The following is a 57,671-nucleotide window of genomic DNA, read 5'->3' as shown; positions in this document are numbered from 1 at the left end:
ACCCAAAGGATTAACAACAGATGAAATTAATCTCATCGCTGACTTTATTGAAGAAAGTCTACACGATCCCAATTTAATGAGGTACAGCCCCGAAAACCTACCCTCTGGAAATTGTTTTCCTAATAGTGATGAACAATCCATGATAGATCTTGGATGCAAATAAAAAATATGAAACAGCTTAAATATATATGCTTAACAGTTGTGTGTTTTCTGCAAGTAACTACTCATGCTCAAAAAGTTTTTACAGAAGTTTCAGAAGAAGCTGGGATTAACCATGCTTTTATCATTGACCAAGCAACTTTCGGAGGTGGAGCAGCGGTTATCGATTTTGACAAAGACGGTTATGAAGATATTTATATTACTGGTGGTGCTGCCGAAGATGCGTTATTCAGAAATAACGGTGACGGGACTTTCACCAATGTCTTTAGCAATAGCGGGTTCGATTCCACAATTGGGACTAATACGCAGGGAGTTTCCGCAGCAGATGTTAACAGAGATGGGTACAAAGATTTATTAATTACTACCTTTAACTATATGTCGGAAGACAGAAAATCTGCACCTAATCTGCTCTTTATTAATCAACAGGATGGTACATTCAAGGACGAAACGAAAGAATGGGGATTAGATAAATTTAGAAATAATAGTACTGGAGCGACATTCGGAGATATTAACTTAGATGGCTACCCTGATTTGTTTATCGCTAATTATTTTTCATCATCTCCGATCGGGATTTCGATCTACAATGAATCAACCATCACGAATTCTTTTGTACCTTCTAATGACTACCTTTTTTTAAATAATGGAGGAGGAAAATTTATCGAAGTCTCTGAGGTTTACAACATGAATCATTATGCTTTCGGTTTTCAAGGTCTATTTTCTGACTATGACAATGATAAAGATCTAGACTTACACATTGTGAATGATTTCGGTTTCAAAAAAACACCGAACCGACTCTATCGAAATGATTATCCTAAGAATCGTTTCAAAGAAAGGAGTCTTAATCTTCAGCTAAATTACGGGATGAACGCCATGGGCATCACAGGCGCTGATGTCAATATGGATGGCTGGATGGACTACTTCATTACTAATTTATCCACTAGTGTCCTCGTATACAATAGAAAAAATGGCGACGGCTTCGATGATAAGACCGTTTCTGCTGGTGTAGCAATTCCAACCATATTTCACGAATCCTATACCGGACCACCGATAAGCTGGGGAGCTAACTTTTTCGACTTCGATCATGATATGGATGTGGATCTTTTCGTTTGTAATGGAGCTTTGAATCCAACAATCCGCTTAAATCCAAATCTGTTTTTCAGAAATGATAATGGCAAATTTAAAGAAGTAGCACAAGAAATGAATCTCTTCGACGTAAGAATCGGTAGAGGTTCTGTTGTTTTCGATTATGATAATGACGGCGATCTAGACTTATTTGTAGTCAATCAAGCGCCTAGGCAAAATACAGATCTTAATGGCACACTTCCCGAAGCTAGGTGTTTATTGTTCAGAAATGATGCCTCTAATGGCAATTGGTTACAAATTGAGTTAGAAGGTGTTAAGTCAGAGCTGAATGGTCTAGGTTCGAAAATTGAAATCGTTGCGGATGATCTCATTTTAATAAGAGAAATAGAAGGCGGAGCTAGTCATTTATCACAAAACACAACCATAGCTCATTTCGGATTAGGTGACTTAGAAAATATTTCTAATGTAACGGTTCATTGGCTTGGTGGCAAAAGTCAGACGCTTACCAATGTAGCAGCGAACCAACGTATCGTGATAAAAGAAGAAGTTGATGAAAACAATTTGGAAACTGCACTTAACTTGCTTGTTACGCCAGGAGCATTTTCCGAGGAGGTCGTTATAGAATATGAATTACCAGCATCAGGTCCTGCCAAAATAGAATTGTTTAATGCACAAGGCATGCTGATAGAAACTTTAATGGATGAAGAACAAGGTAGTGTAGGTATCCTTTCTAAACGGATCTCTCAGAACTTACCAAGCGGAGTTTACTTTTTCAGACTTAGCGGTGCAGGTGAAATTATAACTCAAAAAACAGTAAAGATATAATTGATAAAACAGATTATAATATCATTATGCTGCACTATCATCTCTACCTCAATCTATGCTCAAAACTTACTGTCCGATGGCAGTTTTGAATTAATCAATAATTCTTCCTGTGTCAGTCCTGAACTTGGATTCAATGAATCCGTCTTATGGTACACCATTCAAGGGACTCCTGATTTATTTAGTAACAATTGTAATCTCCCAGAATTCGAGGAAATATTTTGGAGTAAAAACGCAAAAGCATCAGATGGCCAAAACTTTATTGGATTAAGATGCAGAGTGAATTCTAACCAATCCTACATTAGCGAAGGTGTTGCCTCTAAACTCGCACATTCACTAGATCCGCAAAAGACTTATTACATTTCGATGAACGTAAGAAATAAAGGATTCTACCAAGGCTTCCCTAATTCTACCATTGACTGCCCATTGACTCCAGAAAAGAAAATTGAAATCTATACCCATACTGATTCTATTAAGATTGACAATAATTTCTCTAATGGCTCAGCTAGTGCTAACGGCACTTTAGCTAATATTGTAGAGTCTCCATTACTCCAAAGCGATAAGGTTTCGGATGATTGGTTTGTCGTTGGCACCTGTTTCACGCCCGTGGATGAGGCTTCTTACTTAGCAGTCATTATGCCTCTGGGTAATTTTGGGACATTTCCAGAATGCGCGGCCGACGATACTAAAGGCACTTTTTATTCATACTATTATGAATTCGATGATATCATCGTGGATACCCTAGCAAGTGAAATAGAAGTAATTAAATACTTAGCAAACGGACAGAAACTCGATATTTACCTACCTGAAGAAATTGAATTACCGATCATTAATAATGCAACCATGCAATGGGAAGATGGATATATAGGTTCCAGAAGATCCATTGCTGAACCAGGCGATTATACCATAGAAGCGATTTTTGATTGCGGATCGATAATGATTTTACTGGAAGTTATTGCTGAGAATAAGGAGTTTCCATTTTTCATTCCCAATGTTTTTTCACCTAATAACGATGGAATTAATGATGAGTTCGAAGTTTTCATTCCTGCCGATAAGCCAATCCTTGAATACAAATTAGAGGTCTTTGATCGATGGGGAAATCGAGTATTTCGCAGCAACGATATTAATGACAGGTGGAAAGGAGAACATTCTAATCATCAATTTCTTTCTGGTGATTTCCTGTATTATGTGTACTGTGAAGTAGCGGAAAAATCCGGTGTCCAAAAATATTCTAAATCCGGCAATATCTCTATCCTCCGATAAGCAATGAGTTCTAATGACCATTTTAAAATTGACCTACTAACGCATAATCAACAACTTCATCATTTCTCTAGCAGATACTCTCGCTTTTAGATCTATGAAATCTCGTGGCGTTTCATCTCCTACTTCATAAGTCACTGCCTCCGCACCAAATTGAACAATAAACCAGCCCTTAGAAACTGGACTTTCTAATGGATCTGGATCTTCGTAAGCTTTTCCTTCACCTAGAATTTGCTCTATCGATTCTACCCAATAATTCCGAAAATTCATAAGATGTTCATGCTCATCTGGATAAGTATAATAAACATCCTCTTGTGTAGAATGAAAATCAATTCCTAAAATCACATCTGATTTCTTTTTGTTCACATAGTTCACGATATGATTCGCGATCTGATTCGGTTCCGGTTGTCTATAATACTGCCAGTCTCTGTTCAGATCTATCCCACCTGCATTATGCCTCCAGTGTCCCATATCCACACCATCAGGATTTAAAAGTGGATAAACTAAGATCCTATATTTTTTTCTGAATGCCGTAGAAAGTTTCGTATCATTCAACACTTCATCTAAGTAACTTTGCAAAGCTTTATAACCTGAAACTTCCGGTGGATGCTGGCGACTTAAAAAGACAATTGTTTCTGCTTTTGGATCTTCAGGTTCTGAAACCGCCCCGAATAATTTTCGACCCAATTTAGATTCACCGACTTCGAATTTCTGAAGATTCGCATCTTTCACCACTTGATCAAACCATGATTCTACCATCTCTGAATTACTTAATTCCTGTCCACAGAAATATAAAGGAGTCGCAGAAACATCAACTCTAAAAACAGCATGACCACCTTCGAAATTAGAATCTACTGAATCCAATCGCTCCCAGTTAACTAAGTCTGTACTCAATTTAGGCCAGTATCGGTGCTGGTAGGTTCCATAATCCATGATGATTTTGATCGTTCTTTCTGTATCAGATTGCAAGCGAAATGCATACCACGGACTTGCGTTGATCGGTGCATTTTCTGGCGTAATTTTTACTCTAAATGTAGAATCATTTTCTTGAGAAAATCCATTCATTCTTGCACCTTCGAATTCATTAGAAATGGAGATTCCACCTTCTGTCCAAGTTCCTTTTTCTTGCACATCGATCGGCTTACTAGAAGTGTCGATCGGTTTTGGAAAATCATAATTCATCAATTTCTTACTAACACAAGAAGTTAATGTGATAACAAATAGCAATAGAATAAATCTCATTTCTTTAATTTTATCTGACAAATATATCAATGTATCTAGAAGAATATGAAATTGGGAACGATATTCTTAATTTGTTCATTATAAATGCAAATACTTAGATATGAAAAATGTGATCGGAAGAGTTTTATTAATACTAGGTTTATACCTAGGGTTGAAATATTTCGGAGGGAGTATTGGCGCTAAGATTCTCTATCCAGTTACCTTACTCGTTACCTTCCTACATGAATTCGGACATGCATTAGGAGCTGTATTAACAGGAGGTTCCGTGGACCAAGTTCAGATTAATGCCGACGGAAGTGGATACACGGTCTCGCGAGGAGGTGTAAGGCCGATTATCATCATGGGCGGTTATATTGGTTCAGCCATTCTTGGGAACTTGCTATTTTACATTGGCACAAAATCTCAAAAGCTAATTAAGCCGATGCTATATTTGTTATCCGCTGCGATGGTCTTCACCGCATTTTTCTGGTTTAATTCAATGTTTACTACAAGTATCTTAATTCTATTCGCTTTGGTTCTCGGATTTATTGGTTTAAAAACAAAATTTGGTCGAGAAGTATTAATGTTTATTGGATTAGCGAGCATAATCTACATCATTCAGGATTTCAATGTTGGACCAAGCTCTGACCTCGCTGCTTATGCAGAAACAATGGTTATTCTTCCAGCAACAGTATGGAAATACATCTGGCTAGGAATTGTTGTATTGCTTTTCGTTTTCAATATCCGAGCAATCTTTCGAACAAGTGGAACAGCATAAAATTCTAACCTTCGATCACTTTCTAAGTAGTCAGCCTGAAGAAATAGCTGAAAGTGCACTTCTGTTGCATGATCTTTTTCTATCCTATCCCAATGTCGGTATTAAAATTAGGTTCGGAATTCCTTTTTACGATTACAAAACTTGGATTTGTTATCTGAACCCACTGAAAAAAGAAGCGGGCGCAGAACTCGTATTTCTAAAGGGTAAAATACTTCAAGAAACTTTTCCATTCTTAAAGAGTAAAGGGCGAAAAATGGTCGCTGGCATTAAATTAACTACAATTAATGACGCAGACCTTGAGCAAATCATAACAGTCTTCGAGGAAGCCATATCACTTGAAATGGAAACATAATCTATCTAGGTTATTACCTGCAATTCGAGTCGTTAATATGAATGCCTTATCAGAACAATACTAACCTCTACTTTTTCAAATGAAGTCTTACGGCTGCTACCAACTATTTCAATAAAAAGGCAATCTTACCGCACTGTTCATCCTGCTTCGTTCTCTCAAACTTAAACTCTCTTGACTTACGCAACGCTAAAGAGACTAGACCTGCTGATCCGATAGTTGATTTTTTTCTATTCAAGGTAGCACTGGATACATTGCCACTTCGATCGATACAAACATCTACGACAACTTGCCCTGCATTATCAGATAAGATGATAATATCAGGAACTTCACGAACTTGTCTACTCCCTACTCCATCGTATATTTTTATATCAAGATCTTCATCTATTTCTATTAATTCTACAACAATATCTAGAGGCTCATCATCAAATACTGGGTCTTCCTCTGGGAATTCATCCTCATCGTCACTTGAATCAAATATATAATCATCTTCAGAGCTATTAACGACATCATCATTTGATGCTGTTTCTGTGGACAATACTTCGTCACCAGATAACACATCCTCATCTCCTTCATCTTCATCAGTGGACTGAGAACCTGTAGACAGCACTTCATCATCATCTAGAATATCATCGCCATTATCTTCTGCTATCACCTCAGGCTGCTTTCTAGGTTCATCATCTATCGGTATCGCAACTCTTTTACAATATGCATCAGCTTGCTGGGCTGCTTTATCCGAACCTAACCTTTTCGCTTTATGCCAATCTGTACAAGCGGAAACATCATCGTCTATTTCAAAAAAAGCATCTCCTCTTGCTAATAAAGCATCTGTATTGGTGCTATTTTTTAAAACTGCATAATCTAAGTAACTAATAGCTACCAATGGATTCCCAAGACCTAACTCAGCTCTTCCCATTACTAGACACACACCTTCACTTAATCCATTCAGTTCGATATAGGCTAATCCATCCCTCTTTGCTCCTTTATATGCACCTAATGCATATTTCGCTCGAGCTCTGTAAACAAGAGCCTCTTCATAGGAAGCATTTCCTTTGATGATATCGTTGTAAACTTGAATGGCTTCATCATATCTTCCGCTATCGAACAAGTAGTTCCCTTTAACGTATTTGAATCCAGTTTCTTCTTCCACAGATTGCGCATCCAGTAGAACTGGTATACTTAGCATTGTGAATAGTGTTATTATTAAAGTGAGGATTTTCATATCTACATTATTTATTGTAAAGATAAGACGAAAACATACAATTTTCGGTTTCAATTCAATACAACCTTAAATTACCTTTAACATTATGAGATGTGAAAATATTATAAATTGGTGCAAAAAAAAAGCGCACAAGATCCTCACCTTGACGCGCTTATTACCCTAAACTAATTTTTATAAAACACCCTTTGACTAATAGACGCTTAGAAACCAAAGTACCCCTACTTTAATTAATAAGTTTTTAAACATATCTATTTATATAATATATAAAAAGCTAAAATTCTAATACTAAGAGCAATATTTTTTTGATTAAAATTTTATTTTTTTTTAGATAAATTTTAATGTCAATGCATTTAAAGTTGATTATCAATATGCCATCTACATTTCGATCATTCATGGGAAGTAAAAATATGCTTACAAAATAAATGAACTAAACTAAAACATGGTTCTATACTATCCATGAAAACAAATTATAAGTTCTGAAAAGTTATGGGTCCATATAAAACAAAAAAAGCGCCCAAGGTCCTCACCTTGGCGCGCTTAGTACCCTAGGTAGTACTTATAAAACACCCTTTGTTCAAATGTAACAATTCGAAAGGTAATTTCAAAAAGTACTTTGAATAAAAAAACCATTTTTGTAAAGTAAGTAGTTTTAGCTCTATGTCAGATTGACATTTCGTTGTGAATTGAATTCAATATCTACATAAAACATGCATAGAAAATAAGAAGAATGAGACATCATCCCTGAAGCAGCAGCCGGAGATTCTATAAGAGTAATATTCTACTAAACAAAGAAAGCGCACAAGATCCTCACCTTGACGCGCTTATTACCTAAACTAATTGTTTTAAAACCCTTAATCCAAATGTAATAAATCAAAACGAAAAGACAAGCAAAACACTTTAAATATTATTTATATATGTTAAAAAAGTAATGTAATGATTGAAAATTATCTTCAGGACCCTTTTAATCATGGTCTATACACGGTGAAAATACTAATATAATAAAGTAAGGAATGGCTTGAGAACAGATGCTTAGATAGGTCATAAAAATGCTAGAAAAAAAAAAGCGCCCAAGATCCTCACCTTGACGCGCTTATTACCCTAAACTAATTTTTATAAAACACCCTTTGACTAGTAGACGCTTTGTAAATACACCTCCCCTACTCATATATAATATAATTTTTACATTTATTTTTTCATCATATGTAAATTTCTCGTATAAAACACAATAGCTATATATTATATTCTTTGAAAAAATTTTAATTTATAGGAAGATGAAGAGATCAAAATAAAAATGGATGATGGGGAGGAAAAACCTGATTCTCCCAGTCCAAGAGAAAGGTATTTATATAGCTTAATACATAGTGAATAATGGAGCATAAAAAAAGCGCCCAAGATCCCCATCTTGACGCGCTTATTACCCTAAACTAATTTTAATAAAACACCCTTTCAACAAATGTAACACAATTGATGGAAATGCAAAAGAAACACATTATATTTTTTTCACATATAATAAAAAAAGCGCCCAAGATCCTCACCTTGATGCGCTTTTAACCTAAACTAATTTTATAAAACACCCTTTGAATACCTAGACGATTCAAAATTAAACATCCCCCATGCCTTGAGTTGCAAAATATAATATGTATTTATTCATCATATGTAACATATTAAAAATCTTTATATTGTATTTAATTTAATATGAAAAAAAATTAGAACCTTTTTGTTAAAAATTTGTTAACATCGAAAAATGCAAGAGAATATGAGCATTATGAAGTGATGAGAAGAAGGAATTTCAATTGTGATATTTTAGGCATCGGAAAAATCCATGTAAAAAAAAGCGCCCAAGATCCTCACCTTGACGCGCTTATTACCCTAAACTAATTTTTATAAAACACCCTTTGAATAATAGACGCATGATTTACAGCCCTCCCCTACACTGATTTAAATAAATATTACAAATATATTTATATATTATTTTTACCACATATATAAATTACTAATAATCTAAACGCAACTCCATTTTCATCTGTTTTTAAAAATTGACTAAAAGTCAACTAAATAAAAATACAACTTAGTAGGAGATGTAGTTCAATTTCTAAATCAGACAACATATCATTTCATTTACACTAAAATCGAATTTGATTTAATTTCATATGTACCTAGGATTCGATTATCTTTATCGCAAAATTAATCAATGAAAGAAGTATATATTGTTTCCGCCCAAAGAACCCCAATGGGAAGTTTCGGCGGAATGTTATCAAGCCTTAGTGCACCGAGTTTAGGAGCTACAGCAATAAAAGCAGCATTAAAGAAAGCCAATGTTGACGCTAATTATGTAGATGAAGTATTTATGGGCAATGTATGTTCTGCTAATTTGGGACAAGCTCCAGCAAAACAAGCTAGTCTAGGAGCTGGAATACCAAATACAGTGCCTGCCACCTCTGTAAATAAGGTATGCTCATCAGGAATGAAGTCGATTATGTTCGCTGCGCAGTCTATCCAGTTAGGACAAGCTGAAATTGTAGTTGCAGGCGGAATGGAAAGCATGAGTAATATTCCTTACTACTTGCCTAAAGTTAGATGGGGGCTTAAGTTCGGCTCTGCAGAAATGGTAGACGGATTACAGAAAGACGGCTTATCTGACGCTTATGATCACCAAGCCATGGGAATTAGCGCAGATAACACCGCCAAAAAATACAGCTTTACAAGAGAAGAGCAAGATGAATTTGCAATAAACTCTTATAAAAAAGCTGCAGCAAGTACAGAAGCTGGAAAGTTTGCTGAAGAAATAGCGCCGGTTAGTATTCCGCAGAGAAAAGGTGATCCTGTAATCATGACAGAAGACGAAGAATATAAAAATGTGCGTTTTGAAAAAATCCCATCTTTGAGACCAGCTTTCAGTAAAGATGGTACCGTGACCGCTGCGAACTCAAGTACAATTAATGATGGAGCATCAGCACTAATACTGGCTAGCGAAGAAGCAGTTAAGAAATTTGGTCTGAAACCAATTGCAAGAATTGTTTCTTATGCAGATGCTTCTCATGAACCAACTTGGTTTACAACCGCTCCTACATTGGCAGCGCCAAAAGCTTTAAAAAGAGCTGGCTTGACCAAAAACGACATGGATCTTTACGAAGTTAATGAAGCTTTCGCGGTAGTAACGATGGCATTCAATAAAGAATTAGAAATTGACCCAACAAAAGTAAATATTAATGGTGGTGCAGTTGCACTTGGACATCCACTAGGTTCATCTGGATCAAGAATTACAACAACATTAATTCATTCTTTAGGAGAACAGAAAGGAAAATATGGATGTGCAACGCTTTGTAATGGAGGTGGAGGCGCCAGTGCCATTATTGTAGAACGATTGTAATTACAGGGAGATTTCAGAAAAAGAAAAGAGAAATAGCAATCATCGCTTTTCTCATAAATCTCAGCTCGAAAACTGAGCAATGAAATTTCGAAATAGAAATTGACCAAATAAGAGCAGCCCACATTCTAAATGTAGGCTGCTTTTATTTTTATAACTGAATTGTTATAGCTGAAGTGTAATAAGCTCCAAAATATCCAAGCGCGTTATTACTAAAATTACCTTTCGCATTATAGGGAATAGAACTACTCAATCCTTCACTCTGAGAACCATCTAAGTCTAAGAAGTAATCATAATATGCTTGATCAGTACTTAGTAATTCAATGGTTACCTTACTCCCTTTTTCAAACCTAGATCGAATCGGTTGGGTTATTTTATTCCCATCTAATCCTTCATCATTGATCACAGAAAAGTTTCCACTATCGTAGACATCGTCTCTGTAAGACTTCAAGCGGTAGTAATTCTTTTCTCCTAGAACATCATCCCAAGAAGTAGTCATCTGAAATGATTCTTCACTCGCTGCAGGCCCGAAAGGCAGATTGAATTTCATAGTATCCACGGTCATTAAGTTTATTTCCGAAGGCATTTTTGCAATGGCGGTATAATTAACGCCATCTACATCAACACTTAAGGTTACCTCCTCTCCTTGCTGAACACTAAGATCCATTCCTTCATAAATTCCTGAATCGTTTCTGTTAAGACTAATTGTTTCTCCGTTCTCACCTTTCAATTCCACCACCGCATTCATAACCTTCACCTGTTCTGCAGCCTCGTAGAAGTCGTTCGACTTTGATACTATTACAGCAATTTGCTGATGGGTAGCATCTAAGTTGGCTTCGATCACAATCCTTGGTGTTGTATTGTCTAGCTCAAGATCTATAATATCTTCGCATCCTGTAACAAGAAAGATGCTTAAACTAGCTATTATTATATTAAATATTTTCATCATATATAAATTAAAAATTTAAAAACTAAAATTCCATGTCACAGAAGGGATGATTCCGAATAAGGCAAGTCGAGAAGCTTCTGTATTTCCACTCTCCCCTTCTTGAAAAGTAATCGAATATGCATTTTTCCTATTGTAAACATTGTAAGCTGAAAAGTTCAGACTGTTAGAAAACTTGTCCGTATCCTTTATCGTCCAAGTAAGTCCTGCATCTAAGCGATGATAGGTAGGCATTCTATCCGCATTTCTAGCAGAATAGAGATTGATTAATGAGCCATCTATGTAGTATTTCCCTGCTGGAAAGGTGACCGCATCGCCTGTATAATAGACCCAAGTAGCAGACAAACTTAGTTTTTTCGTAAGTTCATATATTGCCACCAACGATAGATCATGTGTTCTGTCCTGTCTTGCTGAATACCAATTCCCTTGGTTAATGTCATCACTTCGAAGTTCCGAAGAACTCAAGGTATACCCTAGCCAACCCGTTAATCTACCTTTGGTTTTTTCAAGCAAGAATTCTGCCCCATAAGTTCTACCTTCTCCGAACACCAACTGAGATTCCACATCATTATTCCCGAAAGTTTCCGCTCCATCTTTATAATCCACGGTATTTTGCAGCCATTTATAATAGACTTCTGTACTAAACTTATAAGTATTAGACTTGAAATTTCTAAAATATCCAAGCGCAACCTGATCTGCGATCGTTGGCAGAACTACTGGAGAACTTGGTAGCCAAATATCTGTAGGCGTTCCAGAATTTGAATTTGATAAGAGATGCAAGTACTGATAATTTCTATTATAAGAAGCTTTAATTGAGCTCTTAGCATCTAATAAATAAGTTGCACTTACTCGAGGTTCGACACCCAAGAAAGTATTATAAAACTCTCCATTCTCATATTCCGCATTTCCACCTTCTTCAATTTCGCTTTCACTTAAATTTCCAATGTTACTAAAACTGCTTAGTCTCAGTCCATAATTAGCGGTAAATCTATCGCTTAACTTCTGTTCATTTGACCAATAGAGCGCATTTTCTAGTGCCAGTCTACTACTAGGAAGTGCTGTTTCAACTTCATTGTCAAAAGAGAATTCATTCGGTCTGAATTCATGGAAATTAGATTGCCAGCCAAATTTCATGGTATTATTAGGATTCAAGAAGTAATTATAATCTTGTTTCAGCAAATAGTCATAAATCCCTGAAGAAAGATCCACATCGATATCACCTACGTTCAGTCCAAATCCATAATTATAATCTGAATAAACGAGGGAAGTATTCGAAAACAACTTGTTGTTAAAGGTGTGATTCCATCGCCCAGTAAAAGTGGTATTCCCCCAGTCAAAACCAAGATCATCTACACCAAATGCATCTCTCCCTAGATAACCAGAAAGGTAAATCCGATCCTTACTACCTATTTTGTAGTTTGCCTTAGCATTCAGATCATAAAAATACAATGAAACGCCATCGAAATCATCTGTAAAAGTTCTTGCGACCACATCTGCATAAGTTCTTCTCCCTGACACAATAATAGAACCCTTATCTTTATCGAAAGGACCTTCTACCGTTAATCGAGAAGATATTACGCCTATTCCGCCAGAAGCTCCCCACTCCTTCAGGTTTCCTTCTTTCATTCTTACATCCATTACAGAAGAAGCTCTACCACCATATTCCGCTGGAATACCTCCTTTGTAAAGTTTCACATCTTTCAAGGCATCCGAATTAAAAACAGAGAAAAACCCTAACAGGTGACTTGCATTATAAACTGGAGCTTCATCTAGAAGAATCAAATTTTGATCAGCAGCGCCTCCTCTTACAAAGAATCCACTTCCCCCTTCAGAACTACTCGCGACTCCAGGCATTAACTGGAATGTTTTCATGATATTCTGTTCGCCCATCAAGACTGGAATTTTCATGGTCTCCTTTACATCAAGTGTAACAACACCTACTTCTGTGCTCGTCACATTATCATCAGCCCTTTCAGCCGTAATGGTCACTTCATCTAATTCATTGGCTCCACTTCCTAGTTCTATGGTCAATTCTTGATCCTTATCTAGTTTGATTTCAATTCTTTGCGTCTCAAAACCCACATAGGAATAAGCAATTACATAATCCCCTTCAGGTAACGTAAGTGAATAAAAACCATAAAGATTGGTTGTAACTCCCTCGCCAGAGCCATCGACACTAACAGTTGCATACATCAGGTCCTCTCCAGTATCTTGGTCTTTCATATAACCGCTTAAAGTGAAACTCTGAGCGCTCACTGCAATTACCGATGAAAAGAAAAGGGCTAGCAATAATATTTTTTTCATTTTATTTTATTTCTTGCCTCAAAAATAGGTGTACTCGAGCCTTGAAAAATCAAAAGAAGAGTGAATCGTGTAAAAGAGGGAGTGAATCATGTAATTACATTCTTCGAAGGTTAACTAGCCATGGTGACTATTCCGTATCTTTGCATCGAAAGAGATTCTGAAATGATTATTAAATATACACCGTGCTAGATTCCACAAAATTAGGGTCGAAAATTAAGATTGCCTTAGCCATCACCATAGGTATGGTGCTTATGATGTTTATAGCTATTTTCTTAGTTGGCTCTAAGGAATTCTTGGAAGTTGTGCAGCCGAAGATTCACATTATCTTTTTTAAACTATTTGCTGGCATTACCATTTTCTCAGCAATAGCTTCTTATACGATATCCTTATTAAATAAGTATTCCTTCGAGAGAGACTCTTGGAAAAGATGGGCTATTGAGCTTTTGGTTTTAATTTTCACGGTAACAGTGATCAGTGTTTTAAAATCTAAATTTCAGCCTGATCATCATGTGAACTCGATTTTTGACACCAATAACACCATCACCGCTTTTGCGATGTTCAATATTTCGATGGGTGTTCTAATTTTCATGGTTTATGAAATATGGACTGTTCTTGAAGACAACCAAAAGCTAACCATATCTTTGGCTTCTTCTGAAAAAGATAAATTAGCCTTACAACTTAGTTCTTTACAACAGAAACTTAACCCTCACTTCCTATTCAACAGCTTAAATGTTCTGTCAGAACTGATGTATGAGGACACGGAAAAAGCGAACGAGTTCATCAATCAATTTTCAAAGGTCTACCGCTACGTTTTAGACATTAATGATCAGTCCTTTGTTAGTCTTAAAAAAGAAGTTGAATTCTTGGAGTCTTACTTATTCTTGCAAAAAATAAGATTCGGTGATAAATTAATAGTAAACATTGACCTAAGCCCAAAAGTCCTTAATACATATGCACCACCACTTGCTTTTCAACTTTTACTCGAAAATGCAATCAAACATAACCAAGCAACCAAGAAAAGCCCACTGGTGGTCAATATTACGAATGACGAAAAATATTTAATTGTTAAAAATAACATTCAACTCAGAGACGACGTAAACAATTCTACGGGCGTAGGACACAGCAACCTAAAGTCGACCTACTCTTTCTTCTCTGGTCTTCAACCCCAATTTATCCAGAGTGAAAATGAATATATTGCTATGCTTCCAATCTTAGAAAAGTTACCATGATAAAATGCCTTATTATAGAAGATGAAGATCTTGCAGCACGAAGGCTGGAAAGACTGATTAAGGAAAGTGATCGCAATGGCGAATACCTAATCAGCCATCGCTGCCAGTCTATTTCGGAATCCGTTAAAATACTTAAAGAGGAGGAATTTGACTTGATATTTCTGGACGTGCACCTAACGGATGGACTAAGTTTTAAGATTTTCGAACAAGTTGAAACCGATATTCCTATCATCTTTACCACTGCCTATGATCAATATGCCATCGAGGCATTCAAGCAAAATAGCGTGGATTATCTTTTAAAACCTATTCAGAAAGATGACCTTGTCCAGAGCTTAAGCAAATACCAAACGCATTTCACCAATAAAAGTCAACAACTCCCAGACTATCAAGCATTAGCCAATGCGATAAACCACGCAAAGTCTCCTTTTAAACAAAGGTTTATGGTTCAGATTGCAGATAAGATCAGGACGGTAGATGCGTCTGAAATTCATTACTTCTATGCTGAAAACAAAACCACTTACTTGATCACAGAAAATGGGAAGCGCTACTATGTGAATCATACGCTGGCAGAATTAGAGAGCCTTCTTGATCCACAGCATTTTTTCAGGGTGAATCGAAAAGTGATTATTAGAATCAATAGTCTCGTAGAAGTTCTAGCCTATTCAAGGAGTAAGCTTAAGGTGATTCTAAAGACAGATCCAGGCTTCCAAGTTTTCGTACCAGCTGAAAAAATCTCAGGATTCAAGGATTGGTTAAATTAAATCCCTAAGCGGAAATGCTTTATAGTACTACGCATATACTTAAAACCAATGCCCGAAGGTCGCTACTGCTCTTATATTTTCATGAAATATTTTCACGCCTAATCCATCTTTAACTATTATGATTATTTGCGTTCACATCATCTAATTAAAACAAGCTAAAAAAACTACAAGTGACATGACTCCTTCTCGATTTAGTTTGTGATTATTAATATCAACTTATCATCATTGTTTCGGATATTATTTCCCAATTATTTCTTCGAAGTTAATCATTATCCTTTGGCTTATTATATTAAGTATCAGGACTTATTTAATCCTTCTATGAAATCTTCTTCGTATCCAATAATGATGTCTTCAATAAATCCTTCTTCATTTATTAAAACAAAAGTGGGGTATGCATTTATGCCATACTTTACTCCAATTTCATTGGCATTTGCTATTACTGGAAACGGGACATTAAATTTGGTAGCGTAATCCTTAACTTTTTTTATTTCATCAATAGGATTAATGTAAACTGCTGTAATATTATTTGATAAAATAAAGTTTTCTTGATTAAAATGATTGAGTGCAGTTTTACAATATCCACAGTTTATAATGGAAAAATTTAGTAGCACCTTTTTCCCTAGATTTTTTTTCAGGTCTATGATGTTTCCATTTAGGTCACCAGCTAAAAACTCTGGGGCTTTCTGTCCTACTGATAGTGAAACTTTACTATTCGATTGGCCATAAGCTACTGAACTGAAATCCAATGGATCAGTATATGCAAGTTTTGATTCTGTTTTATCGTAATCGTACGCTGTATATTCATATGAGACAATTTGAGCTGGATTATCATTAAAATAGTTTCTTCGTTCAAATCTTAGCAGTTGTTTTGATGAAATATTGATAAAAATATGCAGTTCCGTATAGATTTTATTCCCATTTACAATAGTATCAGCTTCTACTTTCTTAAAATTACTAAAGCTTTCGTCTTCCATCAATGTGTCGTTGACAAATACCCAATCTGTTAAGTTTAGCAAGGATAAAGGTGAATACTTTATGTAATTACTGTTCATAATTCCATCCTTAAAAGCCTGAGTGTCTAGCTCTGTGTAGATGGTAATCACTTTATCATGATTATTCACACGTTTGAACTTACCATCAATATAAATCTCGTCCAAAATTTAGGATTCATAAATAAAATCATTACCAATTATGCTGGAATCGGATTTATTAAAATGAATGAGAGCAACCGATGTATCAATATCACCCATTGGGTTTGGGTAGTGAGCACTCTGACGATATTTAACGCTCTGACTACTAGATATTTTCTTCTTTGATTGACTTAGTAAATCGTTGTGACTGCAAGTACACGAAGAAAAAGAAATTAAAAAGCTTAAGATTAGGAATACGTTTTGATTCATTCTATAGGGATATTTATTTTCTGATTTCTGAAAATGTTAGTAAAAAATTATAGTAGGATATATTGAATTAATAGCTTAGAAATAAGACTTTGACTTCAAATCAATTTTCAATTAAGAAAGTAATTACTTATCTATTGTCATCATTCCGTGCCCAGGAATATTGCTGTTTTTGTCAAGTTCATTAAACCAAACAAGTCGATATACAACAGGTTAGCATTTTGTTGACTCCATACTATGAAGTCATCCACTTCTGAAAAACAATAAGCTCGTTCCTCGATCTAATATCCAGTTTATTAAAAATTTTATAGACATGACTTTTAACAGTACTGACTTCTACATTGAGTTCCTGAGCGATCATTTTATTGGTCAACCCTTTATTGATCAATTCTGCTACTTTTCGTTCTTGAATTGATAACTGATTCAACTTATTTTTCGGTCTGATTATAGATCTGAAGTAATAATATATCAGACCGGCTAAAATAAAGATCAGAACCAATAACCAAATGGGATTAAAGTATCGCCTTTTATTCAAGCCTGATGGCAAATAAGAATTACTTCCAAATCGACGATATAGTTTATCCCAGTTTTTGCCTGTTCTATCGTCAAAGCCCGACAAACCAGCCTCGTTTATGGCGAGAATACATGGAACCGCCAGTTTGCATGTATCGGCATAAGCAAACATCTTTTCTCTAAACGTTTGACTTATATTCACCTTGCTTTCTGGATCTGTGGCATCAGCATACGAATCTTGATATTCATTCATCGTCTTCCAAATCTCGAGCAGTTCCCTGTTCAATAAATCATCAGGGGTGAAACTTTGGAAGAGATTTGGTGCCCTCGGAATTTCCAATACTGTATCATCCATAATTCCATAGAATCCAAAATTCTCCTCATCACCTCCTATGATAAGATTGGCAACCGGCGCTCCTTTTTTAATCACATGCAATCTGATCAATTCAAAATCTAAGGGTTCTTCGAATATATATGAAAAGCTTCCATTGACGATTTCTGCGTCCCCTATAATCATGTATGGATTACAGCGATACATATCATCCATGGAACTTATCCTGCTAAAATAAATTCTTTCTTCCCAAGTAGAATCAACTATAATGTTACCACGAACTGTCGTTTGCGCATTTGCAAAAGCACAATAGAAATAGAAAATTATAAATAAAGACCTCACCATCAGTTTAAAGAATTAGTCTTTGTCAATTGAATAGTTAAGCACTCCAGTCACATCTTTTGATGCAATCTTTAATATCCATTTACCCGGAATCGGATTTTCCATTGATTTTACCATGGTGCCATTTGCTCCTGAGTCATCACTAGAAGTAATCGTTTGGCCACTGGATATATTCTTACTTGAACTTATAGCAATTACAGAATCGCCGTTTTCAGAACCTTGAACCGATATAGTACTTGTACTTGAATTAGAATTAATACCAGTTCCTGACGAAATATTAATTGTGGAGCTATTTTGATTACTGTTTTTATTGCTATTCTTATTTTTACTCTTGCTTTTTATATTTATGTTATTATAAGATTTTCCGTTATCTATCATGGCCTCTAATAGAAAATTGCCTTCCCTTTTTCCATTAGGATCTATGATAGATACTTCTAGCCCCCCTGATTTAATGTTACTATTAATGGAAAATGCAATTTCTTTCTCGCTAGAAACGGTAAATGGTATTTCTTTTACAGAGCTCTCATTGTTAAAAATTATCTGATTGGATTGAGCGAATGTAGTATTTACTACCATAAAGCACAGAATTAAAAAACTTAGATTTTTCATCATTTTTTATTTAGAATTAATAATGCTTCAAAGAAAGATTTTTATTAATGCAAATCCCTAAATATAGGGGTTGAAAAAAGTATGAATAGAGTTGGATAAATGCATTAGTGTTGGTTTTAAAGGCATAAAAAATTTAAATATTGTGAAAGTTAAACGCAAAGAATTTCTATGATCTGATGTAATTCTAATACAAATCCCAGTCTAATTCGAATTATTCCATCCTTTATTATTCACAATTAACCCTCATGAATAGTCCATCTTCTTAGAATTTGAGAACTATGAAGTCAATTGCACTAAACCAATAAAAATGAATGCTATAACTATGAAACTTTTAGAATCTATATCCGAATGTCGCTACTGCTCTAATATTTTTTTGAAACACTTTCAAGCCTAATCCTTCTCTTAAAGTATTATTTTCGCCTATCTCTGGATCTGGCCCATCTCCTTGAAAATATCCAGCTTCTATAATTGGTAGGTCTAGTCCTAATGAGAAGTAATATCTATTGCTTAGGCGGTAAATTTTCGGACTTAATCCTAAACTTAATGCGTAATCTACTTCAGAAAAGTTTCTAGTATCATTGTTCGGATAAAAATTATCAGAATATCTGAACTCTGGCGATGCAAATGCTCCTATACTAAACCAATTATTTATATACCGATCGAACTCATATCTGAAATTAAATCTGAATTCATTAATATTGTATTCACCTTTCGCTTGTGACCACTGACTATATTCGACAAGAGTCTTCATGTTAGACTTCTTCATAAAAGACATATAACCGATACCTAGTCCAGGTTTGAAATTAATTCTACTTCCAGTTAATGTTGAATTGGTACTTATGATGAAAGCGTCGTTAAGGCCTGAGTCCAATCTTAGATCCACCTTTTGAGCATTACTAGAGATGGTTCCTAATGCTAAAAACATAATAACGGTCAATATATTTTTCATGGTTCTATTGATTGTTCGTAAGCCTAAACGATGAAATTTCTTTCATTGCTGCTTAGTTTTTTTCTATGTCAATTTTGGTTACTTGGGAAAATGTTGAGTTTAAAATACAAACTTTTATATCAATAGATTGAAAATTCAAAGGGTTAAATTCCCAATGAATAGCTAATTCTTTTACAAAATCCATTTCTGTCATTTTGTCATAATCTCAAACTTTTTACCTAATTTTGCATTCCTTTTTAATATAGCAAATGATAGGACATGTATAATGATAATCCAACCTTATTAAATCTCAACAAAAATATAGACGAATCCAAACAAGGTGAGGCTATTACAGGTGTTGTTCCGATTAACGATAACGGTAAGAAATTCTATATTGAGAGTTACGGTTGCCAGATGAATTTTTCAGATTCTGAGATTGTTGCTTCCATTTTGGCAGAAGAAGGTTTCGGAGCAACTCGGAACATGGAAGTTGCTGACTTAATCCTAATCAACACTTGCTCGATAAGAGAAAAAGCGGAAGATACGGTAAGGAAAAGGTTGAGAATCTTTGATAAGTTGAAAAAACAAAACCCTGGAATGCTCGTAGGTGTGCTTGGGTGTATGGCAGAAAGGCTCAAGGCAAAGTTCTTAGACGAGGAAAAATTAGTAGACATCGTTGTAGGACCAGATGCGTATAGAGATTTACCGAAATTGATCGCAGGTGCAGAAGATGGAGACAAGGGAGTTAATGTATTATTAAGTAGAGAAGAGACTTATGCGGATATCTCGCCATTGAGATTAGATTCTAATGGTGTGAGTGGATTTATTTCCATTATGAGAGGATGTGATAACATGTGCTCATTCTGTGTGGTTCCATTTACAAGAGGTAGAGAACGTTCTAGAAATCCATTTACCATAGTTGCTGAAGCACAAGATCTTTTTGATCGCGGATATAGAGAAGTAACCTTACTTGGACAGAATGTAGATTCTTTCAAGTGGGAAAATCCTGAAACTAAGGAGTTAACTACATTTGCTAAGTTACTAGAGATGGTTGCACATGTTAGTCCATTGTTAAGAATAAGATTTAGTACTTCTCATCCTAAAGATATCACCGATGAGGTTTTATTTACGATGGCGAAGTACAAAAACATTTGCAAGTATATCCACCTTCCGGTTCAGTCTGGAAATAGCCGAGTGCTAGAACTAATGAACAGAACATATGATCGACCTTGGTATAAAAGTAAGATCGATCGAATCTATGAAATCATGCCTGATTGTGCAATATCGTCAGACGTCATTACTGGATTTTGTACAGAAACAGAAGAAGAGCACCAAGACACCTTAAGTATGGTAGAATATGCTCAATATTCTATGTCTTATATGTTTTTCTACAGTGAGCGGCCAGGAACATTGGCAGCCAGAAAATATGAAGATGATATTCCATTAGAAGTGAAGAAGAGAAGATTGACTGAAGTCATTAGATTACAGAATCAAATCTCTCACGAACTAAATGCAAAAGATATCGGTAAGACATTCGAAGTATTGATAGAAGGTGATTCTAAAAAATCAGACCTTGATTTCAAAGGTAGAAATTCTCAAAATAAACAAATCGTTTTCCCTAAAAAAGCTGGATTAAAGCCAGGTGACTATACTTACGTGAAAGTGAAAGCAAGTACGAGTGCGACTTTGATGGGAGATATTGTAGAAATGCCATTGAATTAAGCATTTTTTTGAAGATTCACACTTTAACATTGACCTAGAGAAAATAAGAAATTCCAAATACACGGAAATTTATGATTAGAAAAGTTACCTGTAAAAATTGTAAGGAAGCATTTGAAATCAAATCTTCAGCAAATTCTCGTCATGAACTAGAAGATGAGAAAGGGCGCTATTTTTATGCTAAGTGTAACCATTGTCATATAGAAAAAGAGTACCATGTTAATGAGGTAAAATCCGAAATCGGTCGATCTAATCTCGTGATTTATCTCACGCTAGGAATTGTATTATTTCTTGTTTCTACCATCTACTTTTTTAGATTAGGATTAATATGGTCAGTCACTTTAATTGTACCAGCTTATGTCTATATTCAGTTAAAAAGCAACTCACAAAAATCTGTGGATTTGTTTAATCTCAGTGAAATCTCAAGAACAAGAACATCATGAGCAGTTTGCAAGCTATCAAACAACGATTCGGAATTGTAGGAAAGTCTCCTGCCTTAGAGCATGCATTACAGACTGCTTCTCGAGTATCTAGTACGGATCTTACGGTCTTAATCTCCGGAGAAAGTGGTGTGGGAAAAGAAGTTTTTTCTAAAGTAATTCACCATCTGAGTCCGCGAAAGCATAACCAACTTATTGCTATCAACTGTGGAGCAATTCCAGAAGGTACGATTAACTCAGAGCTTTTCGGGCATGAGAAAGGTTCATTTACTGGGGCAACTAGCGATCGAAAAGGTTACTTTGAAACCGCAGATAAGGGAACCATATTTCTAGATGAAATAGGTGAAATGCCATTGGACACACAGGCCTATTTGTTGCGGGTTTTAGAAAATGGCGAATATGTGAAAGTAGGTTCGTCCGTTGTTCACAAAACCGACGTTCGGGTGATTGCAGCGACGAATGTCAATTTATTAGAAAGGGTTAAAAATGGGAAATTTCGAGAAGATTTGTATTATCGTCTTAATACGGTGCCTATAGAAATTCCTTCCTTAAGGGAAAGACGAGAAGACATCTTTGTTTTGTTTAGAAGGTTTGCTGTAGACTTTTCAGATAAGTACAATACGCAAATCATTAGACTTGATGAACAAGCAAGATTATTAATAGAGAACTACAATTGGCCTGGAAATATTCGGGAGCTTAAAAACGTAGTGGAACAACTTTCGGTGTTAAGTGATGACGCTCAGATTTCAGCGGAACAATTAGTCACATTGATACCGAATATAACTAAGCGAAATCTACCGAGCATTTCAGGTGGTAGAGATCAATCTTTCGAGGAAAGAGAAATTTTGTACAAGCTACTTTTCGAGATGAAAAGTGACTTAAATGATCTAAAGTCGTTGGTTTTTGAATTAATTCAAACCAATAACCTGAAATTTCCGCAAATGAATTCGTTTCAAAAAGTGAGTCAATTACCTGAATCATTTTCAGATTATCAGACGCATGGCGAGGAATCACATGAAAATTACAAGGAGGACCATCAGCCGATATTGATCGATCATTCTAAGCCAAATTACCAAGATTCAGAAATTGTAGAAGAAAATCTATCGCTTGATGAAATGCAGAAGGAGTGGATTAAGAAAGCGTTAAAAAAACATGGAGGGAGAAGAAAAGATGCTGCCGATGAACTCGGAATCTCGGAAAGAACGTTATATAGGAAGATAAAGGAGTATGAGATTTGAGTCGGGAGTCGGGAGTGGGGAGTCTGGAGTCGGGAGTCGGAAGTCTTGAGTCGGGAAGTCTTGAGTCTTGAGTCTTGAGAGTTTTACGAGTAATAAGACTTTATACTTTAATTACGAAAATTGAAAATCTTTTAGATTGATAAAAATTGAAAATTTGGCAAAAACTATTTTATATATCATCACATTATTTACGATAAGCAGTTGTTATACGCTGAATGGAATCAGTATTCCAGATAATGTTACCAGTTATTATGTAGATAACTTTGACCTAAAGGCTAGAAATGCTCCTCCATTAATTAATCAGATATTTACTGAAGATCTGAAAAACAAGATTAATCAGCAAACCAAACTCGTTGCTAATGATACAGAGCCAGATGTGGAATTCAAAGGTGAGATTTCAAGATATGACCTAGAACAGCTGGCACCAACTCGGAGTGAGGAGAGTTCCCTTAACAGGCTTAAGGTTTCCATTTCCGTCGAGTATATAAATAATAAAAACAATGATCTAAGTTGGAAGCAAACATTTTCTCAGAACTATGATTTCTCTCCAGATCAAGATCTACTAAGTATTCAAGATCAAGCGATCGACGATATATATGAACAAATAATAGAACAAATTTTCAATAAATCTTTTGCAGACTGGTAACATATGGAAGAGAAAAACATGGCATATTATCTGGAAGATTTAAACCGAGTTCACAATTTGAGTTTTGAAAAACTTGGTGAATGGAAGGAAAAATTCCCATATGCTCAAGCTGTTCATTTCTTAATGGCTAAGAAACATCAGCTAGAAGGATTCATCGATGACATGGACATTTATCATAAGGCCTCATTCTATGCGGTAGATAGAACTTTTCTACAAGAGCGAATGACTCGGTCAGAAACGGAGTTAGGAAGTTTGGTAGAGGAAGCTGAAGATATCTTAGAAGAGGAAGTAGAAGAAATAGAAGAGGTTGTAGAGGTTGCAACTTCTGATTCGGAAAATATTATCGTAGAAGAAGAAAATGAAGAGGTTGCTATTCCTATAGGAGATACAGACGAAAGTGAAAATGTAGACGATACGGAAACCCTGTCTGACTTTGCGTCATGGATTAATAGTTTAGGAGACCAGTCAAGTGAGAGCTCAGAAAGCAACCAGATCAAGAAAAAGAAGAAAAAGAAAAAAAAGAAGCAAAGTAAACTAGCTCAAAAAATAGAAGCGAGTGTTATCAAAAAGGATGAAATAATATCAGAACCATTAGCCCAAATACTGGCTCAACAGGGTCATATAGAGAAGGCAAAATTAATGTATGAAAAGTTAAGTTTGATATTTCCAGAAAAAAGTAGTTTCTTTGCACTTCAAATTGAAAAAATAATTAATTCGAAATAAAATGGTAAATTTTCTAACCGTTGTAATAGCATTAATTTGCGTCCTTTTAATGTTAGTAGTTTTAATCCAGAATCCTAAGGGAGGAGGAGTTGATTCTACGTTTGGAGGTCAAGGTGCTAATCAGATGTTTGGAGCAGCAAAATCATCTGACTTCATTGAGAAACTGACTTGGGGATTAGCAGTTGCATTGTTCGCAATGTGTATTGTTACAGTATTAGTAGTAAATGGACAATCCGTGGGCTTAGATGGAGGAGGACCTCCTATAAGATCCCAACAAGGATAAAAAATAATAAGCCACGAAAATCGTGGCTTTTTTTTTGCCAATTTGGCAAAGCATTGAAAATACTTCAGTTTTTGGCAGGATGAAATTCAGCTTAGAATATGATATCTGCTAATATGTCAGAAAAAATGTATTGGCACAAGAACTGATATATACTATATGTTAATTGAATTATCAAACTAAAAACATAATAAAAACATGAAGCCAATCAACGATAGAGTGGTTGTTAAACCAGCTCCGGCTGAGGAGAAAACAAAAGGTGGAATTATTATCCCAGATACAGCTAAGGAAAAACCTCAAAGAGGTGAAGTTATTGCTGTTGGTCCGGGAAAAGATGGGAATTTAATGACTGTTGCTGCGGGAGATATTGTTCTTTATGGAAAATACGCTGGGCAAGAATTGAATTTCGAAGGTGAAGATTATCTGATCATGAGAGAAGATGATATTCTTGTTGTACTGTAAGTGCGATTCGAACCTATTTTTTAAACCAATTATTTATTAAACGTAAAAAAACATTTAAACATGTCTAAAGAGATTAGCTTTAATTCCGATGCACGCGAACAGCTAAAATCAGGTATAGATCAGCTTGCAAATGCTGTGAAGGTCACATTAGGACCTAAAGGAAGAAACGTAATTATTCAGAAAAGTTTCGGAGCTCCGAACATTACTAAAGATGGAGTTTCTGTTGCTAAAGAAATTGAATTAGAACACCCAGTACAGAACATGGGCGCACAAATGGTTAAAGAAGTTGCTTCTAAAACTGCTGATATTGCAGGTGATGGAACGACTACAGCAACTGTTCTTGCACAAGCAATGGTAACTGCAGGTATGAAAAACGTAACTGCTGGTGCTAACCCAATGGATCTTAAAAGAGGTATCGATAAAGCAGTTAAATCTGTTATCGCGGATCTTAAAGAGCAAACGGAAATCATCGGTGATGACTTCGAAAAAATCAAACAAGTAGGATCTATCTCTGCTAATAACGATAACGAAATAGGATCTTTAATTGCTGATGCAATGAAAAGAGTTTCTAAAGACGGAGTTATTACAGTAGAAGAATCTAAAGGAACTGATACTTATGTAGATGAAGTATTAGGAATGCAGTTTGATAGAGGTTATTTATCTCCATATTTTGTAACGGATACAGAATCAATGGTTACTGAATATGAAAACCCATATGTTCTTATTTATGATAAGAAGATATCTAACATGCAAGATATTTTACCTATTCTTGAAAAAGCAGTAGGTGCAAATAGACCATTATTAATCATCGCTGAAGATATCGAATCTCAAGCTTTAGGTGTTTTAGTAGTGAATAGACTTAGAGCACAACTTAAGATTGTTGCAGTAAAAGCTCCAGGTTTCGGAGACAGAAGAAAAGCAATGTTAGAAGACATCGCAATTCTTACAGGAGGTACTGTTATTTCTGAAGAGAAAGGTTACAAATTAGAAAATGCTGATATCGAGCATTTAGGAACTGCAGAGAAAATCACGGTAGACAAAGACAATACTACAATTGTTAATGGAGCTGGTGGAAATGATGCAATCCAAGCAAGAATCAATCAGATTAAATCTCAGATTGAAACAACAACTTCTGACTACGACAGAGAGAAACTTCAAGAAAGACTTGCGAAATTAGCAGGTGGTGTAGCTGTACTTTATGTAGGTGCTGCAACGGAAGTAGAAATGAAGGAGAAGAAAGATAGAGTTGATGATGCACTTCACGCAACAAGAGCTGCTGTAGAAGAAGGAATCGTTGCTGGAGGTGGAGTTGCTTTAGTAAGAGCAATTGCTTCTTTAGATTCTTTGAAAGGAGTTAATGAAGATGAAAACATCGGAATTGCTATCGTAAGAAAAGCATTAGAAGCACCACTAAGAATTATCGCTGATAATGCAGGTGTAGAAGGTTCTGTTGTTTTAAGACAAGTTATGGACAACAAAGGTTCTTATGGTTACAATGCAAGAACTGATATTTACGAAGATTTGAAAAAAGCAGGTGTTATCGATCCTACTAAAGTAACAAGAATTGCATTAGAAAATGCAGGTTCTATTGCTGGTATGATTTTAACAACTGAATGTGTGATCAATGACAAAGTTGAAGAAGCTGGTGCAGGTGGCGGAGGTCACATGCATGGTGGAGGCGGAATGCCAGGAATGATGTAAGATCGCATTCGCGGATAAAATACGAAGCCCTCAAAAGTTTACTTTTGGGGGCTTTTTTTATGAATAGCTTCATAAAATGAGACTTGCGATAAGACCTGAATCCACTATGATTTAGATTCCACTTATGATCTGTAGATGTAAACAATTTAGCTAAAAAAATATTACACTTTCCGGTCGCTTTCAACCATCCGAAAAAGTATTAATCCATTTTTACAAAATTCTTTGTCATCACGTTCTGCCCATCAACTATTTTAAGGTAATAATTACCACTCGCTAGATCTTGAATATTGATCTGTTTTGATGCTTGATCATAATCTACACTGACCATTTTAATGAACTTCCCATTCATTGTGTAAATCAAAACATCTGTGTCATTCTGTCTCGATTTTTTTCCAAAGTGTACCGTCAATATATCAGATACTGGATTAGGAACTACCTTAACATCTCTATGATTCCTTTCGAAATCAACCACTTTCACATCAGAATACTCAAAATCACCATTAAAGTCTATTTGCTTTAATCTATAATAGTTTTCTCCCTGAACTGGTTGTCTATCGACAAAATCGTATTCTTTCAAGCTTGAGTTGGTTCCGTTCCCATTCACTTTTCCAATAACATAAAATTCTTTATTGTCAGTTGATTTTTCAATACTAAAATAATCATTGTTAATTTCAGAAGCTGTTGACCAATTTAATAGTACTTGATCCTTATTTTGCTGTACTGAAAATTCCGTAAGTTCAACTGGAACAATAACAGACGACCAGCCCATTTCCTCCATAACAACTTGCGCCATTCCTGGATCATGTACTGCTTGGCCAAATGTGAATGAAGGAGACATAAGTTCATTTGGCAAAGTGGTTTCATCAAAATGTGAATAACTCGAACCAGGTGTGTAAGATGCTGGTGTATGCAGTTGTATACCAGGGGCTCTGGCAACATTTTCATTCGTTCCATCAAATTCCAATCCTCCACTTCCTCCTGTTGTGCTTCCACCTGTAATATTAGTAGCAATCGCCACACTAGGATTTGCTAAAGATGTAATCTTTGTTTCATTATCAATATCTACAAACCGATCATACATAGATGGAACATAAGATCCTTCCCTTAATAGACCGATACACCCATTCCCTGATGTCCCATCGCATTCATGATTCATATTACCATCTAAGACACCGTCATCGATGTTATGAAAACCAGAAAATCCCAGTCCATGACCTAATTCATGTATCGAAACTGAAACAAAATCAATTTTATTAAAAGGTGTATTCGCATCTAAACCATAATACCAATCCGTTCGATTCGCATTAAAGAAAGATTGAATATCTACACCACTTACTGGCTGGTCAGCTATATGTTCTATTAAAGCCGTAGGAAAATAAGTACCTCCTACTCCACCATATCCAGAAGCATATACATAAAAAGCTCCTGCTTGCGCAAGCGTATTTCCGCCTACATCTACTGTCCAACAAGCATCAATTCCTATATTTTGCGTATTTTCTAATGCATCACTCCAGACGCTCATTGCATATTCTAATGCCGTTTTTGCTGCTGCTGGCCACTCGCTACAATTTAATCCTCCAAGCACTGTTCCATCAGCGATAAAATTAATGCTATAATTAAGCGCTCTTTTATTATTTACATCTTTGAATTCATAAGGAATCGATTTCGGCTTTAATACTTTTTGAATAGGAATCTCACAATTAATTTGTTTATATATTAATTGCTCTTTGTCTATCACTTGAGAAAAACAGAAAATTGGGACTAATAAAAAAAGTGAAATGTAAATTTTAATTTGTGACATACGCTTGATTTTTTTTGAGGTAAATAGTCTACTTACTCTATCTTAATTTTACAAGACATGTGCCAATTTGAATTTCCAACTGTTGAAGAATAGACTTCTAGATCTATGAACATAATAAAATCGAAAAAATCTAACATTTAAAATACTACTCTTTCCATTTAAAATACTACTCTTTCCACCCGCCAGCTAGCAACCGTAAAAGTGTCTCATCAATTTTTGATTTGCATTAAAAAATTGACATAAAAAAAGGTGAAAAATACACAATCTATAAACCGAAATTCCTCAGTCTGATCATAAGTACATTCCTTATCTCCCTATATAATCTGTATAAGAATTAATTTACTTTGTCGATTTAATAGGCTTTCACCCATATCTTTTAATATATTTAGCAAATATTTAAATTGAATTAACTCTTCTACTTTAATTGAAAACCAAACAAGGAATGAAACAAATCATTTACCACATTTTTGCATTAATCCTCACCGTAAATTTATCAGCACAAGAAACTCGACTATTAAGATCACCAGACCTCAGTGATCATCACGTTGTATTTACTTATGCTTCAGATATCTGGACACTAGACCTTTCTGACAATACTACGAAAAGATTAACAAGTACGTCTGCGATCGAAACTAACCCTCGCATCTCTCCAGATGGAAAAACGGTCGCATTCACGTCTGACAGATCAGGAGCGCCATCCGTTTACACAGTTTCTATAGAAGGAGGATCTCCAGAAAGATTAACCTACTATCCTGCAACTGATGAAGTCAGAGACTGGACTCCAGATGGAACAAAAATATTATATGCTTCTTCCCGAGAAACAGCTCCATCGCGTTACAATAGGCTATGGACGGTTTCTAAAGATGGCGGCCCATCTGAAATGATTAATCAACAATGGGGAAATGATGCTACTTACTCAGCAGACGGAAATCGCCTCGCTTTAGATAGGGTTCGGAGATGGGATTCTGAATGGAGAGGATACCGAGGAGGACAGAATACGCCTCTTATCATTCTTGATCTTAATACTAATGAAGAGACCTTAATTCCACATGATAAAACTTATGATATTAAGCCAGTCTGGCTAGGAGACATGGTGTACTTCTTGTCTGACAGGGATAAAACAATGAATATCTGGTCATATCAGCCAACAACAAAAGCAGTAAGCCAGGTCACAAAATTGAAAGGTGCTGATATCAAATGGCTTTCAGGACATGGACATAAATTAGTGTATGAACGCAATGGATACCTTCACCTATTCGACTTAACAACTGAGCAATCGGAAAAATTAAAAATCAATCTAATAGGAGACTTCCCGTGGGCTGAAACCAAGTGGGAAAATGTGGGCCGAAGTGCTGACAATGCATCTATTTCACCTAATGCAAAAAGAGCTATTTTCGAATCCAGAGGAGAACTGTTCACAGTCCCTGTTGAAAAAGGAAACTCAAGAAACATTACTCAATCCTCTGGCGCTGCGGATCGCCGACCGATATGGTCCCCGAAAGGTGATCAAGTGGCTTGGTTCTCTGATAAAAATGGAAACGGGTATGAATTAATCCTCGCCAGTCAAGATGGGTTAGAGATACATAAAACGATTTCACTAGGCGAATCAAAGTTAGGCTGGGAACCGAATTGGTCACCAGATGGAAAGTACATCGCGTATGTGGATGATGACGTTAGAATAAAATACATTGACTTAGAAAGTGAAACGATTACTACTGCTGATATCGGAGGAAATAACTTAGAGCGAGGAAGATCTGGGCTAAGCTGGTCACCAGATTCTAAATGGCTGGCATACACGAAAACTGGCGATAATGGTTTTCGTCAGATCATGGCTTATGCTCTAGAAAGTAAAATAGCCAAACCACTGACAAACTCCTTTGCGGACGCGTTTTCGCCAACTTGGGACTTGGATCAGAAACACCTTTATTTCTTAGCGAGTACGGATCTTGCGCTAGGTTCTGGATGGGCGAATACAAGTGCGATGACAGCAAGACCAGAATATGCAGCATATTTGATCAACCTTGACGCAGAAGATGAGAGTCCATTCATTCCATTAAGCGATGAAGAAGAAGTGAAAGCTGACGAAGAGAAAGATAGTGACGAGAAAACAGAGGCAGATCCGAAAGAAGAGAAAAAACCGAAAAAGAAAAAGTCCAAAGACGAAGATTCTGACAAAGACCACGAAGATGGCGCTGAGGATAAGAAAGAAGAAGAAAAACTGATCAAGATAGATTTTGATAATCTTGAAAGACGGACGATAGCTTTGCCAATGGACGTTGCGAATTATATCGGAACTGCACTTGCTCCTGAAGGGCATGTATTTATCGCTGAGAGAAAACCAAATTCTAGAGGTGCAACCATTCACAAATTTTCACTAAAAGACAGAGAAGCAAAAGAATTCTTAGATGGAGTGAACTCAATAGTAACTACTCCGGATGGAAAAAATATGCTCGCTCAAGTTGGAGGTGACTGGAAAGTTGTCGGTACTGGTGGACCAAGTGGAAAGGATGGGAAGTCACTTAAGATGGATTTGCAGATGAAACTAGACCGATCGCAGGAATGGACGCAGATTTTCAATGAAGCCTGGAGATATGAGCGTGATTATTTTTACGATCCTAATTTGCATGGAAGAGACTGGGATGATGTCTATGAACGATATGCTCCATTGGTGCCATTTATAAAACATCGAGCTGACCTTACCTATGTTTTAGATCAGGTTAGTGGAGAATTATCAGTTGGCCACAGTTTCGTATTTGGTGGCGATTATCCAGAAACAGAATCGGATAAAGTTGGACTTTTGGGTGCTGATTTCGAAGCTGACCAGAATTATTGGAAAATAACAAAGATTTATAATTCTGAAAGTTGGAATCCAGATTTATCGAGTCCACTAGATCGCCCCGATGTCAAAGTAGAAGAAGGAAATTACCTTGTCGGAATCAATGGAAAAGAAATTACAAGCGAAGCAGATCTGTACCTTTCTTTAGACGGAACTGTAGGAAACCAAACCATTATCCATATCAATTCAGAACCGAAATTCGAAGGTTCATGGAAAGAGACGGTTTCTCCGATTCGAAGTGAAAACGCGTTAAGACAAAGAGCTTGGGTAGAAGATAACCGTAGATTAGTGGACAAACTTTCTAATGGAAGATTAGCCTATATCTGGGTTCCGAATACTAGTGTACCAGGCTTTGTATCATTTAATAGATATCTATTTGCACAACAAGATAAAGAAGGTGCAGTCATTGATGAGCGATTTAATGGTGGTGGCTTACTAGATGATTACATGGTCGATTTAATGACCAGGAAATTACGTGCAGCAATTACGAATGAAGTTCCTAATGGGAAGCCACTTCGATTGCCGACTGGTGTTTTAGGACCTAAAGTTCTACTTATCAACGAAATGGCTGGATCTGGTGGAGATTTCTTCCCTTGGGTTTTCAGACATCAAGAAGCAGGTCCTCTGATCGGATCTACCACTTGGGGTGGATTAGTCAAATCCTCAGTTCATTACAGCTTAGTAGATGGTGGCGCTTTAACTTCTCCTGATAATGCAGTTTTCGATCCTGCAAAAGGAGAATGGATAGGAGAAAATACCGGAATTGCTCCAGATATCGCAATTAGGCAAGATGCTAAGTCGCTTAACAATGGTATAGATCCACAGCTAGAACGAGCAGTCTCAGAACTTCTAAAAACATTAGAGCGTGAAAAGCCAGTTCAAATAAAAATTCCATCATATCCTAGTCCAGCAAAGCAGTAGTCCTAATAAAAAGATGGAATATGAAAGGAGGTTTGCTAAGATGATGTAACTTTAGCTTTTCAATGAAAAAATAAATTAAATTGCATTGGTAAGGGCGAGAAAATAGAAAATTCTATAATCCTTACCAATGCAATCATCATAAAGCGTTCAACTTTAATCAATGGAATTATTCGGTATTTTAAGTTTGCTAACCATTCTAGCTGCGAGTTTTGGGTATATCAATACAAGGTATTTGAAGTTACCACATACCATCGGGATGATGCTTATCGCCTGTATTTTCAGTGCGTTAGTATTTCTTGCAGGATCGTTCAATCATGACTTTCAGGAATCTGTGACAGAGCTGATAGGAAAGATCGATTTCAAAACGCTATTGCTTGATGTAATGTTGAGTTTCCTACTATTTGCAGGAGCGCTGCATACGAATTTTGAAAAGCTCAGGGAATACCGCTGGCCGATATTGTCTTTTGCTACTTTTGGTGTTTTGGTTTCCACCTTTCTAGTTGGAGGTCTAGTTTTTCTTTTATTAAAACTGTTTAATCTCGATATTTCATTTATATACTGCCTCCTCTTCGGTGCCTTAATTTCACCGACAGACCCGATTGCAGTGCTAGGAATACTTAAGAAAGCAAATGTCCCTAAGAACTTGGAAATCAAGATCGTAGGAGAATCTCTTTTTAACGATGGTGTAGGTGTTGTTGTCTTTTTAACCATTTTCAATATTGCTAGTGCTAGTCACGGTGAACACCAACAATCAATCGCCCTACTCTTCCTACAAGAAGTTGGTGGAGGTTTAGTTCTTGGACTTATTGCGGGATGGGCAACTTGGAAATTAATGAAGACCATTGACAACTGGGAAGTAGAGGTCATGATAACCATAGCCTTAGTATTAGGTGTCCACTGGATTGCGGTTTTCTTTCATCTTTCTGGCCCACTAGCCGTAGTGGCAGCAGGACTTCTCGTCGGCACAAAAAAATATAGGATTTCCTCGATGTCAGAGCAGACTGAAGATTATATTGATAAGTTTTGGGAATTGATAGATACATACCTTAATGCTATTTTATTTGTATTGATTGGGTTAGAAATTCTGATTCTACCGTTTGATTACAATTATATTTTATTGGGAATTTTAATCGTTCCGATTGTTCTTTTCTCAAGGTATCTATCACTTGCACCATCTGTCGCCATCTTTAATAACTATTTAGATTTTGTACCGAAAACGACTCTGATTATGACTTGGGGTGGCTTGCGGGGTGGAATATCCATCGCTTTAGCGCTTTCACTTACAGATGCGATGAACAAGGATCTATTTCTAATCATCACCTATGTTGTGGTTGTATTTTCTATACTTATTCAAGGGTTGACGATTAGTAAGTTGGTGAAGGTATTGGCTAAGGAAAAGGTGTAGCGTGTCTTTTTATGTCAATTTCTAACACAAGTTATTAATATGATCTTGCTATTTCAATGGAGAAGATAATTTCACTTATTTTCGTGGTATGCGCATAAATGAAAAAACTTACTTCATCATACTGCTTATTAGCATGTTGTGGACCGTTCAAAGCCCAGCACAATGTGAGATAGGAAATCAGGAAATCACTAACCAAGCAGACTTGGATGAGTTTATCAACCTCTATGCTAATTGCGATTCATTAATAGGTTCATTAACTTTTAGTTATGTCTCAGAGGATTATGATTTTGCAAATGTCACATTTATCGATGGTGAGCTTAAGTTCAACAATCTTGAAATAGATACTTTAAATCACTTTCCATCTCTTGAGACCTTAACTGGTCGACTAGCGATAGAGCATAGTCAATGCTTAGCTATTCTGGGTTTCGATCATTTATTGATCATGGGAGGAGACATTTCCATCAGGTATAATTATTCATTGAGTTTGATAAAGGGATTTAATTCTATCAAGGAGTTAACATATGATATCGCGATCACTGATATGGCGATCGACTCAGAAGAAGGCCAGCTTTCAGTTTTTCAGAATCTAGACAACATACGGATTGCAGGAATATTTCTTAAGAATTGCTTTTTTGATGATTCATTTGGCTCTTTGCAGCAAGTTTATACTTCTATTACGCTGGATAATGTGCATTTTAATAATTCCTCTGCCTTTAACTCACTTCTCAAAATAGGTTTCGACTTAAATATTGATAAAAATCCCAATCTTGATTTCAGCAGCAGTTTTCTTAACCTAGATCGGATTGATAGGAATCTCAATGTAAAAAACTTCAACGGCGAAATGAGTGATGCGCTTAACAAGCTAACATTTGTAGAGCAAATTACATTATCCGAAACCGATGCTACCGTAATTTCTGGATTCTCGTCTTTAACTAAGGCAGTCCATTTATATGTCCAAGATAATCTACAACTTGAGAAACTGTCTATTCTAAATAGTCTTCGAGAATTAAGATACATAGGAATAGAACGGAATCCTAAATTGGCAGAATTCACCTCATTCCAAGAGCTTAGGATCATTAGCTTGAGCTTTTTTTATTCCAGAAATGGACCTGCTATCCTCCCGATATTTGAGAACCTTTTACAAGTTGTAACTGAGATAACCTTGATCAATAATCAGTTTGCGAATATTTCAAGTTTCCCATCATACAATGGAGCCGTCAATGTTATTTTTAATTCAAACCTGAAATCAATAGACACACTTGGTGGCAATGGTAGTAAACTATCTATTCAATATAATGACAGTCTCGCTGAATTAAGCGCATTAAATTACTTGGAAAATCTTCGTTTTCTAGAAATCTCGCATAATCCAATATTAACTAGTATAGATGGCTTCCGAAACCTAAAAGTAGTCAACTCACTACTTATAGAAGATAATGAGACATTGCAAAACACTCTAGGTTTCTCGGCGCTATCATCCTGTTCTGATATGGAAATTTCAGGAAATATTTATCTCTCAGACATTAGTGGTTTTTCATTTCCAGTGGTAGATAAGCTTGTACTCGAAGACAATCCCAATCTTGCAATATGTAATTATCCATGGATCTGTAATCAAATAGAAAGCGGTAATTCCCAAATTTCAGGGAATAGTGAAAGTTGCGCTTCAGAAATGGCAATATTAGAACGGTGTGATCTAGCGAAGCTATGCTATTTTTCATACATAGATTTAAACGAAAACGGATTGTTTGATAATCATGAACCCATCATACCAGATACAAAAATTCTTGTGTCTCCTGACGAGGGGCTCTTATATTCTACTTCTGATGTAGCGAGTTCGGCTTATTTCCCTTTCGGCAATTACCAAGTTACATATGTAAGTGATTCAGAAAATAAGTGGAAACTCACTACTGATTCAATCATCGATATCGAGTTATCCACAATTGCTCAGACAACATCATTCGGAGTTATTCCTGATGGTTATGAACCAGAGATGAATGTTGAAATTGCAGGAAATTTTAGATGCAGTGAAGAATCAACCCTTGAATTTGTATTTACTAATTCAGGAAATACCTTCATAGCGCATGGAATTGCTTGGATCACTTTAGATTCCTTACTTTCCTATTCTAGTCTGGTCACCGAAGTAGATACCATAGATAAAGATAATAGATATGGATTTTTCATCTCAGAAATTGGCCCCAACGAAAAAATAAAATCTTATCTCACCTTACGTATTCCTGGAATCGATACAATACCACTTGAATCAGAGTTAACCATACAAACAGACATTGAATTCCGAGATCAAATGGATGAGCATATTTTAGAACCACAATTTTCAACAAAATTTCTTGAATGCGCCTATGATCCGAATGATAAGTTAGTAGAACCTGCAAGAATGAATGATTACACACTCATTTCAGAACCTTTAAGGTACACCATCCGCTTCCAAAACACGGGGAATGCAGAAGCTTATGACATCACTATTATTGATACTTTATCCGACCTCTTAGATCCTTCAAGTTTTAGGCTTATCAGCAGTTCACATGAAGAAGTTCTGACAACAAGAATTCGCGAGAATAATATGGTCACTTTTCAGTTTACTAATATTTACCTTCCAGATAGCACCTCTGATTATGAAGGCAGTCAAGGTTACGTATATTATTACATCCGACCTTTTGATGATATAAGTGAATTTGCAGAAATTAATAACACGGCGCATATCATATTTGATAGCAACCCAGCCATAGTAACCAATACCACCTCTAACCTTATGCTTGAAAGTTTCGATGCTGATGAAGATGGCGTAGAGATTTTTACAGATTGCGATGATCGAAATGCTAGTATATTTCCAGGTGCAGAAGATATTCCGAATAATGGAATAGATGAAGACTGTGATGGCGAAGATATGACCAGCAGTGTGTCGGAAACAGCTGCTCAGATCGTAAGCTTTTATCCTAATCCAGCTTCAGAATATATAAAAATTAAAACCACATCGAAGTTATTCACGATCGCATTATATAACCTTCACGGTCATAAAATCAAGAGCGTTTCGAATTCCTTTACATTGGATGCCAAAGGCCTAACTGATGGACTGTACTTCCTTGTTTTTACTGATCTCACCCATAACTTAATCTGTAACTCGAAAGTAATGATTCAGCACTAGTCTTCTAGCTAGAGAAGAATGCACCTCCCGTTTCTTTTTATTGGTAAGCAGTGCATGGTCTCACATCCAGCTGAGGCTATCATATGTGGTTTCGAGTAGCAATTATTCAACACTGGTAAAGTATGATCGAAAATGCTGAACCAGTAAATTGATGTCATCGCGGAAAGCGATAACAGCAAAGAAAGCGATAAGAGCAGAAACCACTTGATGGTCTCACATCCAGCTGAGGCTATCATATGTGGTTTCGAGCAGCAGATATTCACTATGCTAAAGTATACTCGAAAATGCTGAACCTGTAAATTGATGTCATCGCGGAAAGCGATAACATCAAAGGAAGCGATAACAAACGGAAACCACTTGATGGTCTCACATCCAGCTGAGGCTATCAATGTGGTTTCAAGTAGAAAATATTCACTATGGCAAAGTATGATCGAAAATGCTGAACCAGTAAATTGATGTCATCGCGGAAAGCGATAACATCAAAGGAAGCGATATCAGCAGGAAAGCACTTGATGGTCTCACATCCAGCTGAGGCTATCATATGTGGTTTCGAGCAGCAGATATTCACTATGCTAAAGTATACTCGAAAATGCTGAACCTGTAAATTGATGTCATCGCGGGAAGCGATAACATCAAAGGAAAGCGATAGCAGCAATGAAAGGGATAGCAGCCGGAAGGCTTTAAGAATTTAGCGTTTATAATAAATGTTAAATTATTCAAATTGAATTGCCTAACAAACAATTTACAATCCCTATATTAACAGAAGAATTTAATCTTCTTTAATGTATAGAATAATTAGTCGGCTTTTCATTTTTTTCATGATTCTAGAAATGTTTTCTTGCTCTTCCTCTATTCCAGATGAAATAGAATACGCTATGGAAGCACTACCTAATAAAATTGACTATAATATTCATGTCAAACCCATCCTCTCCGATCGCTGTTATAAATGCCACGGCCCTGATGCGAACAAACGTAAAGCTGGCTTTAGGCTTGATATTGAAGAAAATGCACTTGCAAAAGTTTTAAGCGAGCAAAGTATCGCCCAACATAGCATCTCGAAAGGAAAACCAGCGCAAAGTGAGGTATTCCTCAGAATCATATCTAATGATGAGAATTACATGATGCCACCACCTGAATCTAATCTCACGATGACAGAAGAGGAGATTGCGATTCTTGCAAAATGGATAGAAGACGGAGCTAAGTTTAAAGAGCATTGGTCATTTATGCCACCTGAAAAACCAAGCATCCCCAATATCGAAAATAACGAATGGGTTCGGCAAGACATCGATCGCTTCATCCTTGCAAAACTACAGGAAAATAAACTTGAACCTACACAAGCAGCTAAGAAATCTACATTGTTACGCCGTCTTTCCTTAGATATTACTGGTCTTCCTCCTTCAGTTGAAGAAATAGAATCCTTCTTGAAAAATGATCAGGAAAATGCTTACGAACAGAAAATAGATGAATTATTAGCAAGACCTCAATATGGTGAACGGATGGCAAGTATCTGGTTAGATGCTGCCAGATATGCAGATACTCATGGATATCAAGACGATGGCTTAAGAACAAGTTGGCCATGGAGGAAGTGGGTTATCGATGCCTATAACAACAATATGCCATATGATCAATTCATCACCGAACAACTGGCTGGAGATCTGCTTCCTAATGCGAAAACTTCACAAATCCTAGCAACCAGTTTCAATAGAAACCATCCCCAAACTCAAGAAGGAGGAGTCGTAGAAGAAGAATATCGCGTAGAATACGTCGCCGATAAAACGAATACTTACGGAAAAGCAATTCTAGGATTAACGATGGAATGTGCTAGGTGTCATGACCACAAATATGATCCGATTTCACAAAAGGACTATTACGCGCTTTCCGCATTTTTCAATAACAATAATGATTCTGGAATTGTCCCATATAATGGAGAAGCAACTCCTACCATTATGTTGCCGACACCTCAAGAAGAAAAATTATTAGATTCTCTGCATCGAGAAATTGGATTACTCGAAGAGGAAATCATATCAGATAAATATATCGCGGACTTAGAACAATGGTTAGCAAGTGTAGAAAACATTGACCTAAACCTAGAAGAAGGAAAAGTAGCTGATTTTTCTTTCGAGGATGCGATCGAAGTAGATAAAAATTCATTAAATCTTGATAATAATAAATCTGCCGGTTGGGGTGGAATAGGTGGTGGAAAAACAACCAGTTATCTAGATAAAGTCACAGGTATTCCTGATGCTGCGATCTTTGGAGACATAGATAGTAAACCGTTGATAGATAAAGGTAAAGATGGGAACGGCTTAAAGTTTTTAGGAGATTGCGGTATTCGATTTAATAGAAGAATGGACTATGATCGAAACCAGCCATTTTCAGTGAGCATCTGGATTAAGTTACTCAAAGAAGGAGAAAAAGGTCCAATTTTCAATAATACAAATGGTGATTTCGAGGGATATCGAGGATGGATCTGCAAATTAAATGAAGATGGGACTTTGAGTTTTCAACTTAATCATGTGTGGCCAGATAACGCGATAGATTACCAGACGACTGATCCTATTGCTCTCAATGAATGGACGAATATCGTGATGACATACGATGGAAGTAGCAGAGCGGAAGGTCTTAGATTTTATGTCAATGGCAAAGAGCCAAAGTCATTCTTGCATCAAGATAACCTACGCAAAAGTTTGCTGCATGGTGTAAAGGGCTCTAATTGGTCAAATTATCCATTAATCATCGGGAAGGAAAAGGAGCGGTCTATTCAGAATGTCATGATGGATGAATTCAAAGTTTATGATCGAGAACTATCGGTGATAGAAGTTGAAAAATTAGCAAGATTAGAAACTACAGAAAAGCCAAACAATCAAGAGCTTTTAGAGTACTATCTGCTCAGTGGCAAAAATGAGCAGTACAACGCTTTGCTGGATTCATTAACACAACTCAGAGCTAAGGAAAATCTTGTGGCCACTGATGTTATAGAAGTAATGGTCATGAATGAGAAAAGGAAGATTCGACCGACGTACATCTTAGACCGTGGCATGTATGATTCTCCATTAGCGGAAGTAAAACCAGGAACTCCTGAAAAGTTTGGCGACCTGCCTTTATCGGAAGTACAATCCAGACTAGACCTAGCGAAATGGACGATTAGCGAAAAGAATCCTTTTACAGCTAGAGTTCATGTGAATCGGATATGGAATACAATATTTGGAAGAGGATTGGTTCTAACCCAGGAGGATTTCGGAAATCAAGGATCACTTCCTACTCATCCCGAATTGCTAGATTATCTCGCTGTTGATTTTATGAAAAACGGATGGGATACCAAACGATTAATGAGAAAAATATTTTTGTCTGCAACGTATAGGCAAGGATCTGTAGCAAGTGAAAATGCATTGGCAGCGGATCCATTAAATCACTACTATAGTCGTTATCCATCTCACAGACTTTCCGCAGAAATCATTCGAGATCACGCGTTAGCTTCTTCAGGTCTACTTTCAGATTCAATAGGAGGTCCAAGTGTTTATCCATATCAGCCAGATGGTATATGGAAGGCTTTAGCGACTAGAAATGCAACAGTATATCATCAAGGGAAAGGAGAGGATTTATATCGACGAAGTCTTTATACAATTTGGAAAAGAACGGCTCCACCTCCATCGATGTTAAATTTCGATGCACCGGATAGATACATTTGTACAGTGGATAGACAGAAAACCTCGACTCCATTGCAGTCGCTCGTCTTAATGAATGATCCTCAATATCTCGAAGCGTCTAAGGTGCTAGCGGAATCTACATTGGCTGAAATTATAGGGCCATTAAATGAGAAAATCAATCATATGTTTATGTCGCTGATATCGAGGCCAGCCGATCCATTAGAATTAGAAGTAATGGAAGACTTATATCAGGATGAGCTCATCGTTTTTAGCCGTGATGTTTCTAAGGCGGAAGCTTTATTAGACATTGGAGATTATAAAATTGAGAAAGGAGATTCTGTACCAGAATTGGCCGCATTAACTGTAGTCGCTTCAACGTTAATGAATTATGATGAATTTATAACAAAAAGATAAGTCATGAAAAATGTAGATAGATTAGTGTCAGCAATGAACAGAAGGGTTTTTCTGAAAAATAGCATGTACAGTATCGGTGGTACAGCACTAGCTACGATGCTCGGTGGTAATGCCTTGAACAGTCTAGGCATGAATGATCTAGGGCTTCCTCATTTTTCACCAAAAGTAAAAAGAGTTATCTATTTATTTCAAAGTGGCGCACCTTCTCAACTCGAACTTTTTGACAACAAACCAAAGTTGAAGGAGATGTTCGGACAGGAATTACCAGCTTCTGTAAGAGGACAGCAACGGGTTACTGGTATGACCGCGAACCAAAAGAGTTTTCCACTTGCCATGGGAAATTTCACCTTTAATCAATATGGTGAAAGTGGTGCGTGGATGAGTAACCTCCTACCCTACCACCAAGAAATTGCTGATGAACTTTGCTTTATTAAAACGATGCATACGGAAGCCATCAACCATGATCCTGCGGTTACTTTTATTCAGACGGGATCACAGCAAGCAGGAAGACCGAGTATTGGCTCATGGTTAAGTTATGGACTCGGAAGTGAGAATGAAAATCTACCTAACTTCGTAGTCTTACTATCACGTGGAGTTCCTGGCGGTCAGCCATTATATGCCAAGTTATGGGGAAATGGATTTCTTCCATCACAACACCAAGGGGTCATGTTTCGAAGTGGCGATGAACCAGTCCTCTACTTGAATGATCCTAAAGGAATCTCAAGGGACAGTAGAAGAAACATGCTGAATCACTTAGAAAAACTACATCGTCATCAATATGAAAAAACGAAGGACGAAGCATTACAATCAAAAATATCTCAGTACGAAATGGCATTCAGAATGCAAATGTCAGTGCCCGAGACATTAGATCTAACGAAGGAACCTGATCATATTTATGACATGTATGGTCCTGATTCTAGGATTCCTGGAACCTATGCTAACAATTGCCTTAAAGCTCGGAAACTTGCAGAAAGCGGAGTCCGATTTATTCAATTATATCAGATGGGTTGGGATTTTCATGGCAATCTACCTAACCAGATAACAACGATGTCGAAAAATATCGATCAGCCTTCAGCGGCATTAATTAAGGATCTGAAGCAAAGAGGGCTTTTAGAAGATACACTGGTTATTTGGGGTGGAGAATTTGGGCGAGGTTGTTATTCTCAAGGAAAACTGACTAAAGAATATTATGGTCGAGATCATCATCCTAGATGTTTTACGATTTATATGGCTGGTGCTGGAGTGAAGAAGGGATTTACCTTTGGAGAGACAGATGAATTCGGATACAACATTGTCCGTGACCCTGTTCATGTTCATGATTTCCAAGCAACCTTACTTCATCTCATGGGCATCGACCACGAGCGCTTCACATTCAAATCACAAGGTCGAAGATTCAGGCTTACGGATGTTCATGGAAAAGTGGTGAAAGATATACTTGCGTAACAAATAGGGATATTCAGGAGAAGCGTAACTTAGCTCGTCTTTCTTTTGCCAGCCATGCAAAAGAAACAAAAGATCACCGCTGTGAGAGAAAGTCTAAAATTGCTTCTGCCTCCCGCGGCAAATAAAACTCCTTCCTTCGGTCGTCAGACAGTTATTTGCTCTTTTTGCTTACACTCGGGAATCAATTTCTTAACGCCCTTCTTTCAAGGCGGATTTTAGAGTAAATGATATAGGTTAATAACTTGGTTAGGCTGCAATTTTAGTTGCTTTCGCCATTCAACGACCAATAATTAGCGCATTGGAGTTGTGGATGCCTATAAAAATCCACAAGATTTCTGTCTCCTTATTTCGTGCTTTGATTTTATTCAGAAGATAGTACTCTTTATCTGTTCCAAAACTACCTTCTAATCGACTTGCTCTTTCTTTAGTGATCATCTTGGTAAGTTGACTTTTATGCTCCTTATGTCTACCTGGTCTTCCTTTGGGTTTAAAATCTATTAGCTTTTTATCAGAATGACCGGAATAATTCTTTAGAAACATCAAGGCTAATTTACCCTAAGGACAGAATATGCAGTCTGGACCTTTTCGGAATTCTTTGATATCAAATTCACGGATTAATTCTTGCCACGGCAAAGCTTTGTGAATTTGTCCAAGTGGACTTTGTTCAAAGCCCTCTAAATGCTTTTCAAAATGTGAATCAAAATTTGGAAAGTCAATTCTTGCTTGAAATTCAGAAATTCGGCGTACTTTCATCTTAATAGTTTTTAAGATTACCCCGTTTTTCCGCTTCCAACGTAAAAAACGGGGTTTTCTTTTGTATTAAGATAATACTTAATCTATTGATTACAAAGGATTTAAGATCATATTTTTTAATGCTGAAGATCCCACAAATAAAGTTTAAAGTTTAGAAAGGGAAGCTATTTCATTGGTTCACATTCAGTGAGACCAGCAGCCATGCTTTGTTAATAACAATTTCAAGAATATCAAGAAAAGCATTGATCTAATCAAACTATGATTATTGATAGGCTGACTCGAGGTCAGGCTAGCAAATCATCATTCAAAATCACTTAGACCCGAAAAACATGAGTTTTATTAACCAATCCGGCACATACTCTTTCTTATTTTTGGAAAGTTTGTAATACCATCCAATCTTAGGTAGAATGGGAATTTTATGCGTTTCTACAAACTCGATCAAAGTGCCATCTGGATCCTCCGTATAGGAAAACCTACCTGCTGCCTTTCCCATATCAAAGCTATTCGCACTATCCACTGTCAATTCAAAATGCTTCTCCATTTCAGTCATATTCTGAACATCAAAACACAAGTGAATATAACCTTGATCTCCCCAATAACGATCTTTAAAAATGATATTCGGTGTTCTATCCAGAACTTGAATCAATTCTATTTCATTGGCACCTAAAAGCTTCGCAAATGGTCCTTTTCTAGGTTTAGAATGACTAAGAACAGCTCTTCTATAAAGATGCTTACCTCCTGTAATTTTATTTAGATCTTTATACGTTTCTACCTTCAAATCCTTTACTGTATCAAAATTGAAAAGTTTCGCGTAATACTGTACGGACTTTTCGAGATCTGAGACCCCTATAGAAACTCCAAGTACACCACCTTGCAAAGATCCTTCTTTATCGCTGTACCAATTAGAGGATTCAACGAGCTGTAACCGATTACCAAAAGGATCTTGGAATTGAAAAGAGGACGGCGTCATGATATCATCACCGATTTTAGTGTAAACTTTCACTCCTAATTTCTGAATCCTAGTGAATGCTTCTTCTATATTCGAGACCTTCATTTTCAAACATGAAATTCCTAGATCACCAGGAAGAATATCAAAGGATACCTTTTCAGATTTCCTTGACTTAAACTGCCAAAACTCAATTCCGCCTCCGCCAAATTTATTAAGCGCTAAAATCGCTTTTCTGCTATGAACCTTACCGCCAGTATACTTAGTCATCAGCGCTGCTTCAGCTTCTTCACTAAACACCTGAACGTTCATTCCTAAATGTTCTCGATACCATGCATGTACTATATCAGCATTTTCAGAACCTAATCCAACCTGCTGGATACTTCCAATATTATACATAGCCACCCGCAGTCAATTTAGAACTCACTGATGTAAATGCAGCTATCGTTTCCTCAATATCTTCTGTTGTATGCTCAGCAGTAGGAATCAACCTTAGTAGGATCATCCCTTTCGGAATGACAGGATAAACGACGATACTGCAAAATATGCCATGGTTTTCACGTAAATCTTTCACCAGATTCATCGCTTCTTCCACTGAGCCATTTAGAATAACAGGAGTTACACATGAATTAGAATTTCCCAGATTAAAACCTGCTGCTTTTAGTCCATCTTGTAATTTGTTAACATTGGCCCACAACTTGTTAATCAAGGTTCTGTCTCTTCTGATCATATCAAGCCTTTTCAAAGCACCTTTCACAACCACGTATGGTAAGGACTTCGCGAATATCTGAGACCGTATATTATATTTTAAATACTTAATGATTGCTTTGTCACCAGAGATAAATGCGCCTAAACTTCCCATTGATTTCGCAAATGTAGAAAAGTATAAGTCTATTTCATCTTGCACATTCTGAAAAGATCCGGCACCTGAGCCTGTTTCACCTAGCGTGCCGAAACCGTGTGCATCATCCACTAAAAACCTAAAATCATACTTAGCTTTCAAGTCGATAATTTCTTTTAATTTTCCTTGATCTCCTTGCATCCCGAATACACCTTCAGAAATTACAAGAATTCCTCCTCCCGATTCCTTCACAATCTTAGAGGCAAAGCCCAGATATTTCTCAAGACTTTCCATGTCATTATGCTTGAAGGCAAATCGTTTCCCACTGTGTAGTCGAACACCATCTACGATACATGCGTGACAATTCGCATCATAGACCACAACATCTCTGCGCGTTAATAAAGCATCTATCGCAGACATGATTCCCTGATATCCAAAATTCAACAACAAGGTAGATTCCTTGTCCACGAATTCAGATAACTCATTCTCTAATTGTTCATGCCACTTCGTGTCTCCTGACATCATTCGAGAACCCATCGGATAAGCCATCCCGAATTCTTCCGCACTATTATGATCTTCCGTTATGACTTCTTGCTGCCTTCCCAGACCTAGATAATCATTTATCGACCAGTTGATTACTTCCCTTCCTTGAAATTTCATTCTATTAGAAAGTGGTCCTTCTAATCTGGGAAAAATAAAATAGCCTTCAGCTACATCTGAGTATTTTCCCAATGGACCCATGTCGTCTCTCATTCTTGCGAACAAGTCAGTTTCCATCGTTTTAATCATGCATTCACTTTTTTAATGATGTTGTTTAATAGACTTGGAAAAAAACGTTTGATAACAACGCCCATTGTTTCTTTTCCACCTATTAGCATTTCTTGTTTCTTTTTTGCAATTCCTTTCAGTGCTTTCTCTACAAAAGTATCAACTAACATTCCGTTTTTAGAATTTTCATCTATAGAATTCTGCGGGGCACCATCTCCTAACACGGCATTTTTAGAAATGTTCGTATAAACATACCCAGGACAGAGTATGGTAACAAAGATTCCTGAGTCTGTTAATTCTGCTCTTAAACTATCGAAATAACCATGAAGAGCGTGCTTCGAGGCCGAATACATCGACCGAGTAGGTACGCCGATTTTGCCTGTAACACTACTTAATACTACAAAATGCCCCTTTTGCTTTTCTACCATTTTGGGCAAGATCAGCTTAGTTAATCGTGCAGCACCTATAAAATTGGTTTGCATTATTCGTTGCTCAGTCTGAAATTCTGTGTCTAATATTCTAGACCGTTGAGAAATTCCTGCATTTAGAATTACCATATCAATTTGGAATTCATTGTTGATCATTTCACATGCGGCATCTATGGAATTATTATCTTCCATGTCAATGGTTACCACCTTACTACGATTAGGAAAAGCTAATTGACTTTGAATTTCTTGCAGAACTTTTTCGCGTCTAGAGGAAAGGATGACGTATGCTCCAGCTTCAGAAAGTGCTCTAGCAAACCCTTCACCTATGCCACTTGATGCACCAGTGATCCATATCGTTTTGTCCTGAAAATATTTAATACCCATTTTTCATGATGGTATGTGATAAGCCAATGAGTATAGAGAGTTAGCTCATCTTAGCCAACACTTTTTTAATTAAATCTCTGGTAGCTATGATACCTTCTTCCGCACTCATTCTCGCACCTTCATATTCAATTCCGACAAAACCTTTATAGCCAGCATCTAAGACTATTTTCATCATTTTATCATAATCGATCTCTGTATCATATCCATCGTCATCAAATTCAAAGCTCTTCGCACTTACAGCTTTAGCATATGGCATAAGCTCTTTAACTCCCAAGTATTTGTCATACTCTTCTTTGCATGAACCATCACTATTTTTCGTTATACAAAAGTTTCCGAAATCCGGTAAAGTCCCACAATTAGGCATATCTATCTCTTCCATTACGCCAGAGAGCCACTTTCCGTCGGAAGAATATCCTCCATGATTTTCTACGATGACATTGATTCCGAAATCCTTAGCAAAAGTGGCTAATCCTCCTAATCCTTCTACTGCTGCTTTAGCAACATCTTCCCTGCTCCCTTCGCCATATGCATTTACTCTGATAGAATGGCAACCTAATGTTTTCGCTGCTTCCACCCATTTTTTATGATTTTCGATAGCTTGTCCCAAATCATTATTATTAATCTGAGCTAGCCCACCTTCTTGGTCAATCATAATCAGCAGTTGCTGCACACCTTCACCTGATGCTCTTGCATTCATCTCTTTCAGATAGCTAGCGTCTTTCGCTTTATCCGGAAAAAATTGATTCACATATTCTATTCCTTCGAATCCCATAGATTTCGCTTTTTTCGCAAAATCTAAATTATCTAATTCACCACCTTTGATCTCTTTATTCAATGACCATTGTGCCAAAGAAATTTTAATATCTTTTGGAGTACTAGCTTTTACTTTATTGATCATAGGAATAGCGTCTTTATTTCCACCGCAAGCGTACAGTAGTGAACTGCCGAGAATAATTCCACCCGTAGCGTATGTGGATTGTTGCAAAAACTGTCTTCTTGATTTCTTTATATCGCCCATATGCCACCTACTTCTTCTAAAGGAATACAACCTTTCTGTGAACCAGGAATTGGATCAAAAACCAATACCTCCTTGCTTCCTTTCTCGGAAGTACAGAATCCTGTCACACTTTGCTCGTATACTGTTTTAACAAATTTAGAGCCTTTTTCCAGCTCACTTTTAATGAATGCCATCTTTTCACCATCCTTCATTGCACCGAAATCATGCTCCTCTGCAAATGCTTTGAAATCATCATTCAGTGACTGCTGTTGCTCAGGCGTTTTATAATACATGTAAGTTTCATCGATAAACTTGGCAATATTGACATCTTTTGCACCTGGCATTTTATCCGTTCCAGGGATTATTACTTCTGCCATTCCGTTAATCACTTTAGCCTGATCTGCTGTTAAGAAACTTGGAGACCAACCTGGTGTTGCATCTGCGCTACACCCACCTAACACTGCAGCTGCTGTTCCAGCGGTCAATGTGTAACCCAAGACGAGTCCTGCGGTCTTTAGTACATCTCTTCTATTCATCATCATAAGTTCATTTTTTTAAGTTCACTAACGGCATGATCAGCAGCTCTTGCTGTTAATGCCATATAAGTAAGTGATGGATTCTGACAACCCGCTGATGTCATTGCTGCGCCGTCAGTGATATACACATTCTGGCAAGCGTGAATCTGGTTGTATTTATTAAGCACGGAAGTCTTAGGATCTCTACCCATTCTTGCTGTTCCCATTTCATGAATTCCTATTCCCATTGCCCGATTCTTCTTATCGTTATTGTTAATGGTTTCATAGGTACTGACATTTTTCGCACCAGCTGCCTCTAACATTTCTGCTGCGGATGTTGCCATATCATTTCTCATAATTAATTCATTCTCCTGCCATTCCGCATCGATATGAATCATCGGCATTCCGAATGGATCGAGGTTATCTTCATCCAAGAACATTTTATTTCTATGATCAGGTAAGCATTCTCCGAAACCCATAATCCCCATCGTCCAGTATCCTGGCGTCTGAAGTGATTCCATCAGTTCCTTACCTAATTTCATTTCTTTCACTACTTTATACCATCCTTCCCTAGATGCGCCACCTTGATATCCGAATCCACGGATATAATCTTTTCGCATACTGGCATTATCTATATTTCTGAACCTCGGCACATAGACCCCGTTAGGTCTTCTTCCTTTATAATATTTATCTTGAAATCCTTCGAATTCGCCTCTTGCACCTACTCCTAAATGGTGATCCATAATATTGTGACCTAGCTCACCACTGTCATTTCCTAGACCATTCGGGAAGCGTTCTGATTTCGAATTTAAAAGAATAGATGCTGTTGCAATGGCAGAGGCATTAAGAAATATGATTTTAGCATAAACTTCTCTCGTTTCCTTTGTCAATGCATCAATGACTCTTACACCTTTTGCTTTATTGGTTTCTGGATCATAAATTACTCCAGCAACTATAGAATTACAGACTATGGTTAGATTTCCCGTTTGCTCTGCAACTGGAAGTGTAGATGATAAACTACTAAAGTAAGCTCCGTATGGGCAACCACGCATACATCTATTTCTAAACTGACATTGACCTCTCTTAGACGTCTTATTATGTGAAAGCTGGCCCGTTAGGTGTGCAGTTCTTCCCATCGTAACCATTCTTCCTCCAAAATTTCCAGCAACTCCCTTTTTGAACTTCTGCTCTACGCAATTCATTTCCATAGGAGGTAAGTATTTCCCATCTGGCAATTGCGCTAATCCTTCATTTTGCCCAGAAACACCGATATGAGTTTCTACATAATCGTACCATGGTTTCATATCTGCATATCTGATAGGCCAGTCTACGGCTGTTCCATCTTTAGCATTAGCTTCGAAATCCATTTCAGAAAGTCGGTAACTTTGCCTACCCCAAGTGATCGATCGTCCACCTAGATGATATCCACGCATCCAATTGAAAGGTTTTACTTCCACGAAAGGGTGTTCTGTATCTTTTACAAACCAATGGCTATGGCCTTGATTAACTGTATAACCTGATCTTGCTTGCACTTCATAATCCTTAAGTTGCTCCTGAGTAGGTCTTTCAGTATTCCCTTTAAAATCCCACTTTTCCATACTAGCTGTCGTATAATCTACGATGTGTTCTACTTTACGTCCTCTCTCAAGAACTATGGTCTTAAGTCCTTTCTCTGCAAGTTCTTTTGCTGCCCATCCTCCACTTATTCCAGAGCCTACAACAATCGCATCGTAAGTTACTTCCTCGTCACCTTTAGAATTGAAATACATATTTTGTCTATTTAATAATATTGGGCGCTAGCGTAAGCAACCAACAAATGATTTTGTATTGATTTTACATTTAAACTTAAAAAGTAAAAATTTAAAGAATATACGAAATATAGGAATTTATCTATGGAAGTAAAGTGATACTTGGAGAAAAATAAATAATTGAGTTAAAAAAAGGCAAAAAAAAAGTTAGTCGCAGCAGATACGACTAACTTATGCAAATTATAATCCCATGAACATATCCAAAGTAGATATAAATCTTTTTTTATTCTACCAAGAATGTTATATAATAACTAAAACTCAATCTCAAACTATAAATTCATGATCTTTGTAAATCTAAAACCTCAACTGATTTCAGTAATTTTACTTCATGAACTTTTCTAAATTTCTTATGATTTAGAGTGATTATCTTCTTATCACATTACAATGATCTTAATTTATTTCCGCTACGGCAAGTACAAAAATAACATAATGTTATATATTATTTTCTTTAATATAATAAATATATTAACGCAATATATTGGTTATCAAAGTATTGAAAAATAATGATTTTTCATTTTGTTCAAATAATCACACCTAAATCAGGCATTTAAATAAAAATAAATTAGTCAAATGGATTTACAATAAATGGATTTGTGAGATAGGAAGTGTCTGTCATGGTGTGTAGAAATGCTAATAAGTCAGATTTTTGCTCTTCCGTCAATCCTAAAGGTTGAATTAATGCATCCAGATTTTCAGCAAAATGTCCTCCAGAATTATAATGTTCGATCACCTCTTCCAGTGTTTCGAATCGACCATCATGCATGTACGGAGCTGTAAGTGCAATATTTCTTAAAGTAGGTGCCCTGAATTTTCCGTTATCAAATATAATTCCTGTGACCTCTCCCCTCCCCTTATCTGGGAAACTTGCCAAATCTTCCACTTGCTGAATTCCATTGTTAATATATTGCTGCGTCGTCAATAACGGTCCATTGTGACAATGACCACATTCTGCATCTGGTGTGAGTGGATCCGCATCAAAAAACATATCTCGCCCATTCAATTCTTCATTGGTATAGGCAGCATTAGTACCATATTCTACGCGATCGTACTTACTATCCCCGCTAATCAGAATTCTTTCAAACTGTGAAATGGCTTTTACAGTAAGGTCCCGAGTGATTTCATCGGAGTTGGAAATACCAAACGCTTTTCTATATAGCGTTTGGTACCTTTCATTTCTTCTTAATTTTTCTTCTACGTTATCCCAGTCCTCTATTAATTCCAGAGGATCCTGGACAGGCTCTATTGCTTGAGCTTCTAGTGTGTTCGATCTACCATCCCAGAACAAGCCATTAAAAGCATACGCGATATTTATTAAAGACATCGAAGACCTTCTTCCTACGTTACCATTTACTCCCGTGCTTACTGCCACACCATCTGTAAATGCCTTTTCTGGCAAATGACAACTGCTACAAGAAACCGTACTGTCTAACGATAGGATCGGATCATAAAAAAGATGCTGGCCTAAGCGAACTCCATCTTCTGTAATCGGGTTATCATCCGGAATAGTAAAAGTTGGAAAATGATCTGGTATGGCTATAGGATAAGTTTTAGGAGCATAATCTATTTCCGTTAAATCTACCCCGTTCGTCATCACGGGATCTTTTTTACATGAATAAAAAAGAACTAGTATTAACACGAAAAGGATTCTCCAATTCATCTTATGATCTTACTTTAATTGCTCGAGCATAATTATCAACAAGCTGTGTTACAATTTCTAATTTATTAGGATCGTGATTTCTCGGAGAAGCTTCTATATCAAACGCTGTTCCGTCCGCATTTCTTAATAGCTCATTATAATCTAAAAATAGCTCTAAAGTGCTCGTTGAATTTTTGTCAATGACAATTTCCCTATCTAATTCGAAAGATCGTTTCAAAGCATCACTTCCTGTATGATAAAAGAACTTAAGATCATAGACTCCATCTCCACTAACATCAGCATTTCCTTCTGTCTTCGAAAAAATGTAAGAGCCCCATGCTTCCCAATAGTAATCAGATCGACCTAAAGGATCCGTTATAGCGTAGTCTCCAGGAACTGTAGCATTTAAATCTTCAGGAACGCCAATGGTGAATTTCAGCTTAGTATAAGTACCAGTCGGTATATTGTTATAACTTAAAACTTGACCTGCTTCTGCTCCAGCCTGATCAACTCCATTCAATGCTACAAATTCAGCGTCTGCTAATTCTACAGACTCATTATCATCATTGACTATAGATATATCCGTTAATAGAAAACCAAGGTTTTCGAACTTTACACTTATATCATCTAGTTCGTATGCTTGATTCAGAACCAATGCATCATCTTTAAAAAGCCCCTTAAAATTCAGGTTAAAATCTCCCTCTTGCTTACAAGATGATAGTACAATTATTCCAATCGCTAATAATATTATATTTTTCATTTGAGTTGTTTTTATATTAAATACAACGGAAAAACAGAAGATATAGTTTAGTTTTAGAAACTTAAAAAGTCATTAAAATTAGAGATAATCTTACTTTGTTCTGCACCGGACGAAAGCTTAGTCATATCCACATTATTTAACAATCTTCCATATGCAGCATTTAATGGAATGGTGAAATCCAAACCTACTGGCAGTTCAAAATTTGCATCAAGTTCAAACGAAACAGTCGTTTCAGGTCCATTTAATTCAAAGGTTATCGTATCAGTTGAAATATTTTCTAGGACATACCTCATTCTAAAATTGGTGTACTCGTAATTAGTCTCGTCGAAAAAGCCAGGATAATCTTCGGTTTCGCTACTATTAAAATTCCCATTGATTCCTAGTCTGAAAGCTATTCCATCATAGATATCCGGTTGATTAAAAGTTCCGATATCGTACGTAAATCTTGAACTCTGAACAAAAGCAATATTATCGGGAATTTCAGAAATATTACCATTAATATCCTCGATATCTAGTGTTTCTAAAACCGTGACGCGATCATCACCTTGTGTCAAATAAACCTCGGAAATAAAAAACTGAGCATCAACTATTCTAATTTGTTGATTCATAAAACCGGTATAGATCGAGTCATGAAACAAGATCGTATCTCCCCAATTATGATTAACCTTAATTTTCATATCTGGAAAAGTACAACAGTCTTCACAGGTTTTATCCGCACCAAAATCATAATTGTTTGCACGAAAATCTATGCAGCCTTCCTGTTTTTCATAACATGAGGTAGCCAGAAAAATCAAACTTAATAAAAGGCTAAGAATTGTGCAATTTCGCATATGTTTTCACTTCGTGCTTTACTATTTTTTTCACTTGATGAGTAAACTCCTTTTCAAGAATCCAGTTAAGGTACTGCCTGTCTTTATATAAAGTCTTACCTACTTCCTGTCCCATGTACTTTCCAAAGTTAAAAACGATATTTTGGTCTGCATCGTATTTCAATCGTTGAGTAACATCAACAATATTCAAATCATTTGTAAAATCATTTAACTTATCCATGTCATTTACAATCGGAGCTTCCAATGTAAAACCATCTCCATCCACGTAATCTACGCCTTCATACCTATTAATCTGACCTTCTAGCACATCTATGGTCGCTACCACATCCGCAAGCGCGTCATGAGCGTTTTCAAGCTCCTTCCCACAGTAGTATTTTAATGCTGCTTTTAATGTCCTCGGTTCCATTTTATAGAAAATACGCTGAACATCAATTGTATTCCTATGGTTTATTTCAAAGTCAATTCCTGCTCTCGCAAATTCTTCCATCAACATCGGAATATCAAAACGATTCGAATTATAACCTGCTAGATCACTTTCACCTATAAATTCTTCTAATTTATTAGCAACCTGATGAAAAGTCGGTTTATTTGCTACATCTGCAGCAGTAATACCGTGGACTTCCATCGCCTCTTTAGAAATAGGAATTCCAGGATTGATCAACATTTCCATTTCTTCAGGCTCTTCTTGTCCAGGATTAAACTTGATTAATGCAATCTGTACAATTCGATCACGAATAACATTCAAGCCAGTGGACTCTATGTCGAAAAATATGAGGGGTTTCTTTAAATTAAACTTAGGCATTTGCTTTATTTTTTAGTAGAATCATACACTTGGAATTCTTCATTTTCATCGCTGTAAACAAAAATTCCTTCGATTTCATCTTGCAAATTTACCAATTCTATCGACTTCTCTAGTCCTAATACCATACAAGCTGTGGCATATCCATCTGCAATGGCACACGAAGGTGCTAGAATTGTCGCACTTAGCAAGTTACTTCGCTCTGGGAAACCGGTCTTCGGATTGATCGTATGACTAAATATATTCCCCTTAGACTCATAGTATATCCTATAATTTCCAGAGGTTGCAATCCCTTTATCTGAAATTTCAACAATTTGCTGAAACTCATCTTGACTTGCATTTTCTGATGGAAGAGAAATTCCTGTTCTCCAGACTTGATTACTAGCATTACGCCCTTTTGTGAAAACTTCTCCACCAATCTCAACATAAAAATTTGAAATCCCCAAACTTTCTAAATATGTAGCTACTTTATCGACTCCATACCCTTTCGCCACACCAGAAAAATCAATTTCTAACTGACTGTCTTCCTTCCTTACTTTTTCATTACTGAAGGTCAATTTATGAAAGCCTACATAACTCATTAATTTCAGAATATTTGCAGTATCCACTTCTTGAACTTTATTCTTTCCAGTATAACCAAATCCCCAGTAATTTACTATCGGCATAATCGTCGGGTCAAAAGCACCAGATGTAGTTTGGTTAATTTTCTTTGAAATCTGATAATTTTCATTGAAATACTGGTTCAATGTAGCATTCTCATTCGAGAGGTAAGCATTGTAGTCTTGGTTAAATAAGGTAATGATCGAGCCTTTTTCGTAAGTAGAAACAGCTTGATTAATTTCTACTAAAAGGGAATCTACTCCGCGCTTAATTTGCTCTGGATTATTCGATTCTAAAATAATATGATAAGTAGTACCCATGGTACTGCCATTGATCTTTGCAAATGGAATCTTCTCCACTTTGCAGGATCCTAAAAACAGCAAACTTAATACTAGGAAATAACTTCTCAATTACTTTCTCCTCTTTAAGATATGATCTAATGAAAACTTCCCAGCCCCTAAAAGTAAAATGGCAAGGTAAGCTGTTAAGTACATCAATGGTGATTCTAACTTACCGAAAGGGTCATTAAGGTGCACTACGAAAATAGCAACTAACATCGTTATGATTAATGGAATAGTAGCTAACCTGGTGAATAAACCTAAGACTAAAAAGCCTGCACATAATACTTCTGCAAACGAAGCTAAGCCAAGACTAAGTTCTGGTCCTAACCCGATTGGGTCCGCCCACTTAATAGGCCCACCATCGATTAATTTTAGAAACTTGCCCCAACCGTGGCCTACTAACATTGTTGCCCCAAAACAGACTCTTAAAGCAAGAGATGCTATATCAATTGTTAATGCTGATCTTTTCATTTTTTACTTGTCTCTTTTTTCCAATAACTTTATTAAAGTCATCCGTTAAAATAATAATAGGTTCGTGCGATTTAGCTTTGCTCTTTTTTATGCTGCAAAAAGATAGAATATGAATTTTATCACCCTTTTTCGCATGAAGTGCTGCTCCACCATTCATTAGAATTTCCCCACTTCCTCTTCTGCCTTTCAGAATATACGTTATCAATCGAGTCCCATTCGTTGCATTATTAACATGCACGAGTTCCCATTCATGCATATCTGCTTCATCCATTAGATCTTCATCTATGGTAATGCTACCTCTATATGCAAGATTTGCTTCCGTTACATTGACTTGTTGTAATTTCGACTTTAGTACTTCTATTTTCATTTATGATCGTCCATTAAGCCTTCTACTGTCGCTTCCTCTCCATAGCCATGTAGCTGGATAGGTTTTTGCTTTTTACGAAGTTTTATATTTAACACCTCTACTAAAAGTGCGAATGCAATTGCAAAGTACAAGTACCCTTTAGGTACTGCGCCGATTTCAGAACCAGCAATGGTGATATGTCCCAAATGAGCTCCTTCTATAATCAACATAAAACCAATTAAGATTAGAAATGACAATCCTAGCATTTGGATCGTCGGATGTTTATTGACAAAATTAGTCACTGGATTAGCGAACAACATCATAACGAGGACGGAAAGCACTACAGCTATAACCATTAAAACTAAGGCACCTTGTAAGCCATTCGTCATTCCTACCGCGGTCAATATTGAGTCAATCGAGAATATTAAATTAATACCTGCAATCTGTATTATGGCATTCTGCAGAGTTGTTTTGGTCTTTCCTCCAGCCTCATGTTCTTCACCTTCTAGTTTATGATGAATCTCTGTTACACTTTTATACAAAAGAAAAACACCACCTATAATTAGGATAAGACTTTGTCCTGATAGCCCACCTTTTATGCCTAGAAAGTCGAAATTCAACCATGGTTTTTCCATTGCAATCAATACAGAAATCCCGAAAAGTAAAGCAATCCGCAATCCCATTGCAATTAGAAGTCCAATATTAGTCGCTTTCTTTCTATCTTTTTCTTCTAGTTTATTCGATGTTATGGATATAAAAATGATATTATCTACACCTAAAACTATTTCCAGAAAGGTTAATGTAATCAAACTTAACCATATAGCAGAGCTACCAAAATCAGGCATTACGATTAGCGGAATCAATTCCATCATACTTCATTTTTAATTTGGTCACAAAATAAGTTCGATTATTGGATCAAAAAAATAATTAAGTACTTATTAAACGTTACCCCACCATTCATTAGCCTTTAGAGTCCCTATTAGTATGGCGTTTCATTTTTATACTAATGCAGTGAAACTTGAAAAGCTATGTATAATAGTTGCTGTTGCTCATTTCTAAAATGATCTATTACTTCAAAACGGAAAAACAACTAGACAGAAGAGAGCATAATTTAGAATCTGGTATTCTATTTGCATTGATTTCAGTACAAAACAGAACCAATTTGGAATCAAGACTTTTACACAAAATAGGATTTTTGATATTGATTATTTGCTCTATGTCCTTTCACTACAAGGTTGAGAAAAAGAAGCGCTCGATCATTTGTGCTGAATACACCGAGAAATATGTGGATAAAATCACAGGCATCAAACGGTACATTGCTAAAGAGAAGATTAAGTTATTAGATTATAAAAATAAGAACACCTTTGATCTGATCTGGTTTAAGACGAAAGGAGAATACACTCTTGCATTTAAAGCGAAAAAAGCAATGTGTTTAGATCAAGATGTAGCTGTTTCCTTTCACCTTCTCCAAGGCAAGGTTGTTACTTGCACTAGTTCACACATCGAGAATTGCGAATCATTAATGACGGTTAATTTTTTAGAAACAACGGAGGCATTGAATAAATTAGATTTAATTTCAACTTCTGAAGTTGTCGGAATTTCTTTCGAGAATCGGTCTAAAGAATATAAATTAAAACTCGCTCGTAAGCACGCTGAACAATTCCAAGAAACACTAGATTGTCTCAAGACTAAAAAATAGGTTACTTATTTAAGTTATCATTTTTTGCGTTTAGAAAAATGGATGGAAGTAAATAGATATTAACAACTAGAGGCGATATGCTAGCTTATCTAGAACAAGCTTATTAATTCATTCATGAAAGCAGAAGGGTGATCTAAACGACCTCATAAAAAAAGCCCGATTCAAATTATGAACCGGGCTTCTGAATTTTATATATCTAAACTACTCAATAACTATCATTTTCTTAGTTGCACTATACTCTCCAGCATTGATCTGGTAGTACATTACGCCTGTTACATCTAGTCCTTTCACCATT

General features: G+C 36.5%; 48 protein-coding genes (1 of these 48 running past the window's edge). 23 read left to right on the top strand and 25 right to left on the bottom strand.

Annotated features, from left to right (window positions below):
* The 3 genes in view from L2586_RS21745 to L2586_RS21735 are tightly spaced (at most 5 nt apart) and all read left to right on the top strand, a layout consistent with a single transcriptional unit that may run on beyond the window.
* Positions 1 to 163: the 3' portion of a cytochrome-c peroxidase gene (locus tag L2586_RS21745; protein ID WP_235295070.1), read on the top strand. The gene continues 1,205 nt to the left of window position 1, outside the view; the window shows 163 of its 1,368 coding nt (coding positions 1,206-1,368); the start codon falls outside the window, past its left edge; its stop codon occupies positions 161 to 163.
* A 5-nt stretch (positions 164 to 168) separates the two neighbouring features.
* On the top strand, positions 169 to 2,067 hold the full coding sequence (locus L2586_RS21740; protein WP_235295069.1) for an FG-GAP-like repeat-containing protein: 1,899 nt from the start codon (positions 169 to 171) through the stop codon (positions 2,065 to 2,067).
* A complete protein-coding gene (locus L2586_RS21735; protein WP_235295068.1) occupies positions 2,068 to 3,327 on the top strand; it encodes a T9SS type B sorting domain-containing protein in 1,260 nt (419 codons plus the stop codon).
* 36 nt (positions 3,328 to 3,363) lie between these two features.
* Here the strand turns inward: L2586_RS21735 and L2586_RS21730 are convergent, their stop codons facing one another.
* Entirely contained in the window at positions 3,364 to 4,566 is a 1,203-nt protein-coding gene (locus L2586_RS21730; RefSeq protein ID WP_235295067.1) for a M14 family metallopeptidase, read from the bottom strand.
* A gap of 100 nt (positions 4,567 to 4,666) precedes the next feature.
* Between L2586_RS21730 and L2586_RS21725 the strand changes: the two genes are divergently transcribed.
* The gene (locus L2586_RS21725; RefSeq protein WP_235295066.1) at positions 4,667 to 5,323 is read left to right on the top strand and encodes a M50 family metallopeptidase; all 657 of its coding nucleotides are present in this window, start codon (positions 4,667 to 4,669) and stop codon (positions 5,321 to 5,323) included.
* Positions 5,310 to 5,675: a DUF1801 domain-containing protein gene (locus L2586_RS21720; protein ID WP_235295065.1), complete on the top strand. Its 366-nt coding sequence runs from the start codon at positions 5,310 to 5,312 to the stop codon at positions 5,673 to 5,675. The genes L2586_RS21725 and L2586_RS21720 overlap by 14 nt, the downstream gene beginning before the upstream one ends.
* A gap of 103 nt (positions 5,676 to 5,778) precedes the next feature.
* Here L2586_RS21720 and L2586_RS21715 read toward each other — a convergent pair whose 3' ends face one another.
* Positions 5,779 to 6,858: a tetratricopeptide repeat protein gene (locus L2586_RS21715; protein ID WP_235295064.1), complete on the bottom strand. Its 1,080-nt coding sequence runs from the start codon at positions 6,856 to 6,858 to the stop codon at positions 5,779 to 5,781.
* A gap of 2,227 nt (positions 6,859 to 9,085) precedes the next feature.
* Here L2586_RS21715 and L2586_RS21710 point away from each other — a divergent pair.
* Positions 9,086 to 10,264, top strand: a complete 1,179-nt coding sequence (locus tag L2586_RS21710) for a thiolase family protein (protein ID WP_235295063.1) — start codon at positions 9,086 to 9,088, stop codon at positions 10,262 to 10,264.
* A gap of 148 nt (positions 10,265 to 10,412) precedes the next feature.
* Here L2586_RS21710 and L2586_RS21705 read toward each other — a convergent pair whose 3' ends face one another.
* Complete coding sequence (locus L2586_RS21705) at positions 10,413 to 11,207, bottom strand: DUF4249 domain-containing protein (RefSeq protein WP_235295062.1); 795 nt, start codon at positions 11,205 to 11,207, stop codon at positions 10,413 to 10,415.
* Between the two features lie 18 nt (positions 11,208 to 11,225).
* The gene (locus tag L2586_RS21700; protein ID WP_235295061.1) at positions 11,226 to 13,511 is read right to left on the bottom strand and encodes a TonB-dependent receptor; all 2,286 of its coding nucleotides are present in this window, start codon (positions 13,509 to 13,511) and stop codon (positions 11,226 to 11,228) included.
* Positions 13,512 to 13,693: 182 nt separating this feature from the next.
* Here L2586_RS21700 and L2586_RS24730 point away from each other — a divergent pair, with 182 nt between their 5' ends.
* Together L2586_RS24730 and L2586_RS21690 are read left to right on the top strand one after the other, a co-directional pair.
* Positions 13,694 to 14,740 (top strand): sensor histidine kinase, encoded by a 1,047-nt coding sequence (locus L2586_RS24730; protein WP_235295060.1) that lies wholly within the window; start codon positions 13,694 to 13,696, stop codon positions 14,738 to 14,740.
* Positions 14,737 to 15,501 (top strand): LytR/AlgR family response regulator transcription factor, encoded by a 765-nt coding sequence (locus L2586_RS21690; protein ID WP_235295059.1) that lies wholly within the window; start codon positions 14,737 to 14,739, stop codon positions 15,499 to 15,501. The genes L2586_RS24730 and L2586_RS21690 overlap by 4 nt, the downstream gene beginning before the upstream one ends.
* 296 nt (positions 15,502 to 15,797) lie before the next feature.
* On the opposite strand, the gene L2586_RS21685 is transcribed toward L2586_RS21690, so the two are convergent.
* The 4 genes from L2586_RS21685 to L2586_RS21670 form a co-directional block, all read right to left on the bottom strand.
* Entirely contained in the window at positions 15,798 to 16,658 is an 861-nt protein-coding gene (locus L2586_RS21685) for a TlpA family protein disulfide reductase (protein WP_235295058.1), read from the bottom strand.
* A gap of 475 nt (positions 16,659 to 17,133) precedes the next feature.
* A complete protein-coding gene (locus L2586_RS21680) occupies positions 17,134 to 18,087 on the bottom strand; it encodes a response regulator transcription factor (RefSeq protein WP_235295057.1) in 954 nt (317 codons plus the stop codon).
* A gap of 12 nt (positions 18,088 to 18,099) precedes the next feature.
* Entirely contained in the window at positions 18,100 to 18,660 is a 561-nt protein-coding gene (locus L2586_RS21675; protein WP_235295056.1) for a hypothetical protein, read from the bottom strand.
* Positions 18,661 to 19,024: 364 nt separating this feature from the next.
* A complete protein-coding gene (locus L2586_RS21670; RefSeq protein WP_235295055.1) occupies positions 19,025 to 19,642 on the bottom strand; it encodes a hypothetical protein in 618 nt (205 codons plus the stop codon).
* Between the two features lie 258 nt (positions 19,643 to 19,900).
* On the opposite strand from L2586_RS21670, the gene miaB reads away from it, so the two are divergent.
* From miaB to groL, 8 genes are all read left to right on the top strand, one after another.
* Entirely contained in the window at positions 19,901 to 21,343 is a 1,443-nt protein-coding gene (miaB, locus tag L2586_RS21665) for a tRNA (N6-isopentenyl adenosine(37)-C2)-methylthiotransferase MiaB (RefSeq protein ID WP_235295054.1), read from the top strand.
* A gap of 71 nt (positions 21,344 to 21,414) precedes the next feature.
* The gene (locus L2586_RS21660; protein WP_235295053.1) at positions 21,415 to 21,783 is read left to right on the top strand and encodes a hypothetical protein; all 369 of its coding nucleotides are present in this window, start codon (positions 21,415 to 21,417) and stop codon (positions 21,781 to 21,783) included.
* A complete protein-coding gene (locus L2586_RS21655) occupies positions 21,780 to 23,018 on the top strand; it encodes a sigma-54 interaction domain-containing protein (RefSeq protein ID WP_235295052.1) in 1,239 nt (412 codons plus the stop codon). Before L2586_RS21660 ends, L2586_RS21655 begins: the two co-directional genes overlap by 4 nt.
* A gap of 154 nt (positions 23,019 to 23,172) precedes the next feature.
* Complete coding sequence (gene lptE, locus L2586_RS21650; protein ID WP_235295051.1) at positions 23,173 to 23,664, top strand: LPS assembly lipoprotein LptE; 492 nt, start codon at positions 23,173 to 23,175, stop codon at positions 23,662 to 23,664.
* A gap of 3 nt (positions 23,665 to 23,667) precedes the next feature.
* On the top strand, positions 23,668 to 24,387 hold the full coding sequence (locus L2586_RS21645) for a hypothetical protein (RefSeq protein WP_235295050.1): 720 nt from the start codon (positions 23,668 to 23,670) through the stop codon (positions 24,385 to 24,387).
* Between the two features lies 1 nt (position 24,388).
* Entirely contained in the window at positions 24,389 to 24,670 is a 282-nt protein-coding gene (secG, locus tag L2586_RS21640) for a preprotein translocase subunit SecG (RefSeq protein WP_235295049.1), read from the top strand.
* 195 nt (positions 24,671 to 24,865) lie between these two features.
* Positions 24,866 to 25,129 (top strand): co-chaperone GroES, encoded by a 264-nt coding sequence (locus tag L2586_RS21635; protein WP_235295048.1) that lies wholly within the window; start codon positions 24,866 to 24,868, stop codon positions 25,127 to 25,129.
* A gap of 60 nt (positions 25,130 to 25,189) precedes the next feature.
* Positions 25,190 to 26,830, top strand: coding sequence for a chaperonin GroEL (gene groL / locus L2586_RS21630; protein WP_235295047.1), 1,641 nt, complete (start codon positions 25,190 to 25,192; stop codon positions 26,828 to 26,830).
* A gap of 199 nt (positions 26,831 to 27,029) precedes the next feature.
* On the opposite strand, the gene L2586_RS21625 is transcribed toward groL, so the two are convergent.
* Positions 27,030 to 28,631: a T9SS type A sorting domain-containing protein gene (locus L2586_RS21625; RefSeq protein WP_235295046.1), complete on the bottom strand. Its 1,602-nt coding sequence runs from the start codon at positions 28,629 to 28,631 to the stop codon at positions 27,030 to 27,032.
* Between the two features lie 442 nt (positions 28,632 to 29,073).
* Here L2586_RS21625 and L2586_RS21620 point away from each other — a divergent pair, with 442 nt between their 5' ends.
* From L2586_RS21620 to L2586_RS21595, 6 genes are all read left to right on the top strand, one after another.
* Entirely contained in the window at positions 29,074 to 32,388 is a 3,315-nt protein-coding gene (locus tag L2586_RS21620) for a S41 family peptidase (protein WP_235295045.1), read from the top strand.
* A gap of 160 nt (positions 32,389 to 32,548) precedes the next feature.
* Positions 32,549 to 33,793, top strand: coding sequence for a cation:proton antiporter (locus L2586_RS21615; protein WP_235295044.1), 1,245 nt, complete (start codon positions 32,549 to 32,551; stop codon positions 33,791 to 33,793).
* Positions 33,794 to 33,881: 88 nt separating this feature from the next.
* Entirely contained in the window at positions 33,882 to 36,950 is a 3,069-nt protein-coding gene (locus L2586_RS21610) for a DUF7619 domain-containing protein (protein WP_235295043.1), read from the top strand.
* Between the two features lie 303 nt (positions 36,951 to 37,253).
* The gene (locus L2586_RS21605; RefSeq protein ID WP_235295042.1) at positions 37,254 to 37,406 is read left to right on the top strand and encodes a hypothetical protein; all 153 of its coding nucleotides are present in this window, start codon (positions 37,254 to 37,256) and stop codon (positions 37,404 to 37,406) included.
* A gap of 326 nt (positions 37,407 to 37,732) precedes the next feature.
* Positions 37,733 to 41,011 (top strand): DUF1553 domain-containing protein, encoded by a 3,279-nt coding sequence (locus L2586_RS21600; RefSeq protein ID WP_235295041.1) that lies wholly within the window; start codon positions 37,733 to 37,735, stop codon positions 41,009 to 41,011.
* 3 nt (positions 41,012 to 41,014) lie between these two features.
* Positions 41,015 to 42,454, top strand: a complete 1,440-nt coding sequence (locus tag L2586_RS21595; protein WP_235295040.1) for a DUF1501 domain-containing protein — start codon at positions 41,015 to 41,017, stop codon at positions 42,452 to 42,454.
* Positions 42,455 to 42,730: 276 nt separating this feature from the next.
* Here L2586_RS21595 and L2586_RS21590 read toward each other — a convergent pair whose 3' ends face one another.
* From L2586_RS21590 to L2586_RS21515, 16 genes are all read right to left on the bottom strand, one after another.
* Positions 42,731 to 42,994, bottom strand: coding sequence for a hypothetical protein (locus tag L2586_RS21590; protein WP_235295039.1), 264 nt, complete (start codon positions 42,992 to 42,994; stop codon positions 42,731 to 42,733).
* Between the two features lie 15 nt (positions 42,995 to 43,009).
* A complete protein-coding gene (locus L2586_RS21585) occupies positions 43,010 to 43,207 on the bottom strand; it encodes a hypothetical protein (protein WP_235295038.1) in 198 nt (65 codons plus the stop codon).
* A 310-nt stretch (positions 43,208 to 43,517) separates the two neighbouring features.
* Positions 43,518 to 44,552: a VOC family protein gene (locus L2586_RS21580; RefSeq protein ID WP_235295109.1), complete on the bottom strand. Its 1,035-nt coding sequence runs from the start codon at positions 44,550 to 44,552 to the stop codon at positions 43,518 to 43,520.
* Complete coding sequence (locus tag L2586_RS21575; RefSeq protein WP_235295037.1) at positions 44,545 to 45,783, bottom strand: aminotransferase class I/II-fold pyridoxal phosphate-dependent enzyme; 1,239 nt, start codon at positions 45,781 to 45,783, stop codon at positions 44,545 to 44,547. The genes L2586_RS21580 and L2586_RS21575 overlap by 8 nt, the downstream gene beginning before the upstream one ends.
* Positions 45,780 to 46,574, bottom strand: a complete 795-nt coding sequence (locus L2586_RS21570) for an SDR family oxidoreductase (protein WP_235295036.1) — start codon at positions 46,572 to 46,574, stop codon at positions 45,780 to 45,782. Before L2586_RS21570 ends, L2586_RS21575 begins: the two co-directional genes overlap by 4 nt.
* A gap of 40 nt (positions 46,575 to 46,614) precedes the next feature.
* Positions 46,615 to 47,592: a sugar phosphate isomerase/epimerase family protein gene (locus L2586_RS21565; RefSeq protein ID WP_235295035.1), complete on the bottom strand. Its 978-nt coding sequence runs from the start codon at positions 47,590 to 47,592 to the stop codon at positions 46,615 to 46,617.
* Positions 47,580 to 48,113, bottom strand: a complete 534-nt coding sequence (locus L2586_RS21560; protein WP_235295034.1) for a gluconate 2-dehydrogenase subunit 3 family protein — start codon at positions 48,111 to 48,113, stop codon at positions 47,580 to 47,582. The genes L2586_RS21565 and L2586_RS21560 overlap by 13 nt, the downstream gene beginning before the upstream one ends.
* The gene (locus L2586_RS21555) at positions 48,110 to 49,855 is read right to left on the bottom strand and encodes a GMC oxidoreductase (RefSeq protein WP_235295033.1); all 1,746 of its coding nucleotides are present in this window, start codon (positions 49,853 to 49,855) and stop codon (positions 48,110 to 48,112) included. Before L2586_RS21555 ends, L2586_RS21560 begins: the two co-directional genes overlap by 4 nt.
* A gap of 601 nt (positions 49,856 to 50,456) precedes the next feature.
* The gene (locus L2586_RS21550; RefSeq protein WP_235295032.1) at positions 50,457 to 51,485 is read right to left on the bottom strand and encodes a cytochrome-c peroxidase; all 1,029 of its coding nucleotides are present in this window, start codon (positions 51,483 to 51,485) and stop codon (positions 50,457 to 50,459) included.
* Between the two features lie 67 nt (positions 51,486 to 51,552).
* Positions 51,553 to 52,290 carry an MbnP family protein gene (locus L2586_RS21545; RefSeq protein WP_235295031.1) on the bottom strand — a complete coding sequence of 246 codons (738 nt, stop codon included), beginning with the start codon at positions 52,288 to 52,290 and terminating at the stop codon, positions 51,553 to 51,555.
* A gap of 53 nt (positions 52,291 to 52,343) precedes the next feature.
* On the bottom strand, positions 52,344 to 53,120 hold the full coding sequence (locus L2586_RS21540) for an MbnP family protein (protein ID WP_235295030.1): 777 nt from the start codon (positions 53,118 to 53,120) through the stop codon (positions 52,344 to 52,346).
* Positions 53,098 to 53,922: a 3'-5' exonuclease gene (locus tag L2586_RS21535; RefSeq protein WP_235295029.1), complete on the bottom strand. Its 825-nt coding sequence runs from the start codon at positions 53,920 to 53,922 to the stop codon at positions 53,098 to 53,100. The genes L2586_RS21540 and L2586_RS21535 overlap by 23 nt, the downstream gene beginning before the upstream one ends.
* 5 nt (positions 53,923 to 53,927) lie before the next feature.
* A complete protein-coding gene (locus tag L2586_RS21530) occupies positions 53,928 to 54,929 on the bottom strand; it encodes an FAD:protein FMN transferase (RefSeq protein ID WP_235295028.1) in 1,002 nt (333 codons plus the stop codon).
* Positions 54,930 to 55,331 (bottom strand): DoxX family protein, encoded by a 402-nt coding sequence (locus L2586_RS21525; RefSeq protein ID WP_235295027.1) that lies wholly within the window; start codon positions 55,329 to 55,331, stop codon positions 54,930 to 54,932.
* Positions 55,306 to 55,698, bottom strand: a complete 393-nt coding sequence (panD, locus tag L2586_RS21520) for an aspartate 1-decarboxylase (protein WP_235295026.1) — start codon at positions 55,696 to 55,698, stop codon at positions 55,306 to 55,308. The genes L2586_RS21525 and panD overlap by 26 nt, the downstream gene beginning before the upstream one ends.
* Positions 55,695 to 56,549, bottom strand: coding sequence for a TerC family protein (locus L2586_RS21515; protein WP_235295025.1), 855 nt, complete (start codon positions 56,547 to 56,549; stop codon positions 55,695 to 55,697). Before L2586_RS21515 ends, panD begins: the two co-directional genes overlap by 4 nt.
* 188 nt (positions 56,550 to 56,737) lie before the next feature.
* Here L2586_RS21515 and L2586_RS21510 point away from each other — a divergent pair, with 188 nt between their 5' ends.
* Positions 56,738 to 57,376: a hypothetical protein gene (locus L2586_RS21510; RefSeq protein WP_235295024.1), complete on the top strand. Its 639-nt coding sequence runs from the start codon at positions 56,738 to 56,740 to the stop codon at positions 57,374 to 57,376.
* Positions 57,377 to 57,671: the final 295 nt, after the last annotated feature.

The sequence above is a fragment of the Portibacter lacus genome, assembly GCF_021533215.1.
In the GTDB taxonomy this organism is placed as follows: Bacteria; Bacteroidota; Bacteroidia; order Chitinophagales; family Saprospiraceae; genus Portibacter; species Portibacter lacus.
This window is presented reverse-complemented; position numbering and strand designations above follow the sequence as displayed.

Bases quoted from the DNA above. Each gene is read 5' to 3' on its own strand.
- L2586_RS21740 (WP_235295069.1), top strand. From the start codon at position 169: ATGAAACAGCTTAAATATATATGCTTAACAGTTGTGTGTTTTCTGCAA.
- L2586_RS21730 (WP_235295067.1), bottom strand. From the start codon at position 4,566: ATGAGATTTATTCTATTGCTATTTGTTATCACATTAACTTCTTGTGTT.
- L2586_RS21725 (WP_235295066.1), top strand. From the start codon at position 4,667: ATGAAAAATGTGATCGGAAGAGTTTTATTAATACTAGGTTTATACCTA.
- L2586_RS21715 (WP_235295064.1), bottom strand. From the start codon at position 6,858: ATGCTAAGTATACCAGTTCTACTGGATGCGCAATCTGTGGAAGAAGAA.
- L2586_RS21710 (WP_235295063.1), top strand. From the start codon at position 9,086: ATGAAAGAAGTATATATTGTTTCCGCCCAAAGAACCCCAATGGGAAGT.
- L2586_RS21705 (WP_235295062.1), bottom strand. From the start codon at position 11,207: ATGAAAATATTTAATATAATAATAGCTAGTTTAAGCATCTTTCTTGTT.
- L2586_RS21700 (WP_235295061.1), bottom strand. From the start codon at position 13,511: ATGAAAAAAATATTATTGCTAGCCCTTTTCTTTTCATCGGTAATTGCA.
- L2586_RS21690 (WP_235295059.1), top strand. From the start codon at position 14,737: ATGATAAAATGCCTTATTATAGAAGATGAAGATCTTGCAGCACGAAGG.
- L2586_RS21680 (WP_235295057.1), bottom strand. From the start codon at position 18,087: ATGGTGAGGTCTTTATTTATAATTTTCTATTTCTATTGTGCTTTTGCA.
- L2586_RS21675 (WP_235295056.1), bottom strand. From the start codon at position 18,660: ATGGTAGTAAATACTACATTCGCTCAATCCAATCAGATAATTTTTAAC.
- L2586_RS21670 (WP_235295055.1), bottom strand. From the start codon at position 19,642: ATGAAAAATATATTGACCGTTATTATGTTTTTAGCATTAGGAACCATC.
- miaB (WP_235295054.1), top strand. From the start codon at position 19,901: ATGTATAATGATAATCCAACCTTATTAAATCTCAACAAAAATATAGAC.
- L2586_RS21660 (WP_235295053.1), top strand. From the start codon at position 21,415: ATGATTAGAAAAGTTACCTGTAAAAATTGTAAGGAAGCATTTGAAATC.
- L2586_RS21655 (WP_235295052.1), top strand. From the start codon at position 21,780: ATGAGCAGTTTGCAAGCTATCAAACAACGATTCGGAATTGTAGGAAAG.
- L2586_RS21645 (WP_235295050.1), top strand. From the start codon at position 23,668: ATGGAAGAGAAAAACATGGCATATTATCTGGAAGATTTAAACCGAGTT.
- secG (WP_235295049.1), top strand. From the start codon at position 24,389: ATGGTAAATTTTCTAACCGTTGTAATAGCATTAATTTGCGTCCTTTTA.
- L2586_RS21635 (WP_235295048.1), top strand. From the start codon at position 24,866: ATGAAGCCAATCAACGATAGAGTGGTTGTTAAACCAGCTCCGGCTGAG.
- groL (WP_235295047.1), top strand. From the start codon at position 25,190: ATGTCTAAAGAGATTAGCTTTAATTCCGATGCACGCGAACAGCTAAAA.
- L2586_RS21625 (WP_235295046.1), bottom strand. From the start codon at position 28,631: ATGTCACAAATTAAAATTTACATTTCACTTTTTTTATTAGTCCCAATT.
- L2586_RS21620 (WP_235295045.1), top strand. From the start codon at position 29,074: ATGAAACAAATCATTTACCACATTTTTGCATTAATCCTCACCGTAAAT.
- L2586_RS21615 (WP_235295044.1), top strand. From the start codon at position 32,549: ATGGAATTATTCGGTATTTTAAGTTTGCTAACCATTCTAGCTGCGAGT.
- L2586_RS21610 (WP_235295043.1), top strand. From the start codon at position 33,882: ATGCGCATAAATGAAAAAACTTACTTCATCATACTGCTTATTAGCATG.
- L2586_RS21605 (WP_235295042.1), top strand. From the start codon at position 37,254: ATGTCATCGCGGAAAGCGATAACATCAAAGGAAGCGATAACAAACGGA.
- L2586_RS21600 (WP_235295041.1), top strand. From the start codon at position 37,733: ATGTATAGAATAATTAGTCGGCTTTTCATTTTTTTCATGATTCTAGAA.
- L2586_RS21595 (WP_235295040.1), top strand. From the start codon at position 41,015: ATGAAAAATGTAGATAGATTAGTGTCAGCAATGAACAGAAGGGTTTTT.
- L2586_RS21590 (WP_235295039.1), bottom strand. From the start codon at position 42,994: ATGTTTCTAAAGAATTATTCCGGTCATTCTGATAAAAAGCTAATAGAT.
- L2586_RS21585 (WP_235295038.1), bottom strand. From the start codon at position 43,207: ATGAAAGTACGCCGAATTTCTGAATTTCAAGCAAGAATTGACTTTCCA.
- L2586_RS21580 (WP_235295109.1), bottom strand. From the start codon at position 44,552: ATGTATAATATTGGAAGTATCCAGCAGGTTGGATTAGGTTCTGAAAAT.
- L2586_RS21575 (WP_235295037.1), bottom strand. From the start codon at position 45,783: ATGATTAAAACGATGGAAACTGACTTGTTCGCAAGAATGAGAGACGAC.
- L2586_RS21570 (WP_235295036.1), bottom strand. From the start codon at position 46,574: ATGGGTATTAAATATTTTCAGGACAAAACGATATGGATCACTGGTGCA.
- L2586_RS21565 (WP_235295035.1), bottom strand. From the start codon at position 47,592: ATGGGCGATATAAAGAAATCAAGAAGACAGTTTTTGCAACAATCCACA.
- L2586_RS21560 (WP_235295034.1), bottom strand. From the start codon at position 48,113: ATGATGATGAATAGAAGAGATGTACTAAAGACCGCAGGACTCGTCTTG.
- L2586_RS21555 (WP_235295033.1), bottom strand. From the start codon at position 49,855: ATGTATTTCAATTCTAAAGGTGACGAGGAAGTAACTTACGATGCGATT.
- L2586_RS21550 (WP_235295032.1), bottom strand. From the start codon at position 51,485: ATGACGAACGGGGTAGATTTAACGGAAATAGATTATGCTCCTAAAACT.
- L2586_RS21545 (WP_235295031.1), bottom strand. From the start codon at position 52,290: ATGAAAAATATAATATTATTAGCGATTGGAATAATTGTACTATCATCT.
- L2586_RS21540 (WP_235295030.1), bottom strand. From the start codon at position 53,120: ATGCGAAATTGCACAATTCTTAGCCTTTTATTAAGTTTGATTTTTCTG.
- L2586_RS21535 (WP_235295029.1), bottom strand. From the start codon at position 53,922: ATGCCTAAGTTTAATTTAAAGAAACCCCTCATATTTTTCGACATAGAG.
- L2586_RS21525 (WP_235295027.1), bottom strand. From the start codon at position 55,331: ATGAAAAGATCAGCATTAACAATTGATATAGCATCTCTTGCTTTAAGA.
- panD (WP_235295026.1), bottom strand. From the start codon at position 55,698: ATGAAAATAGAAGTACTAAAGTCGAAATTACAACAAGTCAATGTAACG.
- L2586_RS21515 (WP_235295025.1), bottom strand. From the start codon at position 56,549: ATGATGGAATTGATTCCGCTAATCGTAATGCCTGATTTTGGTAGCTCT.
- L2586_RS21510 (WP_235295024.1), top strand. From the start codon at position 56,738: ATGATCTATTACTTCAAAACGGAAAAACAACTAGACAGAAGAGAGCAT.